54 protein-coding genes and 3 tRNA genes (2 of these 57 cut by a window edge) are annotated in these 57,671 nt (G+C 42.1%); 32 read left to right on the top strand and 25 right to left on the bottom strand.

The genetic code is table 11. The features are described from left to right. Together ttrA and trhO are read left to right on the top strand one after the other, a co-directional pair. Positions 1-139 carry the 3' end of a tetrathionate reductase subunit TtrA gene (gene ttrA / locus PR799_RS02890; protein WP_272521207.1) on the top strand. Its footprint begins 2,951 nt before the window's first position, so the window shows 139 of its 3,090 coding nt (coding positions 2,952-3,090); its start codon lies beyond the left edge, outside the window; it ends in the stop codon at positions 137-139. 760 nt (positions 140-899) lie between these two features. Then, on the top strand, positions 900-1,946 hold the full coding sequence (gene trhO, locus PR799_RS02885) for an oxygen-dependent tRNA uridine(34) hydroxylase TrhO (protein WP_154628425.1): 1,047 nt from the start codon (positions 900-902) through the stop codon (positions 1,944-1,946). Positions 1,947-1,992: 46 nt separating this feature from the next. On the opposite strand, the gene PR799_RS02880 is transcribed toward trhO, so the two are convergent. The 7 genes from PR799_RS02880 to PR799_RS02850 form a co-directional block, all read right to left on the bottom strand. Continuing rightward, positions 1,993-2,586 (bottom strand): LuxR C-terminal-related transcriptional regulator, encoded by a 594-nt coding sequence (locus tag PR799_RS02880; RefSeq protein WP_272521206.1) that lies wholly within the window; start codon positions 2,584-2,586, stop codon positions 1,993-1,995. Positions 2,587-2,826: 240 nt separating this feature from the next. Continuing rightward, positions 2,827-3,081, bottom strand: a complete 255-nt coding sequence (gene bssS / locus PR799_RS02875; RefSeq protein WP_154628429.1) for a biofilm formation regulator BssS — start codon at positions 3,079-3,081, stop codon at positions 2,827-2,829. 218 nt (positions 3,082-3,299) lie between these two features. Next, positions 3,300-4,349, bottom strand: coding sequence for a dihydroorotase (gene pyrC / locus PR799_RS02870; protein WP_154628432.1), 1,050 nt, complete (start codon positions 4,347-4,349; stop codon positions 3,300-3,302). A 190-nt stretch (positions 4,350-4,539) separates the two neighbouring features. Next, positions 4,540-4,615: transfer RNA gene (locus PR799_RS02865), tRNA-Asn, on the bottom strand. Between the two features lie 307 nt (positions 4,616-4,922). Next, positions 4,923-4,998 (bottom strand) — tRNA-Asn (locus PR799_RS02860). Positions 4,999-5,324: 326 nt separating this feature from the next. Then, a tRNA-Asn gene (locus PR799_RS02855) sits at positions 5,325-5,400 on the bottom strand. A gap of 136 nt (positions 5,401-5,536) precedes the next feature. Next, entirely contained in the window at positions 5,537-6,040 is a 504-nt protein-coding gene (locus PR799_RS02850; RefSeq protein WP_154628434.1) for a YlaC family protein, read from the bottom strand. Between the two features lie 480 nt (positions 6,041-6,520). Here PR799_RS02850 and cspE point away from each other — a divergent pair, with 480 nt between their 5' ends. The 3 genes from cspE to mgtA all read left to right on the top strand — a co-directional run bounded on the left by cspE (position 6,521) and on the right by mgtA (position 10,763). Further along, entirely contained in the window at positions 6,521-6,733 is a 213-nt protein-coding gene (cspE, locus tag PR799_RS02845) for a transcription antiterminator/RNA stability regulator CspE (RefSeq protein WP_004909801.1), read from the top strand. A 482-nt stretch (positions 6,734-7,215) separates the two neighbouring features. Continuing rightward, positions 7,216-7,914 (top strand): MgtC family protein, encoded by a 699-nt coding sequence (locus tag PR799_RS02840; protein ID WP_036951537.1) that lies wholly within the window; start codon positions 7,216-7,218, stop codon positions 7,912-7,914. 146 nt (positions 7,915-8,060) lie between these two features. After that, a complete protein-coding gene (mgtA, locus tag PR799_RS02835; protein WP_272521205.1) occupies positions 8,061-10,763 on the top strand; it encodes a magnesium-translocating P-type ATPase in 2,703 nt (900 codons plus the stop codon). A 92-nt stretch (positions 10,764-10,855) separates the two neighbouring features. On the opposite strand, the gene PR799_RS02830 is transcribed toward mgtA, so the two are convergent. Then, complete coding sequence (locus tag PR799_RS02830; RefSeq protein WP_006657479.1) at positions 10,856-11,167, bottom strand: DUF5339 domain-containing protein; 312 nt, start codon at positions 11,165-11,167, stop codon at positions 10,856-10,858. Positions 11,168-12,191: 1,024 nt separating this feature from the next. Between PR799_RS02830 and fliZ the strand changes: the two genes are divergently transcribed. Continuing rightward, complete coding sequence (fliZ, locus tag PR799_RS02825; RefSeq protein ID WP_132494631.1) at positions 12,192-12,704, top strand: flagella biosynthesis regulatory protein FliZ; 513 nt, start codon at positions 12,192-12,194, stop codon at positions 12,702-12,704. 380 nt (positions 12,705-13,084) lie between these two features. On the opposite strand, the gene putA is transcribed toward fliZ, so the two are convergent. Further along, a complete protein-coding gene (putA, locus tag PR799_RS02820) occupies positions 13,085-17,083 on the bottom strand; it encodes a trifunctional transcriptional regulator/proline dehydrogenase/L-glutamate gamma-semialdehyde dehydrogenase (RefSeq protein ID WP_154628439.1) in 3,999 nt (1,332 codons plus the stop codon). 493 nt (positions 17,084-17,576) lie between these two features. Here putA and putP point away from each other — a divergent pair, with 493 nt between their 5' ends. Continuing rightward, positions 17,577-19,061, top strand: coding sequence for a sodium/proline symporter PutP (gene putP, locus PR799_RS02815; RefSeq protein WP_154628440.1), 1,485 nt, complete (start codon positions 17,577-17,579; stop codon positions 19,059-19,061). 109 nt (positions 19,062-19,170) lie between these two features. Here the strand turns inward: putP and cycA are convergent, their stop codons facing one another. Both cycA and PR799_RS02805 read right to left on the bottom strand, forming a co-directional pair. Beyond that, positions 19,171-20,571, bottom strand: coding sequence for a D-serine/D-alanine/glycine transporter (gene cycA / locus PR799_RS02810; protein ID WP_272521204.1), 1,401 nt, complete (start codon positions 20,569-20,571; stop codon positions 19,171-19,173). Positions 20,572-20,923: 352 nt separating this feature from the next. Then, positions 20,924-21,355 carry a hypothetical protein gene (locus PR799_RS02805; protein ID WP_154628442.1) on the bottom strand — a complete coding sequence of 144 codons (432 nt, stop codon included), beginning with the start codon at positions 21,353-21,355 and terminating at the stop codon, positions 20,924-20,926. A gap of 1,629 nt (positions 21,356-22,984) precedes the next feature. On the opposite strand from PR799_RS02805, the gene flhD reads away from it, so the two are divergent. From flhD to PR799_RS02745, 12 genes are all read left to right on the top strand, one after another. Then, a complete protein-coding gene (gene flhD / locus PR799_RS02800; RefSeq protein WP_036951507.1) occupies positions 22,985-23,335 on the top strand; it encodes a flagellar transcriptional regulator FlhD in 351 nt (116 codons plus the stop codon). Continuing rightward, entirely contained in the window at positions 23,332-23,922 is a 591-nt protein-coding gene (flhC, locus tag PR799_RS02795; RefSeq protein ID WP_154604184.1) for a flagellar transcriptional regulator FlhC, read from the top strand. Before flhD ends, flhC begins: the two co-directional genes overlap by 4 nt. Positions 23,923-24,018: 96 nt before the next feature. Further along, the gene (gene motA / locus PR799_RS02790; RefSeq protein WP_272521203.1) at positions 24,019-24,906 is read left to right on the top strand and encodes a flagellar motor stator protein MotA; all 888 of its coding nucleotides are present in this window, start codon (positions 24,019-24,021) and stop codon (positions 24,904-24,906) included. Positions 24,907-24,912: 6 nt separating this feature from the next. Beyond that, the gene (motB, locus tag PR799_RS02785; protein WP_154628444.1) at positions 24,913-25,848 is read left to right on the top strand and encodes a flagellar motor protein MotB; all 936 of its coding nucleotides are present in this window, start codon (positions 24,913-24,915) and stop codon (positions 25,846-25,848) included. Positions 25,849-25,940: 92 nt separating this feature from the next. Beyond that, the gene (gene cheA, locus PR799_RS02780) at positions 25,941-28,145 is read left to right on the top strand and encodes a chemotaxis protein CheA (protein WP_272521202.1); all 2,205 of its coding nucleotides are present in this window, start codon (positions 25,941-25,943) and stop codon (positions 28,143-28,145) included. A gap of 16 nt (positions 28,146-28,161) precedes the next feature. Continuing rightward, positions 28,162-28,659: a chemotaxis protein CheW gene (cheW, locus tag PR799_RS02775; protein WP_006662059.1), complete on the top strand. Its 498-nt coding sequence runs from the start codon at positions 28,162-28,164 to the stop codon at positions 28,657-28,659. A gap of 120 nt (positions 28,660-28,779) precedes the next feature. Next, positions 28,780-30,465 (top strand): methyl-accepting chemotaxis protein, encoded by a 1,686-nt coding sequence (locus PR799_RS02770; RefSeq protein ID WP_272521201.1) that lies wholly within the window; start codon positions 28,780-28,782, stop codon positions 30,463-30,465. Between the two features lie 112 nt (positions 30,466-30,577). After that, positions 30,578-32,143: a methyl-accepting chemotaxis protein gene (locus PR799_RS02765; protein WP_272521200.1), complete on the top strand. Its 1,566-nt coding sequence runs from the start codon at positions 30,578-30,580 to the stop codon at positions 32,141-32,143. Positions 32,144-32,301: 158 nt separating this feature from the next. Then, positions 32,302-33,141 carry a CheR family methyltransferase gene (locus PR799_RS02760; RefSeq protein WP_154604179.1) on the top strand — a complete coding sequence of 280 codons (840 nt, stop codon included), beginning with the start codon at positions 32,302-32,304 and terminating at the stop codon, positions 33,139-33,141. After that, entirely contained in the window at positions 33,138-34,205 is a 1,068-nt protein-coding gene (locus PR799_RS02755) for a protein-glutamate methylesterase/protein-glutamine glutaminase (protein WP_154628449.1), read from the top strand. Before PR799_RS02760 ends, PR799_RS02755 begins: the two co-directional genes overlap by 4 nt. A gap of 42 nt (positions 34,206-34,247) precedes the next feature. Beyond that, positions 34,248-34,640, top strand: coding sequence for a chemotaxis response regulator CheY (gene cheY, locus PR799_RS02750; protein WP_036951481.1), 393 nt, complete (start codon positions 34,248-34,250; stop codon positions 34,638-34,640). 24 nt (positions 34,641-34,664) lie between these two features. Beyond that, positions 34,665-35,309, top strand: coding sequence for a protein phosphatase CheZ (locus PR799_RS02745; protein ID WP_272521199.1), 645 nt, complete (start codon positions 34,665-34,667; stop codon positions 35,307-35,309). A gap of 117 nt (positions 35,310-35,426) precedes the next feature. On the opposite strand, the gene PR799_RS02740 is transcribed toward PR799_RS02745, so the two are convergent. Together PR799_RS02740 and yajD are read right to left on the bottom strand one after the other, a co-directional pair. Further along, complete coding sequence (locus PR799_RS02740; protein ID WP_272521198.1) at positions 35,427-35,849, bottom strand: CcdB family protein; 423 nt, start codon at positions 35,847-35,849, stop codon at positions 35,427-35,429. 32 nt (positions 35,850-35,881) lie between these two features. Further along, positions 35,882-36,229: an HNH nuclease YajD gene (gene yajD / locus PR799_RS02735; RefSeq protein WP_154604173.1), complete on the bottom strand. Its 348-nt coding sequence runs from the start codon at positions 36,227-36,229 to the stop codon at positions 35,882-35,884. A gap of 284 nt (positions 36,230-36,513) precedes the next feature. Here yajD and flhB point away from each other — a divergent pair, with 284 nt between their 5' ends. Continuing rightward, positions 36,514-37,665 (top strand): flagellar biosynthesis protein FlhB, encoded by a 1,152-nt coding sequence (flhB, locus tag PR799_RS02730; protein WP_181478385.1) that lies wholly within the window; start codon positions 36,514-36,516, stop codon positions 37,663-37,665. Then, positions 37,658-39,754, top strand: a complete 2,097-nt coding sequence (gene flhA / locus PR799_RS02725) for a flagellar biosynthesis protein FlhA (RefSeq protein WP_154628452.1) — start codon at positions 37,658-37,660, stop codon at positions 39,752-39,754. The genes flhB and flhA overlap by 8 nt, the downstream gene beginning before the upstream one ends. 470 nt (positions 39,755-40,224) lie before the next feature. Here flhA and PR799_RS02720 read toward each other — a convergent pair whose 3' ends face one another. The 3 genes from PR799_RS02720 to flgA form a co-directional block, all read right to left on the bottom strand. Next, positions 40,225-40,665 carry a flagella synthesis protein FlgN gene (locus tag PR799_RS02720; RefSeq protein ID WP_154628453.1) on the bottom strand — a complete coding sequence of 147 codons (441 nt, stop codon included), beginning with the start codon at positions 40,663-40,665 and terminating at the stop codon, positions 40,225-40,227. 11 nt (positions 40,666-40,676) lie between these two features. Next, positions 40,677-40,979 (bottom strand): flagellar biosynthesis anti-sigma factor FlgM, encoded by a 303-nt coding sequence (gene flgM / locus PR799_RS02715; RefSeq protein ID WP_272521197.1) that lies wholly within the window; start codon positions 40,977-40,979, stop codon positions 40,677-40,679. Between the two features lie 246 nt (positions 40,980-41,225). Beyond that, entirely contained in the window at positions 41,226-41,897 is a 672-nt protein-coding gene (gene flgA / locus PR799_RS02710; protein ID WP_154628455.1) for a flagellar basal body P-ring formation chaperone FlgA, read from the bottom strand. Positions 41,898-42,137: 240 nt separating this feature from the next. Here flgA and flgB point away from each other — a divergent pair, with 240 nt between their 5' ends. The 11 genes from flgB to flgL all read left to right on the top strand — a co-directional run bounded on the left by flgB (position 42,138) and on the right by flgL (position 52,481). Beyond that, positions 42,138-42,551: a flagellar basal body rod protein FlgB gene (flgB, locus tag PR799_RS02705; RefSeq protein WP_006657508.1), complete on the top strand. Its 414-nt coding sequence runs from the start codon at positions 42,138-42,140 to the stop codon at positions 42,549-42,551. 5 nt (positions 42,552-42,556) lie between these two features. After that, positions 42,557-42,961, top strand: a complete 405-nt coding sequence (gene flgC, locus PR799_RS02700) for a flagellar basal body rod protein FlgC (RefSeq protein ID WP_036951457.1) — start codon at positions 42,557-42,559, stop codon at positions 42,959-42,961. Positions 42,962-42,973: 12 nt separating this feature from the next. After that, a complete protein-coding gene (locus PR799_RS02695; RefSeq protein ID WP_272521196.1) occupies positions 42,974-43,840 on the top strand; it encodes a flagellar hook assembly protein FlgD in 867 nt (288 codons plus the stop codon). A 45-nt stretch (positions 43,841-43,885) separates the two neighbouring features. Further along, positions 43,886-45,154 (top strand): flagellar hook protein FlgE, encoded by a 1,269-nt coding sequence (gene flgE / locus PR799_RS02690; RefSeq protein ID WP_036951452.1) that lies wholly within the window; start codon positions 43,886-43,888, stop codon positions 45,152-45,154. Between the two features lie 15 nt (positions 45,155-45,169). After that, the gene (locus PR799_RS02685) at positions 45,170-45,925 is read left to right on the top strand and encodes a flagellar basal body rod protein FlgF (protein ID WP_154604164.1); all 756 of its coding nucleotides are present in this window, start codon (positions 45,170-45,172) and stop codon (positions 45,923-45,925) included. A 47-nt stretch (positions 45,926-45,972) separates the two neighbouring features. Further along, positions 45,973-46,755, top strand: a complete 783-nt coding sequence (flgG, locus tag PR799_RS02680; protein ID WP_006657513.1) for a flagellar basal-body rod protein FlgG — start codon at positions 45,973-45,975, stop codon at positions 46,753-46,755. A gap of 80 nt (positions 46,756-46,835) precedes the next feature. Next, on the top strand, positions 46,836-47,570 hold the full coding sequence (locus PR799_RS02675; RefSeq protein WP_154628524.1) for a flagellar basal body L-ring protein FlgH: 735 nt from the start codon (positions 46,836-46,838) through the stop codon (positions 47,568-47,570). A 35-nt stretch (positions 47,571-47,605) separates the two neighbouring features. Continuing rightward, positions 47,606-48,721 carry a flagellar basal body P-ring protein FlgI gene (locus PR799_RS02670; RefSeq protein ID WP_272521195.1) on the top strand — a complete coding sequence of 372 codons (1,116 nt, stop codon included), beginning with the start codon at positions 47,606-47,608 and terminating at the stop codon, positions 48,719-48,721. After that, a complete protein-coding gene (gene flgJ, locus PR799_RS02665) occupies positions 48,721-49,701 on the top strand; it encodes a flagellar assembly peptidoglycan hydrolase FlgJ (protein WP_272521194.1) in 981 nt (326 codons plus the stop codon). Before PR799_RS02670 ends, flgJ begins: the two co-directional genes overlap by 1 nt. A gap of 139 nt (positions 49,702-49,840) precedes the next feature. After that, entirely contained in the window at positions 49,841-51,481 is a 1,641-nt protein-coding gene (gene flgK, locus PR799_RS02660) for a flagellar hook-associated protein FlgK (protein WP_272521193.1), read from the top strand. Between the two features lie 64 nt (positions 51,482-51,545). Then, entirely contained in the window at positions 51,546-52,481 is a 936-nt protein-coding gene (gene flgL, locus PR799_RS02655) for a flagellar hook-associated protein FlgL (RefSeq protein WP_272521192.1), read from the top strand. Here flgL and PR799_RS02650 read toward each other — a convergent pair. The 9 genes from PR799_RS02650 to PR799_RS02610 all read right to left on the bottom strand — a co-directional run. Then, positions 52,478-52,600 carry a hypothetical protein gene (locus tag PR799_RS02650; protein ID WP_272521191.1) on the bottom strand — a complete coding sequence of 41 codons (123 nt, stop codon included), beginning with the start codon at positions 52,598-52,600 and terminating at the stop codon, positions 52,478-52,480. The two genes, flgL and PR799_RS02650, sit on opposite strands and share 4 nt — an antisense overlap. 259 nt (positions 52,601-52,859) lie before the next feature. Beyond that, positions 52,860-53,639 carry a flagellar biosynthetic protein FliR gene (gene fliR, locus PR799_RS02645; RefSeq protein WP_272521190.1) on the bottom strand — a complete coding sequence of 260 codons (780 nt, stop codon included), beginning with the start codon at positions 53,637-53,639 and terminating at the stop codon, positions 52,860-52,862. Positions 53,640-53,641: 2 nt separating this feature from the next. Then, positions 53,642-53,911, bottom strand: coding sequence for a flagellar biosynthesis protein FliQ (gene fliQ / locus PR799_RS02640; protein ID WP_006657520.1), 270 nt, complete (start codon positions 53,909-53,911; stop codon positions 53,642-53,644). A gap of 8 nt (positions 53,912-53,919) precedes the next feature. After that, entirely contained in the window at positions 53,920-54,663 is a 744-nt protein-coding gene (fliP, locus tag PR799_RS02635; RefSeq protein ID WP_154628466.1) for a flagellar type III secretion system pore protein FliP, read from the bottom strand. A 12-nt stretch (positions 54,664-54,675) separates the two neighbouring features. Then, positions 54,676-55,173, bottom strand: a complete 498-nt coding sequence (gene fliO, locus PR799_RS02630) for a flagellar biosynthetic protein FliO (protein ID WP_272521189.1) — start codon at positions 55,171-55,173, stop codon at positions 54,676-54,678. 2 nt (positions 55,174-55,175) lie between these two features. Further along, positions 55,176-55,592, bottom strand: a complete 417-nt coding sequence (gene fliN / locus PR799_RS02625; protein WP_036951399.1) for a flagellar motor switch protein FliN — start codon at positions 55,590-55,592, stop codon at positions 55,176-55,178. Further along, positions 55,585-56,592, bottom strand: a complete 1,008-nt coding sequence (gene fliM, locus PR799_RS02620; protein ID WP_154628468.1) for a flagellar motor switch protein FliM — start codon at positions 56,590-56,592, stop codon at positions 55,585-55,587. Before fliM ends, fliN begins: the two co-directional genes overlap by 8 nt. Positions 56,593-56,597: 5 nt before the next feature. Then, positions 56,598-57,083 carry a flagellar basal body-associated protein FliL gene (gene fliL, locus PR799_RS02615; protein ID WP_036951392.1) on the bottom strand — a complete coding sequence of 162 codons (486 nt, stop codon included), beginning with the start codon at positions 57,081-57,083 and terminating at the stop codon, positions 56,598-56,600. A 162-nt stretch (positions 57,084-57,245) separates the two neighbouring features. Beyond that, positions 57,246-57,671: the 3' end of a flagellar hook-length control protein FliK gene (locus PR799_RS02610; RefSeq protein ID WP_272521188.1), read on the bottom strand. Its footprint extends 1,020 nt past the window's final position; 426 of the gene's 1,446 nt are visible here — the last part of the coding sequence; the start codon falls outside the window, past its right edge; its stop codon occupies positions 57,246-57,248.

Raw genomic sequence — 57,671 nt, 5'->3', positions numbered from 1 at the left:
GGCAAATGGTTCAGGTATTAACTTGAATGATTTAGGGTTTGCGGACCCGACGCGTGAGGTCGCCAATACTTGGCTTGATTGGGTATCTGGTGCTTCCGTGAGACAAGGTTTGCCTGCTCGTATCGAGTTAATTGGTTAAGACAGAAGTCCATCCAGTAGGTTGTAAGTTAGTAAAGTGTAAGTAGTAAAGTGTAGTTAGTAATATAAGCAGTAAAGAGGTTTCTGACCTACTCCGTTCTGCATAGCGGAGTAGGGAAGCGCCTCTAAAAGCAGTTGACATTGCGCTCTACGATGCAGTTTACCCATCGTAACTTCGGCAAATGCCAGGGAGGGGGAGCCCTCCCTTTTTTCTTTTCTATTTAATACAGATAGCTAATACAAGTATTGTTATAAAAACAGTTTATAAAAATATTGCGCTATTTTTCTTAAGTGGATATTTCTTCCTGCGAGCCATTAGCCATTCAAACAATAAAACCGTTGTATTACTAATAATTTGTAGGGTTGCCTGCATTAATGTCATGGGTTCCATCCATAAAAAAGGCGGGGTCAATCCCACCTAGTTAAAAGTTTATTAGCTTAAAAGCTATCAAACTCGTCATATTTTGTTCTCATATAGAACCTCTTTCAAGTGGGGGATTTTTATTCAGAGGAAAATTAGCGCAATGGTATTTTTCTGTCAAAGGGCAAAGGGCAAAGGAATTTATCAGACTAACTTTTTTAATTTAGTGATTTTTTCTTTAACATTATCATTAAGAGTTTGTGATAAGTGTAATATCCACTAAAAAGAAATGGTTTTTTATTAACATAATAAAAGGGATAATAACCCACAATTAACGAGCAATTCTTTGCTGGTGATTTAAATTTTTTATATCAAAGCATTACATAGGAAAGCGAACACCATGCCAGTGTTACACAACCAAATTTCGAATAAAATCCTTAAAGAACGTATGTTGGCTGAAACTGAGCCGCGTACCACAATCTCTTTTTATAAATACTTCAATATTCAAGACCCTGTTGCATTTCGTAATGAGTGGTACCAACAATTCAAAGCGTTGAGTGTATTTGGTCGTGTGTATATTGCTAAAGAAGGGATCAACGCACAAATTAGCGTACCTGCCTCTAATGTAGATGCGTTGCGTGAACTTATCTACGCAACAGACCCTGCCTTAAATGATCTGCGTTTGAACATTGCTATTGATGATGATGGCAAGTCCTTCTGGGTACTACGTATGAAAGTACGTGACCGTGTTGTTGCCGATGGTATTGATGACGAAACCTTTAATCCTGCCAATACCGGACAGTATCTGAAAGCAGATCAAGTCAATGCGATGATCGATGACCCAAATACTATTTTTGTCGATATGCGCAACCATTATGAATATGAAGTCGGTCACTTTGATAATGCGATTGAGGTGCCATCAGACACCTTTAGAGACCAACTGCCAATGGCGGTTGAAATGCTGCAAGACCAGAAAGATAAAAATGTGGTGATGTATTGCACGGGCGGTATCCGCTGTGAAAAAGCGAGCGCCTACATGCTACATAACGGTTTCCAAAATGTTTATCATGTGGAAGGCGGGATCATTGAATATGCGCGTAAAGCAAAAGAACAAGGCTTGCCACTGCGTTTCAAAGGTAAAAACTTTGTGTTCGATAACCGTATGGGTGAGCGTATTACGGATGACACCTTAGCGCATTGCCATCAATGTGGGGAAGTCTGTGACACTCACACTAACTGTAAAAATGACGGTTGCCATTTACTGTTTATTCAATGCCCAAGCTGCGCTGAAAAATATGAAGGCTGCTGCAGTCATGCGTGTACTGAAGAGATGAAGTTGCCTGAAGAAGAGCAGCGTATTCGCCGCGCTGGTCGTGAAGTGAGTAATAAAATATTTAATAAATCTCGTCATCGTTTAGCGGACGGACTGTTAAATAGCGAAAAGTAGAATTATTTTAAAACGAAGAAAGCCCTTTTTAAAAGGGCTTTATCTTTTAATAAAGATACTTAAAAACATTATAAATAAAAAATAATTCAATTCTGTTTTTAACAAAGACTTTTGATGTAATATGCCTTTTTTGTGAATAAACGGTACTATTACTTATGCCTAATTTTCTAGAGATAATATGATTAGGAGTTTCATTCATCCAATTATTAATTATATTTTGCTCTTTCATCGTAAAAATGGATGAGTCATTATTATTAGCAAGCTTTGTTATTTGTTCTATTTGATCTGAATCAGTAATAACTTTGTCCAATATTTGAGTCATGATGTTTTTTGACATAATGAAAAAATTATCTTTTAGTAGTAAAGGCTTGTCTGTTAATGGGTATGCAGCATTGATGTAGATATAGAATCGAATGCTACTGGTTCTGTTTAGTAATGTTTTCAGGGTTGGGCAGTAACTCGAGTAATGACAATAGTATGTCAAATTAACTAGAACAATGCTGGGTGAATATTTGTTTATATATTTAATACCTTCATTAATGCACCCTGTGCTAATGAATTTTAATTTTCTATTAGAAGATAAATATTCAGTAATACCAAGGCGGGTATAATAACACTCATCAATAACTAATATTCTCATAGGGAACATCCTTGTCCGGAAAGAGTATTACAATAAATTGGAATTGATATTGAAGTCAATAAAGTAATAATAAAAATAATAAATTATCGCTTGTATTTGCAATTAAGTCATAACTTATAGTTTTTATTTTATCTTTAATAATAAACAGCAAAGAATCATTTATTAATGATATAAATTAGAGCAATGAAATGATAAGGAATGGATATTTGTTATGAGACAAATATCCATTCTGTTTACCTGCTAATGAGTTTTGAAATCAGATTCAAGATATTCGCCAGACTCAATCTTATCAATTCCAGCCTGAAGAATATTAATCAGCTGTTTGGCTACATCTGTTGTCAGCCACATGGTTTTATCAATTATTGCGCTATCCAGGCTATTGTTCTGTTCAGGGAGGTAATGTAAACGTAGCATCATCGCATCGTAGGCATCGACAGTACTGATATCCCAGCCAACAACAGGGTGAGTTTGGATTACATCGTTTTTTCTATTCATTTAGACCTCCTAATCAAACATCGTGATAAATAGTAAATATCTATTACTGACTAAGAGCAGGTGACTCAGAACGAGCTATATCTAGTATAAGAAGATTTTTTTAATATGGTAGTAGTAAAACTATTTTTTCTGTGAATTTTGATGAAAATTGACAAAATAGTTGGTGATTCTTTAAAAAAGAAGATGTGAAAAGGATAAAACCTTTCCACATCATAATGTTATTGGCCTACTTTGATAGTCCAACCGCAATCTTCACCCGCTAAGAATGGGATCAATTTATCTGTCCCACAGGCAATAGATTCACAGGTCATATTCTCAGATTTTGTCAGTGTAATGTGGCCTTCATTGACGGGTAATTCGTAAAATTTAGGTCCATTTAGTGAACAAAATGCTTCGAAATGCGCTAAAGCGCCTAATTCTTCGAATACAGTCGCATAGGCAGCTAGTGCGGTTGGTGCGTTAAATACGCCTGCACAGCCACAGGATGTCTCTTTACGGGATTGAACATGCGGTGCAGTATCGGTGCCTAAGAAGAAGCGATCACAGCCAGAAGCGACAGCTGCACGTAATGCTTCTTGATGAACATTACGTTTTAAAATAGGCAGGCAATATAGATGCGGTCGTACACCACCAACTAACATATGGTTGCGGTTAAACATCAAATGCTGTGGTGTTAAGGTCGCAGCTGTAAATTCGTTAGCCTCTAACACATATTGTGCGGCTTCTTTGGTTGTGATGTGTTCGAAAACCACTTTTAACTGAGGGAATTGAGCTCGTAATGGCAGCATGACTTGTTCGATAAACAGCGCTTCACGGTCGAAGATATCGATATGGCTGGCGGTCACTTCCCCATGAATGAGTAATGGCATTCCAGCTTGTTCCATGGCAGCAAGAACAGGGTAGATTTTTTTAATGTCAGACACGCCATGGCTAGAGTTTGTTGTGGCATTTGCGGGATACAATTTACAGGCCGTAAATACACCTTCATTGAAACCACGAATTAATTCATCAGCATCCGTTGTGTCAGTTAAATAGCAGGTCATTAGCGGTGTAAATTGGTGCCCAGCAGGTACCGCTTGTTTAATTCGTTCACGGTATGCTCTTGCGGCTTCTACCGTGGTAACTGGGGGTACAAGGTTAGGCATGACAATGGCACGACCAAAAAATTGGCTTGTGAACGGCACGACTGTATTTAACATTTCATTATCGCGAAAATGAACATGCCAATCATCAGGGCGGCGGATCGTTAGGGTAGTTACAGTTGTCATTAAACCGGCTCCAATAAGGGGGGAAGTGATGAGCAGATGCTCAAGCCGGGAAAGAATGATAAAACGAAAACGATTAAATAGCTATGATCAAGGACAATTAATATAGAAATTATTTTTCTGTGGTTTTTTTTAACATGTTGGAAAATAAAGGAATTGGAACAGAATAAAACACGGAAAGGAAAGATTAAGTTGGCTCCTCCAGCTGGACTCGAACCAGCGACATACGGATTAACAGTCCGCCGTTCTACCGACTGAACTATGGAGGAACTCCCTTAACACGCAGAGGATATTAGCGTTCTGAATCGCTAATGTCAAAGGGGAAAATGATAAAATAAGTTCGTTTGCCTGTTATCTGCGCGAATCGATAGAATTTTGATCTGACTGATAAGATGTAAAAGGAATAAAGCCAAAAATAGCTTAAAAAAGAGTCAGTTAAAAAATGTGATATAAGATTATAGCGCGATTGTTATGTGTAAAAATTATTTTTGATAAGGAATTAATAGGAAGGATAAAAATGGCTGGATTAGAAAGCAAGAAGCCCGCTAGGATTAACCTGAGCGGGCTTCTTAAATTTGGCTCCTCCAGCTGGACTTGAACCAGCGACATACGGATTAACAGTCCGCCGTTCTACCGACTGAACTATGGAGGAATTGGTTGTTCTTGAGAACGAGGCGCATATTACCCACCGCGTACTCAGTTGTAAAGCATAAAATTAAAAAAAATGTTCAATAGGTTGCTAAATAAACAAGTTGGTGATTATTTATGCCTTATCAATAGGGTTTCAGGGATTTACCCGTTGTTTTAAGCAGAGCGGCTAAAATGTGAATAACGAGCAAGCAATAGGGATTATTCTATTAATGAATAGGACAGGAATAAATAAAAGTGGCTGGGAATAGGGTGAGTGTGCATGAAATGGTTAAAGGGACTAGAAAGCAAAAAGCCCGCAAGAATTAATCTTAGCGGGCTTTTTAAATTTGGCTCCTCCAGCTGGACTTGAACCAGCGACATACGGATTAACAGTCCGCCGTTCTACCGACTGAACTATGGAGGAATTGGGTTGTTCCTGAGAACGAGGCGAATATTAACGATATCACCTCGGCCTGTCAACGATAAAAATAGAAAATAAATCTAATTGCTCACTCACTAATCATTACGAATAAAAACTACGCTATATTATTGATAATGTTTTAATTTTGAGCAGCTAAAGTAACTTGTGTTGGCAACGAAACCTCTGGGTAAGCAATATGGTAAATATCGTAAAAGGAAATATTTCCCTTTAATGCTAATAAACGAGAAATTTCTTGCTTGATAGCTGAGCTGACTTCTTGAGATTCAAGAACTTTATTTAAAGCATCTTCAGATACGACTTCAGTGACAAACCATTCGCCGTTATAGCAAACGCGCAAATCAAGCACGCCAATGTCTTCAAAATGGTAAACAGGCTTAATGTCAAACAACAGAACGCTAGCAAGTATAATGAATAAGAGGGTTATACCGAGCGTCCAATAAGGGCCAAAGTAGGGTGCGTACCATAAGATCACGGCAAGCGGTAAATAAGCTGCAATCATGCCAATACATAAATAAGGATGATTGGCGAGAAATTGGCTATTAAAGTAAGGTTTGCCATCACGTTGCTCACGCTGATTAATGGCATCTAAATCATCTATAAGTATTTGTTTGATAATATCCATGGTAAGTGACTCTCTGTCAGATATCTATACTAGGAGGGTATCACGGAGGGAATGAATTGTTATATATCAGTTAAAAAAAATATTTAACTGGATTGTCATCATCTGGGATTAATCCTGTCGACTTTTGAGGCTTGGAGAGGGTTTTATTTAAAAAAAATCTTTAAAATATCAATAAAATGCAGTTTATTTGTTAACATAATCCCGCCTAAAAGTGACGAAATCGAAAAAACATCAATATTTTCGGGATTGAATGTATAAAATAGTTGCTATTATCTCAAAGTCATGAGTTAATGTGCATCGGCCTGTTTAGCAGTCCTATTTGATGTATGATTACTGAGTTAGTGTGTTCTAAAGAAAAAAGTTATCACAGATAGCCTTTTACCGTGACGCTTCATCTTGGTGTTTCCCTGATTAAATAGCTGACTCTGGCCCATATATGCCAAAAGGCAAGTTTTTTTGATGTTATATAGGAAAAGTCAAATGTCCGACAAAATGAAAGGTCAAGTTAAGTGGTTCAACGAGTCTAAAGGCTTCGGTTTCATCACTCCAGCTGATGGTAGCAAAGACGTTTTCGTCCACTTCTCTGCCATTCAGGGCAATGGTTTCAAAACTCTGGCAGAAGGCCAGCAAGTTGAATTCACCATTGAAAACGGTGCAAAAGGCCCAGCAGCTGCTAACGTAACTGCTATCTAAGCTAATTGCTTAACTGATTTTCTAAAGCCCGTCCTTTTTAAGGACGGGCTTTTTCGTTTCTGAAAACTAAAAAATATAGTGTAAAAATAATTAACATTTAAATCTTTACTTAATAATTAGCCGCATCTATACTCAGCTCACATTAACCTATTGGAGATAAATTACTTGGACAGTCAGAGTTGTAATAAAAACTTAATTTAATTGGCAAGTAATTAATAATCTCTTCTATTAACTGCTTGCCACTACGGCGGGCGGTGTCTGATGTTTCCATCAATCATACTCCCTGATTTATATAAGAAATTTTCATTTTTTTAATGAATTAATCACTGTTGCAGTGAGTGTGTATCATGCAAGTTTATATTTATTCTCTATTCCCTCCGGGCAATAGCCATTAATTACTGAATATTTATTTATTCAGCAATTTGGCATGGGCTTTTATTCTGCTCATTAATTGTTATCCATTATTTGATGGAGGGATCATTATGTTTTTCACACCAGATATATTAAATCTTTTATCTGCAATGTGCCTTGGTGCATTAATTGGCGCAGAGCGCCAATGGCGTCAAAGAATGGCTGGATTGCGTACGAATGCATTGGTTGCGACGGGCGCTGCCGTATTTATTTTGAGTTCAGTGACGACTTCACCAGATAGCCCTGGCCGAATTGCTGCACAAATTGTGTCAGGGATTGGCTTCCTAGGTGCTGGAGTGATCATGCGTGAAGGCATGAATATTCGAGGGCTGAATACAGCTGCAACACTATGGTGTTCAGCCGGGATTGGTGTGTTATGCGGGTTAGGACAATACTCACTGGCTACAATAGCTACCTTATTGATTTTATGTGCAAACATTCTACTGCGAGAAGCTGCAGCAAAAATTAATCGCCAGCCGCAACAGCAGGCATTAGATGTTGAGCAGCGTTATAAAATACGGGTGATGTGTCACCAAGGTGATGAAATCCTTGTTAGAACGTTGATTTTACAAGCCATTAATGGGCTGCATATTCGCTTACAGTCATTGAGTAGCGCAGATACATTGAAACCAGAACAGCTGGAGGTGTGTGCAGAGTTTCTTGCCACTCCAGTAGAGCAAAAAGAGATAGAAGCATTGGTTTGCCGGATTAGTCTTGAGCAAAGTGTCAGTGCTATCAATTGGAAAGTGGCATCTGAGCTACCCGCTTGATTGCTAAAAATTAACTGATTAAAGGAGCTTAAATGGACGAGCACCCCCCGTCTTGGAGATATAAACAGGAGCTATCTGGCTAAAATACAATATTTTCAGTCAGATAGCGTTTAAAAAGTACAACTGTACTCTATAGAGATAACGTTATGACTGAAATAAGGCATCAGCGCAAAGGCGCAAAAGCCCCTGCACGCCAAAAATTCATTGTTGGCGAACAAGCGAGCAAAAACATTGAGCAGGTTCTCAATGAATATCAAACTAACCTTTTGGGCTTATCTGAAAATGAAGCTCTCGACCGCTTAGTGGTAGAAGGTGAAAATGAAGTTGCTCATGAAAAAGCGCCTCCTGCTTGGAAGCAATTACTCACTTCTTTTAAAAACCCATTTATTTTTGTTTTGATGATCCTCGCGATTGTGAGTTTCTTTACTGACTACGTGATCCCTGAACGTCAGGGTGAAGAGACTGATTTAACAGGTGTTATCATCATTGTCACAATGGTTGTATTAAGCGGATTGCTACGTTTTTGGCAAGAATATCGAACCAATAAAGCGGCAGAAGCCTTGAAATCCTTGGTTAGAACCACGGCTACTGTATTCCGCCGCGATGATAGAACCGGACGTTCTATTCGTAAGGAAGTACCTATCAAATGCTTAGTACCAGGGGATATCGTTTTATTATCGGCAGGGGATATGGTTCCCGCGGATTTAAAACTAGTGGAATCTCGAGATCTATTTATCAGCCAAGCCATTTTAACGGGGGAATCTATCCCTGTTGAAAAATATGACACTCTCGCAAATGTGTCCGCAAAAAGCTTGGAGCCCGCATCACCGACAGAAAATGAATTACTTGAAATTTCAAATATCTGTTTGATGGGCACCAATGTGACAAGTGGGACAGCGAGAGGTATTGTGGTTGCAACGGGGAGTAAAACGTACCTAGGTTCGCTGGCCAAATCGATTGTTGGAACTCGAGCTCAAACTGCTTTTGATCGCGGTGTGAATAGTGTGAGTTGGTTGCTGATCCGCTTTATGCTGGTAATGGTACCGATTGTCTTATTAATCAATGGATTCACTAAAGGCGATTGGTTTGAGGCAACACTATTTTCATTGGCAGTTGCAGTAGGGTTAACCCCAGAAATGTTACCGATGATTGTGAGCTCGAACCTTGCAAAAGGGGCGATAGCCATGTCTAAGCATAAGGTTATCGTTAAACGGCTCAATGCGATTCAGAACTTTGGTGCGATGGATGTACTCTGTACGGATAAAACAGGCACGCTAACGCAAGATCGCATTATTTTAGAGCATTATCTCGACAGCAATGGGCAAAAAGATAGTCGAATTTTGCAATTGGCGTGGTTGAATAGTTTCCATCAAAGCGGTGCCAAAAACATGATGGATCAGGCAATTATTCGACGTGGCCGTGGTAATGATAAGGTCGAGCAGTTGAAGGCTTATCAAAAAATTGATGAACTACCGTTTGATTTTATTCGCCGAAAATTATCGGTCACAGTAAAAACCCCTGAAGGTGATGCTTTATTGATCTGTAAAGGGGCTGCGGAAGAGATGTTGGCTGTTTGTCATAGTTATCAGCATGATGGACATACCACCTTATTAGATGCTCAAGCTAAAGCTAGGATTGCAGAGTTAGTCAGTGACTATAATAAACAGGGTTTCCGGGTATTACTGCTGGCAACGCGTTCATTAAATGATGCAGAAGCTTTGTTACCGTTATCAGCTCAAGCAGAGCAACAGCTTGAGTTACAAGGTATTCTTACATTTTTAGACCCTGCAAAAGAGAGTGCAATTTCGGCTATTGCTGCACTAAGAGAAAATGGTGTGATGGTCAAAGTGCTTACTGGCGATAATGCCGTGATCACTGAAAAAATTTGCCATGATGTAGGTTTGAATATTGATGAGATTATGACGGGTCTTGAAGTCGAGGCGATGAATGATGAGGAGCTGAAAACAAAAGTTGAACAAGTTTCCGTTTTCTGCAAATTAACCCCACTGCAAAAATCTCGGATCCTAAAATTACTACAAGCAAATGGACATACGGTTGGTTTTCTGGGGGATGGGATCAATGATGCGCCGGCTTTACGGGATGCGGATGTCGGTATATCCGTGGATACAGGCACCGATATTGCGAAAGAATCTGCGGATATTATTCTGCTAGAAAAAGATTTAATGGTATTAGAACAAGGCGTTATCAAAGGAAGAGAAACGTTTGGGAATATTATTAAGTATTTAAATATGACCGCAAGCTCTAACTTTGGAAATGTGTTTTCCGTTCTGATTGCGAGTGCATTTATTCCGTTCTTACCGATGCTAGCTATTCATTTACTCGTTCAAAACCTGCTGTACGATATGTCCCAACTCGCATTACCGTGGGACAAAATGGACAAAGAGTTTTTAAAACGTCCACGTAAATGGGATGCGAAAAATATTGGGCGCTTTATGATTTGGATTGGTCCAACATCGTCCATTTTTGACATCACGACATTCGCCTTAATGTGGTATGTGTTCCAAGCCAATAGTATCGCCCATGAAGCGCTATTCCAATCCGGTTGGTTTGTTGAGGGATTACTGTCGCAAACCTTGGTTGTTCATATGTTACGGACACAAAAAATCCCATTCATTCAAAGTACGGCTGCGTTACCCGTGTTACTGACAACAGGAATCATTATGGCTCTTGGGCTTTATATTCCGTTCTCATCATTTGGTTCGATGATTGGCTTGCAGCCTTTGCCAATGGAATATTTCCCGTGGTTAGTACTGACATTAGTGAGTTATTGCTTTGTCGCGCAAGGTATGAAGCACATCTATATTAAACGCTTTGGAACGTGGTTATAACCTGATTGGGTTACGTGACTTGAGCGGAATCTATCGCTTGAAGTTAAATAAAAAAGAGCCATATAGGCTCTTTTTTTACAGAATAGGAAGGCTTATTGCAGACCTAAAGCTGTTTTCATTTGTTTCATCGCATCAATGCCTTGCTGGCAAGCTTGATCTTGTTGGTCTTTAGGTAAAGCAGCAACTTGCTTTTTACCTTCTTCTAACTGACCTTTCATCGCATCTAATTGAGCTTTGGCTTGTGGGTTCTCAGAAGCTTTAGCAATTAAGCTATCAACTTCAGCGAAGTAAGCGTTACAAGTTTCAGTTGCACCAGCAACTTGACCTTTTTTCTCTTCTTCTGAGCACGCAGTAATTGTTAATGCCAATAAACCCAGTCCACAAGCTAAAATCATCTTTTTCATAATCAACCTTATTAAAATTATTTATATATAAAGCAAATTAAGTATATAAGAGGATCTTCTTTTATCAATGTAACAAATCCTAAAAAGGAAATTGATAATCAATTCAAATAATTAATCTCTATTATGAAAATTTATGCTTTATAAATGACTTTTGTAGTGATAATTATCTATCATATTTTTTGTTAGCCTATTATGACGAATAAAAAATAAAGATGGATTATTATTAATTAGTATAAATACGTAATTGACACTGAGTTCACATATTTATGAAATAAGAATAACAGCATGAAATACCAAGTGAGTAGCAAACCACTTTGTAAAAAATACGTTAAGTAAAAGTAACTAAAGATTGTCTATAATAAGAGAAAATTAAACTCCTTATAACTTTTCTAATGATGTTAATAACTTTTTTTCATATGCAGTAAAAATAATTAAAATTGAGAATCAATGTAAAAAATAATTTACACTATACGTATAAAACTGGATTATCGAATATTTATAGAATTAATGGCTGTACATTTAAAATGCGATTATAGAAGTGAAAGGTGAGCTGTATCACAAATTTATTAATAAAATGCTTTTCACTATATAATATTGATTTTTAAATTAAATTTCCTTTGAATCGTTAGGGGGTTATCAGGTAAAGTCTCTGCCTCCAAGGGTGTCCCTCTTTCGAATCTTGGTTTTTTAAGTGATAAAACTTTGCTATTTAGGTTAACAACGATTAGGTTCGTTAGGTTGACGCTAGGTCAAATTTACGTGCAAAATTACTCTCATAAGAAATTCGCCAAAGTGTTTTAGACAGGTTAGAATGCTTCGGACAAAGGGAAATAAATTTTCTTACATTACATTCCCAGAAGGATCCACCTTACAAAGGGAAAGTAAGAAAATGAGATAAGGTAATTACACTTATCTCGATATGCAACATAGCAGACAATCATTAATGCTATGGGCATGGTATGTATGTAACCGGATTTATCTTGTTACTTTTTATTTTTATAATTACACACAGGGCTTTACCATTATGTCTGCTTCTATTGTAAAGAAACGGCCGTTGAGTCGTTATATTAAAGATTTTAAACACAGCCAAACTCATTGTGCACACTGTAATAAAACTCTTGATCGTATCTCCCTCGTTTTCAACGATGGTATCTTGAATAAAGAAGCTATCGCTGACATGACCGATTTGGTTGATGAAGCGGCTTGGGGCGAACTTCAAGGGCAATTTACAGCACTTTGTCGTTTTTGTAGTGAAATTTTCTGTAATAGCAATACAGACTATTTCGATATTATGTCTTTTAAACAGTATTTGTTCTTACAGACAGAAATGAGTCATAGCACCGTCCGCGAGTACGTTGTTCGTCTGCGCCGCTTAGATGAACTGCTGTCATCCTCTAACTTTTCAATGAAAGACTTTACCGCAAGTAAAGTTCAAGAACAGTTGAGTGATAAAATGACTGATTCAGCATTTAGCAACTACAATATTGCACTACGTAAATATGAGCAGTATTTAAGCTGGCAGTCAGAAAAAAACTAATAATATTTTAAGTTAATAAAAATAATTAGTTATACGATTATTTTTAATACTAAAATAGGCAAATAGGTGTCCAATAGGGCACCTTTTTTTATTTTTGAATAATAGTCAGTATAAATGATATAAATTGAACAGATTTAGAATTAAATTTCATCAGCTGTTATAGCTAATGCTTAATATATAATAATAAAAATTAATGGGAACTATTTAATTAAATTTATAGATAAATAAGGATGACAAAAAACAAAAAAGGCAGTGAATATTTGGATTTAATGAAAAAGGAATAGAATATTATGAATGTAGTTCAAGAGTTTATAGTGAGGGGAGAGCCTGAGTTAATCAACCTATATTATACTGGGCTGAAAAACTCAGGCTTTTGCCTATTATCCGATAGTCATTAAGCTTGCATTACCACCTGCTGCGGCAGTATTCACACTTAAAGAACGTTCATGCACTAAGCGTTCAATGAGCAAGTTAGTTTCACCACGCTCAAAGCCTTGGACTGAAATAATCGGCCCTTTGCGTTTGGCAATCGCTTCACAAACGTGTTTCAGTTGATCGCAATCTCCGTGATAAATCACACCTTCAATTGGCTCCACTGTGTTTTGCCAATCTTTGGTGAATGATATAGTTTTGCGGACTTTTTCTGGCAGTGATTTAAATAGCTTCTGATGCAGTTCGCTATTTTCCCACAGTGTTTGACAACCACTTGCGAGCACGGCAGATAACTGAGTCAAACAATCACGTTCATTATCGCTAAGGCATAAAATAGTGCCGCGTGGACGCAAGGTGTAGGTGTTCTTTTCACCCGTTGGCCCTGGTAATAAACGTGTTGTACCGGCTTGCGTTAAACGAGCAAATTGTTCAACCGTAGATTGTTCAATTACAGACTGTTCAACATCCGTTTTCTGTTTTTGTACCCATGCAGAAAAAGCTTCAAATGGTGCGAGTAACTCTGCGCGAGCACTTGCGTCCATTGGTAAGTGGCTGTCTTGCTGCTCCAATGTTTGGCAAACTGCATTCTCAGGACGCTCGCTTAATAAACGGTAGAGATAAAGCGGCCCACCGGCTTTAGGTCCTGTACCTGAAAGTCCTTCACCACCAAATGGTTGTACACCGACAACAGCACCGACCATATTGCGGTTAACATATAAGTTGCCCACTTTCGCTTTAGCAACCACTTGATTGATGGTTTCATCAATGCGGGTGTGAACACCTAATGTTAATCCGTAACCCGCCGCATTAATTTGGTCAACTAATTGTTCTAATTCATCACGTTTGAAGCGAACAACATGCAGAACAGGCCCGAAAATTTCTTTTTTCAACTCACCAATATTATCTAACTCAATCAGAGTTGGCTTAACGTAGGTTCCTTCGGCTTGTTCTTGCTGATCTTGGCTGTCTGCAAAGACAGCTTGGAAAACGTTTTTACCTTTACTGCGCATTTGTTGAATATGTTGGTCAATATTCTCTTTGGCTTCACTATCAATGACAGGACCAATATCGGTGGAGATGTGTTCAGGATTTCCCATCCGGCACTCTTCCATTGCACCTTTCAACATGCGAATTGTTCGGTCAGCGACATCTTCTTGAACACAAAGAATACGCAATGCGGAGCAGCGTTGACCCGCACTGTCGAATGCAGAAGCGACGACATCGGTGACAACTTGCTCAGTGAGTGCTGAAGAATCAACAATCATCGCATTCAATCCGCCAGTTTCTGCAATCAGAGGCGTTGGGCGACCCTGAGTATCTAAGCGACCCGCAATATTACGCTGCAATAAGCCCGCGACTTCGGTTGAACCAGTGAACATCACGCCACGAACGCGCTGATCGCCGACTAATTTTGCTCCGATAGTTTCACCTTTACCCGGTAAAAATTGCAGAACATCACGAGGTATGCCCGCTTGGTGCATAATGGATACCGCAATAGCACCAATTAATGGTGTTTGTTCCGCAGGTTTAGCCAGCACAGTGTTACCTGCGGCTAATGCCGCTGCGATTTGTCCAGAGAAAATGGCTAATGGGAAGTTCCATGGGCTGATACAAACAACAGGGCCAAGAGGGCGGTGAGTGTTATTATCAAAATCTTCACGGACTTGAGTAGCGTAATAGTTTAAGAAATCAACCGCTTCACGCACTTCAGCAATCGCATTGGCGTAAGTTTTCCCAGCTTCACGCACTAGCACATCCAATAATGGCTGCAACTGTTGCTCCATAATATCGGCAGCACGTAACAGGATAGCTGCACGTTCAGATGGTGGTGTTGCAAACCAAATCGCACCTGCATCAGTGGCGATATTCAGCGCATGTTCAGCTTCTTGTTCGCTGGCTTCACGTACTTTACCCACGATATCGCGATGGCAGGCTGGGTTGATAATTGCGACGGCTTCAGGTAGCGCTTGTTGTGCCACAAATTCGCCACCCAATAGTGGTTCTGCGATTTTTTCTTGCGCCGCGGCATTGAGTAATGCGCTCGAGAGTGATGCTAAGCGGTGTTCGTTAGATAAATCTAAGCCCATTGAGTTAACACGGCGAGTTCCATACAGGTCACGCGGTAATGGAATTTTAGGGTGTGGTAAGCCAATTTGCCCTTCAGTTTTAGATAGCTCACGAACGTCTTTAACCGGATCAGCAACCAATTCATCTAATGGGATCGTGGCATCCGCAATTCGGTTAACAAACGAAGTGTTTGCCCCGTTCTCTAAGAGGCGGCGAACTAAGTAAGCTAATAATGTTTCGTGGGTACCGACTGGGGCATAAATGCGACATGGTCGGTTGAGTTTACCGTCTGCCACTTTACCAACGACTTGTTCATATAATGGTTCACCCATGCCATGTAGGCATTGGAATTCATATTGACCAGGGTAGTAGTTTTTACCTGCAATTTGGTAGATAGCTGATAGTGTGTGCGCGTTATGCGTCGCAAATTGTGGGTAAATTAAGTTAGGTACAGACAGTAATTTACGTGCGCAAGCGATATAAGAAACGTCGGTATACACTTTGCGGGTATAAACTGGATAACCTTCTAGGCCGTCAATTTGTGCACGTTTAATTTCGCTATCCCAATAAGCCCCTTTTACAAGACGGATCATCAGGCGGCGTTGGCTGCGTTCGGCTAAATTGATAATTGAGTCGATAACAAATGGGCAGCGTTTTTGGTAAGCCTGAATGACAAAACCAATACCGTTCCAGCCAGCCAATTTCGGTTCAAAACACAATTTTTCGAGTAAATCTAACGAAATTTCTAAGCGGTCAGCTTCTTCAGCATCAATGTTGATACCAACATCGTATTGGTGAGCTTGCAAGACTAAAGAGAGTAAGCGCGGATACAGTTCTTCCATCACGCGCTCGTATTGCGCGCGGCTATAACGTGGATGCAGAGCGGATAATTTGATGGAAATACCCGGCCCTTCATAGATCCCGCGTCCATTCGAGGCTTTACCAATTGCGTGGATCGCTTGTTGGTAAGAGACCATATAATCTTGGGCATCTTTTTCGGTTAATGCAGCTTCACCTAGCATATCGTAGGAGTAGCGGAAACCTTTGTCTTCTAATTTACGGGCGTTGGCAAGGGCTTGGGCGATGGTTTCGCCGGTGACAAATTGTTCACCCATCAAGCGCATTGCCATATCCACGCCTTTTCGTACCAGCGGCTCACCACTTTTGCTGATAATGCGATTTAGCGAGGAGGATAGTTTTGCTTCGTTGTGGGTAGAGACTAATTTACCCGTAAATAAAAGCCCCCATGTTGCTGCGTTCACAAACATTGAGCTGCTTTGACCAACATGGGATTGCCAGTTACCTGTACTGATTTTATCTCGGATCAGTGCATCGCGAGTGGCTTTATCGGGGATACGTAATAGAGCTTCGGCAAGGCACATTAATGCCACGCCTTCTTGAGAAGACAGGGAAAATTCTTGTAATAACCCTTGGACTAAACCTGAACGACCCACTCCATTTTTTTGATTACGCAGTTTTTCTGCGATGGAGTAAGCCAGTTTATGAGCCGCATCAGCTTGTTCAGGAGGCAGTTCAGCTTGTTGTAAAAGCATTGGAACAGCTTGAGTTTCAGGAATGCGGTACGCCGATGTAATTGCAGAGCGTTTCACCGATTGGGGCAAAATATGTTCAGCGAACTCAAGGAATGGCTGATAAAGGGTTTCTGGAGACGAAATTTCGTCTCCAGAATGCTGATCTTTTGTATCCAAAACCGTTGATAATTCAGGTATAATTTGATTGTTATCGAGTTGCTCTAAATAATTATATATAGCTTGTTTAATAAGCCAATGGGATGTGCGATCAAGACGTTGAGCGGCGGCTTTAATGCGGTCACGAGTTTCTTCATCAAGTCTCACACCCATAGTTGTTGTGCTACTCATCTTAATTCCTTCCTTTTCACAGGTGTTAAATACCAAAAGTTACACACCATTATGATGATGTTGCAACTTTGTGCAACATTGTTAATGTGCTATGTGAAGGAAATGTGAAACAACTCTTATTTTTATGAGTAATTTATGAGACTCATTGATTGGGTTTTTATGATTCACTTGTAAATCAATGTGTTGGGTTTTCTTTGGGGATGATGGCAAGTTAAACGCTTAATTAAGAATTTGACTTAAAAGTTTAACATTTGTGATGTGTCTTTTATTTATTGAACAAAAAATAGTTAATTTCTTGTTAAAAGCATCTGAGTCTGTCTAGCATGATGTGGCAAAGTTATTGAGTTATTGCAACACAAACAATCACAACATAGATAAGGTGTGCATCAAAAAATGCAAAATTGTGCAATTAAGTGCAACACCTTGAGATTAAAAGTTATCAAAGAAAATTATAAAGATAACGACAAAATAGACGCACTATGGAGACGACAGGATGACTGTAAGCACTCCGATGATCATTATGTTCATCGTATATATCACGGGTATGTTATTGATCGGCTATTTAGCCTATCGCTCAACGAAAAACTTTGATGATTACATTTTAGGGGGACGAAGTTTAGGTAGTGTGGTAACCGCATTATCTGCAGGGGCTTCAGATATGAGTGGCTGGTTATTGATGGGGTTACCAGGCGCTATTTTCCTCGCTGGTATTTCTGAAAGCTGGATTGCAATTGGTTTATGTTTAGGGGCTTATTTAAACTGGCTGTTTGTTGCAGGGCGTTTACGTGTACAAACTGAAAAAAATAATAATGCCTTAACGCTGCCAGACTATTTCACAAGTCGTTTTGAAGATAATAGTAAGATTTTACGTATTATTTCTGCGGTTGTTATTTTAGTTTTCTTTACTATCTATTGTGCATCTGGGGTTGTAGCAGGGGGCTTGCTGTTTGAAAGCACCTTTAATATAAGTTACGACAAAGCTCTGTGGTTAGGAGCACTGGCGACCATTGCTTATACTTTCTTAGGTGGTTTCTTAGCGGTAAGTTGGACGGATACTGTTCAAGCATCATTGATGATTTTTGCCCTGATCTTAACGCCAATTGTCGTGATTTTATCCCTTGGCGGGTTAGATACTTCAATAGAAGTGATTAAAGCGAAAAACCCTGAATACCTTGATATGTTTAAGGGCATGAACTTTGTTGCCATCTTATCATTGCTGGGTTGGGGACTGGGTTACTTTGGTCAGCCTCACATTTTGGCGCGTTTTATGGCGGCAGATTCACATCGTACTATTCGTTCAGCACGTCGTATCAGTATGACATGGATGGCATTATGCTTAGGTGGAACGATTGCTGTTGGCTTTTTTGGTATCGCTTATTTTGAAAATAATCCTGCATTAGCAGGTTCTGTGATGAAAAATAACGAACGTATTTTCATGGAATTAGCCGGATTACTGTTTAACCCATGGGTTGCGGGTATCTTATTATCTGCGATTTTGGCGGCGGTAATGAGTACATTAAGTTGCCAATTATTAGTGTGTGCCAGCGCATTAACCGAAGACTTATATAAGCCATTCTTCCGCAAATCAGCTAGCCAGAAAGAGCTTGTGTGGGTAGGGCGCGGAATGGTGCTGTTAGTGGCAGCGATCGCAATCTATATTGCCCAAGACCCAAATAACAAAGTCTTAGGATTGGTGAGTAACGCGTGGGCAGGTTTTGGTGCCGCGTTTGGTCCAGTCGTTTTACTCTCTGTTATGTGGAAACGTATGACACGTACTGGGGCCTTAGCAGGGATGATTGTCGGTGCGGTAACGGTATTAGTTTGGATGAAATTCAAATGGTTAGGTTTATATGAAATCATTCCAGGCTTTATTTTTGCGACCATCGCTATCATAGTTATCAGCTTAATAACTAAGGCGCCAAGTGCAGCAGCACAAGCCCGCTTTGATGAAGCAGAAGCTGAATATAATACAAAATAATTGATAGATTTAGATTTTATAGATAGGTCTAGTTATAGATAGTAAAAAGGCTGAAAGGGAAACCTTCCAGCCTTTTGTTTTGTTTGTTAATTGCATATCCGTCAAATAATTAACGTGGTTTACGGCGTTTGACGACTTGGTAGCCAATAAACAGAATAACAAACCACAGTGGCGTCGCAATTAAAGCTTGTCGGGTGTCATGTTGGAATGCGAGTAATACAACCATAAAAGCAAAGAAAGCGAGACTGACCCATGACATAAAAATACCCCAAGGCATCTTATAGCGAGATGCGGCATGTTTTTCTGGGCGATTCTTACGGAAATTCAGGTAGCTTAATAAAATCATACTCCAGATAAACATGAACAGAATCGCAGACACGGTTGTGACTAAGGTGAATGCATGCATGATATCGGGAATAAAGTAGATCAAAACAATACCGAAACTTAGGCAGATACAGGTGAAAATTAAGCCTGTTGCAGGTACCGCTTTTTTTGATAACTGACTAAATTGTTTCGGCGCATCTCCCTCTTTAGATAACCCAAACAGCATACGGCTGGTGGAGAAAACACCACTGTTTGCTGATGAAGCCGCAGAGGTAAGTACCACAAAGTTCACGATACTGGCAGCAGCTGGCAGGCTGATTAGCACGAACATTTCTACAAAAGGACTTTTGTCCGCCAAAATGGTGCGCCAGGGAGTAACGGCCATAATCACAATCAGGGATAATACATAGAAAGCAATGATCCTGATCGGGATAGCATTAATGGCTTTTGGTAGGGATTTTTCAGGATCACGGGTTTCTGCTGCTGCGGTACCCACTAATTCAATTCCCACAAAGGCGAAAATCGCAATTTGGAATCCAGCAAAGAACCCACTGAGCCCCATTGGGAACATACCACCATCGTTCCAAATATTACTTAAAGATGCTGTGTGTCCGGTCGGTGATTGGAAATTCATCGCAATCAACGTACCGCCGACGGCAATTAGCGTGACAATAGCGACAATTTTGATCATCGCGAACCAGAACTCCAGTTCACCAAACAGTCGAACAGAAACTAAGTTAAGTGTCAGTAGCGTGGCAACACAGATAAATGAAGTCACCCATTCCGGGAAATTAGGTACCCAGAAACTGACATACGAGGTGATCGCGATAATATCGGCTATTCCCGTGATCACCCAGCAGAACCAGTAAGTCCATCCCACAAAGAACCCTGCCCATGGACCGATTAAATCCGCAGAAAAATCACTGAAAGATTTATAGTCTAGGTTGGAAAGCAGCAATTCCCCCATGGCTCGCATGACAAAAAACAGCACAAAGCCGATGATCATGTAGACAAAGATAATAGAGGGACCTGCGAGGGAGATAGTCTTTCCTGACCCCATAAATAGCCCTGTACCAATGGCGCCTCCAATGGCAATTAACTGAATATGACGGTTACTGAGGCTACGTTTTAGTTGATTTCGGTCAGAAGATGGCCGAAGGGTGGTTGTCGTTGCATTTTCTTCCATATTGTTATTTATCCGATAGTCATTGTGATATTAGCCCACACTATTTTTTTAAGTTTGAGGCTGTGTTTGCTCGAAATATTGTGACATAAATCTCAATTAGAGTAAGAGAAAATTTACAAATGGCTGAGAGACCGCTGGTTTAACCAACGGATCTATCTAGGTCATTAACATTATTAACGAAAAATTAACCTAAAATTAAAAATAGCAGAATAAGTTGAAATGCACCAAATGCTTCATTCTAAATGATGACAGTTGTGGTGTGGGAAATATATAAAGGTGATGTAGCTCATTTTTTAACTGAAAATATCACGATTTTTCTTATTTTTAACAGTTATCTTTATATTGGCTATTTCTAAATGATAGGGCTAACTGTCACTTTCACATCATATCCCACGACAAATAAGGCTTGTTCTAGCGCTTCAATTTTTGATGCATATTGTAGGTCAAGTAACCGCTCTATTTGTTGAGCGCTGATATTGAGTGTTCTAGCAAGTTTGCTGCGCGGGGTTTGAGTTTCAAGAATGGCATTGTGTAGCGCGATTTTTAAGCAGCTCAATATAGGTAAATGAATAACAAACGCATCAGAGACTGAATTTTGGGGAAGAGGAATAGGATTTCTTGATGTGATCAGCTCAGAAAGCGTGGCTAGCAATGTTTCTTGAGCTTCTAATTCGACATCTTCTGCGCAATAAGTCACACCTTGAATATCGGGGAAGTCACAAAAATTAATTTCGTATACACCTTCATCTTCGATAAATTCAACCGTTGCTAAATAATTAAACATAGTAAACCTCAAAAATTAGTTTCTTCATAAGATAAATAGTACAAAACATCACAGAATAGACAATGAGTAGAATGTTAATAAAATGAAAAACGGATAGTGATAGTTTGTAGATTGAACATTTTTTACCACCTACAAGTCTGATTGGTTAAAGAATAGATGCGTTTCATAATGAAACTGTCATGTAAACCCATTACCTCTTTGTGAGCCAAGTCCCAGTTTTAACAATATTTAATTCACCTCTTGTCCCAGTATCAATATGCCAATTTTACCCTTTTAGTCATCATATAATTTTTTAAATAAAACATATGAGAACGCATATGCATCCTAATTCGAATAAGCAGTTATACGTAATTTTGTCGTTGTGGTTAAGTAATTTGTTAAAATAAAAGTATATAGTAACATTGCGGTATCATCATTTTAGGTTACTAACTAGTAAATAAACAGCGATATGTACGCGGGGGTAATAAGTTAAATTACTTATTTACATAAGTCATATTTTCGAAGCAGGGTAGTCTTATTTACACATAAATGTAGTGAACTTGGATGACCATCTTATTGTTTATAAATTCGCTAGCAGAATGGTGCTTAGTTTTTTTATTTTTTCCTTTTATCAATAACTCAGTGCGCTAACTAATGCTGTGGCTTGAATTTTTTATGCAAAAAACAATAGCGAAATAGGTTAATCAAATGTTTGAAAAGTTAATTTAATTAAAATGAGTTTGTCATACAAAAATAACAATCTTGCTTATTAATATGGCAATACTCGATGAGAATTCATGACAATTTTATCTGAAATCTTTAATGGTATTGCCTGTATATAAAATGGGCTTAATTAGAATTTTTAATGTTATTGCCATTGGTTAATAATAAGACAGTTAAATTTAATTAATATAAAGTTGCTGTGGAATAATAATATGTATGACAAATTTAACTTTAATTTAGGCGAGAAAAAATTGAATTAATTTGATTAAGATTTGTGGTTTTGATTAAACGCATTGAAAAATAATGTTTAATTTTTCTTCCTAAGATACCGATATTACTAAGCCTGTAAACAAATTACATTTTTACGGGCGTAATAAAGATTGATTTAGATCAATATGTAGGTTCTTTCGTTATGCTTAGTGTTTATCGCTTATAAATTCCCTCATATGGGTGAGTTTTTTACTTAAAATACTAGTATTTGACTTATGAAAAATCTAAATGTTGTGAATATTTGAGATAAGTAGGATTAAGATATAGTTGTAATAAAGAATTGCTAATATATAGATGGATAATTATCCCGATAGACCAAAAAGAAACATAAGTGTCTTGAATAGTTAATTTAGTGGTGCATAATAATTAACGGCTAATAATGAAATCGGTATATTCTGAGATTTACAAGAAATGCTAACTTTTTAGCCACTCGTTATTGTTGTAGGTAATCAGGAAATATATTTAATTTAAGTTTGAACCTGTGTGTTTATATACTCCAAACTGGGTATTTTAATGGACCTCATGGGATAGTAATGGACTACACTATCCAGCTTTAATTATTTTCATATTTAAAACTTTGGTTAACACATTCGGCTCAAATTGATATTTGTTCTTTCTGCATGCAGATGTTAATAATTATTCGAAAGGTATAAAAAAATGAGCTCTACCACTGATTTTCTGAAGCATATATACGATATTAATCTTTCATATTTGCTTTTAGCTCAAAAGCTTATCGCCCAGGAAAAAGCCACTGCCATGTTCCGTCTCGGAATTTCCGATTCGATGGCGAACACTTTAGCAGAACTTTCTTTACCTCAATTGGTTAAATTAGCGGAAACAAATCAGCTAATCTGTCAATTTAGATTTGAAAACAGCGACACGATTGAGAAGCTTACCCGAGATTCACGAGTTGATGAATTGCAGCAAATTCATACGGGTATCCTCCTTTCTACCCGACTATTGCAAACGCATAATGAGTCCGATTCAGATATAGCGAGAAAAAGATGAGTAGCGTAGCTGAGAAAAGTATCGTCAAGGAAGCTAATGATATTCGTTTGGCAATGGAATTGATTTCTCTTGGGGCTCGCCTGCAGATGTTGGAAAGCGAAACTCAAATTAGTCGTGGACGCTTGGTGCGTTTATACAAAGAACTCAGAGGTTGCCCTCCACCAAAAGGGATGCTCCCTTTTTCAACCGATTGGTTTATGACATGGGAACAAAATATTCACTCATCCATGTTCTATAACGCCTATCAATTTTTACTGCAAACCGGTCAATGCGAAGGGGTTGATGCTATTCTCAAAGCCTATCGACTCTACCTAGAGCAGTGTTCACCTAATGCAGGAGATGAGCCAATTTTGGCATTAACCCGAGCGTGGACATTAGTTCGTTTTGTGGAAAGTGGTATGTTGCAAAGCTCCGATTGCAATTGCTGTAGTGGTTCATTTATCACCTATGCCCACATTCCTGAAAATAGCTTTACGTGCAGCTTGTGCCAGCCTCCATCACGAGCAATAAAAAAACGTAAACTTTCCGAGCATCTCGCCGATATTACGGAATATCGACAAGATGGCATTACCAAAGCGGTAATGTAATTGGATTAATTTGGTTTACAGGCAATTTCATTGCCTGTCCTTCCTCATATTCCCTTTGACTGCCATCTGTTAACCAACGGAGTGAAAGGGAATACTGTGTTAATACTCATCGGATATATCATTGTTACAGCTGCCGTTATCGGTGGCTATGTCATGGTCGGTGGTCATCTTGGCGCGCTGTACCAACCAGCTGAGTTTGTCATTATTTTGGGGGCTGGTTTAGGCGCATTTGTTGTGGGTAACAGTGGTAAAGCCATCGTTGCATTATGCAAAGTATTACCAAGACTCTTCCGTCGCTCTTCTTACAACAAAGCCATGTCAATGGACTTAATGGCTTTGTTATTTCAGCTTTTGAATAAATCTCGCCAACAAGGCCTACTTGCACTCGAAAAAGATATTGAAAATCCGCAAGAGAGTGAGATTTTCTCTCAGTATCCTCGCATTATCAAAGATCAAACTGCCATGATGTTTATCGTGGATTATTTACGTTTAATGGTGACGAGTAACCTGCAAGCGCATGAAATCGAAGCATTAATGGATGAAGAGCTAGAAACATTCCGTCAAGAAAACGAAGTACCAGCATCCGGTTTGAACATGGTGGGCGAATCCATGCCTGCGTTTGGGATCGTGGCGGCCGTTCTAGGGGTGGTAAATGCGCTAGCAGCTGCAGACCGACCTGCGGGTGAATTGGGCGCCTTGATTGCACATGCAATGGTAGGAACTTTCCTCGGTATTTTAGTGGCTTATGGTTTTGTTTTACCACTGGCTAGTTTGATTCGTCAGCGCAGTAGCGAACAATTAAAAATGATGGAGTGCATTAAAGTTACTTTCCTCTCTTCGTTGCAAGGGTATGCGCCTCAAATTGCGGTTGAGTTTGGTCGTAAAGTCTTATTTAGCGTTGACAGACCATCATTCCTTGAGCTGGAAGATAAAGTCCGCGAAGTCAAAGTCGGTAATCGCGCAACAGAAACCACTGAGGAGTAATCGCTAATGGCAGCCAATGGCCCTCAAATTATTCGTGTTAAGAAAAAAGGCGGTCATCAGCAGCACGCCCATGGCGGTGCATGGAAAATTGCATACGCTGATTTTATGACTGCGATGATGGCATTCTTTCTGGTTATGTGGCTGATCTCCATCTCCAGTCCTCAAGAATTAACCAAGATAGCGGAGTATTTTCGTACTCCGCTCAGTACTGCCATCAATCCAGGAACGAAAAGCGGAGATGCCACTAACCCCATTCCCGGCGGTGGAAAAGATCCGATTTTTCGTGATGGTGATGTAATGCCAGAGCCAAATAACATCATTTCCGGTGATGCAAATTATCGCTTTGAAAAATTAAAAGAAAATCTAGAGCAAGCGATTTTACAAGACCCGCGTTTGAATGAATTAAAACCCCATTTGTTGATTGACATGATCAACGATGGTTTACGAATTCAAATCGTAGATAGCGCCAATCGCCCTATGTTTAAAGTAGGCTCTGCCATCGTTGAACCTTACATGCGCGATATTCTGCGCGCGATTGCACCACTACTCAATGATGTTCCGAATCGCATTAGTATTTCTGGACATACGGATGACTTGCCGTATGCCAGCGAAGCCTATTACAGCAACTGGGAACTCTCATCCGATAGAGCCAACGCTTCTCGCCGTGAGCTGATCATGGGGGGAATGGATGAGCGCAAAGTTTTACGCGTAGTAGGAATGGCCTCGTCCATCCATTTAGACAAAGAAAACGGCTTAGCACCCGTCAACCGGCGGATCAGCATCATCGTATTGAATGAAGATGAAACAAATCAAATTTTACATGAATACGATGGCGCAACACCGATTAACGATGTGCTGAAAAAAGGCCCACAAGATGTGCCAATACCGGCAAACAGTGATGTCGTGACTGTGAAGGTGACAAAGTCACCCGATAAACAGTGATGATAAAAACCATAATCACCCGAATCTCACTACTGCCGGATTTATCCGGCAGTCAGTGTTAAGTGAAACTTAAGCGAAATTGGATAAAAAGCATGGATATTACCGAGTTTTATCAAACATTTTTCGATGAAGCCGATGAGTTGCTTAGGGATATGGAACAGCATTTGCTTGAGCTTGATCCTATTGACCCAGATAGCGAGCAGCTCAATGCCATATTCCGCAGTGCCCACTCAATTAAAGGTGGGGCGGCAACCTTTGGTTTCACTCATCTGCAAAATACCACACATACCTTAGAAAACTTGCTCGATAAGGCACGTCACGATGAGCTGACATTAACGCCAGATATTATTGACGTTTTCTTAGATGCAAAAGATGTGATGGTGTCCCAATTGGATGCCTATAAAAATGACTCATTACCGGATGATGAGACATTCAAACGCATTTGTGATGTGCTCAAAAGCATTGAACATGATGTCAGCGAGATCGGCTCGGAAGAGGTTGCCGCGATTGTTAACGCGAGTACCAAAGAGACTGACGATGTTGTGGATGACAGTGTTGTAGATGACGATGCTGCGACGGATGAGTCTTCCTCAGAAACCGCGATGCAAACTCATGCCGCATTGACAAATAACGAATTCTCTCACTATTTCATCATTACGTTGAACGGTCTGAAATCAACGGAAGTGGATGTATTAGCAGATGAATTAGGCTTATTCGGTAGCTTGTTTGGCTCTGAAAAAAGTGATTCTAGCTTAAAAGCGTGGCTAGGAACCAATACGGATATCGACGATATCTGTGGCGTGCTGTGTTTCGTCGTGGATGAGTCTCAAATCCAGCATAGCGAAATCAGTTTTGAAGAGTGCCTGCGTGCAACACAAGGTAGCAACCAGAAAAGTAAAGTTGCTGCAACTCTCGAAGAACTGGAAGCAACGGTGGAAGAGTTGGCGGCAATGGTTGAAACACCAACCGAGCCAGTTGAATCGCCTAAAGTGGCGGTTGCGGCACCGGCACTTGTTACAGCGCCAGCACCATCATCTGTACCATCATCCGCTGCCGCTAAAAAAGCAGTTGCAGCGAAGCCCAAAGGGGATTCAAGCAGCATCCGTGTTGCCGTTGAAAAAGTTGACCAACTGATCAACTTAGTGGGCGAACTGGTGATCATCCAGTCAATGCTAACTCAGCATAGCCAACAAGTTGACCAAAACGAATATGCAGATTTACTCAGTTCTATCGTTCAATTAGAGCGTAACTCACGGGCTTTACAAGAGTCAGTCATGTCTATTCGTATGATGCCGATGGATTATGTCTTCAGTCGCTTCCCACGTATGGTGCGCGATATTGCCTCTAAACTGGGTAAGAAAATCGAATTGAAAGTGGAAGGTAGCTCAACTGAATTAGACAAGAGCCTTATCGAACGCATCGTCGATCCACTCAATCACCTTGTCCGTAACAGTCTCGATCATGGTATTGAAAAACCAGAAGTTCGTTTGGCAAATGGTAAGCCTGAAGCGGGAACATTGACGCTGTCTGCGGCGCATCAAAGCGGCAATATTTGCATCGAAGTACGCGATGATGGAGCCGGGCTAAACCGCGAACGAATTCTGGCTAAAGCTCGCTCTCAAGGCATGAATGTTCATGATGGCATGACCAATGACGAAGTTGCGATGTTGATCATGGCGCCAGGCTTCTCAACCGCCGAAGTTGTGACTGATGTATCGGGCCGTGGTGTCGGAATGGACGTGGTTAAACGAAACATTCAAGACATGGGTGGGCGCATTCAAATCGGTTTCACGGAAGGTAAAGGCACCATCATTCGTATTTTACTGCCATTAACCTTAGCCATTCTTGATGGTATGTCAGTCAAAGTCTCTGACGATGTGTTTATCGTGCCACTTAGCGCGATTATTAGCACATTACAGCCACGTCCAGAGGATATCTATCGCCTCGCAGGTGAAGAAAAAATGCTGCTCGTTCGCGGTGAATATTTACCACTGATCGAATTGCATCACGTCTTTTCTATCGAAAACGCCGAACCAAATCTCGCCAATAGTATTGCGCTGATCATCCAAAATGCGGGGCATCGCTTTGCTTTATTGGTTGACAAGCTGGTAGGGCAGCAGCAGGTCGTGGTGAAAAACATCGAAAGTAATTATCGCAAAATTCCGGGAATTTCGGCTGCCACCATCATGGGTGATGGTTCTGTTTCGCTGATTTTAGACGTCGCAGAATTGCAGAGAATGAACAACAACATTTTGATTAATAAGAAACAGCCTGTTTCTCAACCAGTAATGCACTAAATAGAGGTTATATACCATGTCTATGTTAGATGACGATTTAAACAAGCTTGAAGAAGAAAAGAATGGCGAAGGCTACCTCATTTTTACGCTTGGTGAAGAAGAGTACGGAATCGAAATTTTAAAAGTGCAGGAAATTCGTGGTTATGAGCAAGTGACTCGTATCGCGAATACCCCTGACTTTATTAAAGGCGTCACCAACTTGCGTGGCGTCATTATTCCGATCATCGATCTGCGCATTAAGTTTTCCCATGAAAATGTGGTTTACAACGACAACACCGTTGTCATCGTTGTGAACTTAAAAGACCGTGTCGTGGGAATTGTGGTTGATGGTGTTTCTGATGTGCTGGTGCTGCATGAAGAACAAATCGCACCGCCGCCAGATTTCGCGGTGACATTATCCACTCAGTATCTGACCGGGTTAGGAACGGTAGGCGAACGTATGTTGATTCTGGTTGATATTGAAAAATTATTGACCAGTGAAGAGATGGCGTTAATCGACAATATCGCGGAATAACGTGTCATTAGATGCGTTAAATACGCTGATAATTTGCTCAAAAATGGTAAGTGATTAACTAAAGTTTTTGAGCAACTGTCCGATATCCAAACTACAACAACACTATGTTAGTAAAACACCATGTACAGTCGAATTAAAATCGTATCAGGACTTTTGTCCGTTATTTTTGTATTTATTTTATTGCAGCTGGTATCGAGTGGTTTGATGTTTACCAAACTCGGCGATAACAGCGACAGTATTAATTATTTGAATTCTCTCCAACGCCAAAGACTCGTTCTGACTCAAAGCTGGGTCAACTTATTGCAAGCTCGTTCTGATTTAAACCGCTCCATTAACGCGTATTTATTAGAAGAGTTAAGCATTAAAGATGATGCTTCTGCTGCGGATCTTATTGCTTCAGCGAAAGGTAAATTTAAAGCCGCCGATGAAGCGTATGACAGCTACAGAAAGTTGATGGCAAACGCAGATGTGGATAAGGGGTTATTTGATAACTTACTGAAATCCTACGAGGATTACCGTGTTGCATTAACCAAATTGGCGGAATATGCAGAGAAGGGGGACTTAAACGGCTTCTATGCGCATAGAACCTCAGGGCTACAAGCCAAATTTGAAGAGCAGTTTGGTCTCTATTTTGGTGAAATTTCTTCAGATTTTGAAAATGAAGTGGTGAATGCAGAATCCAATTACCGTCAATCTCTATATTTACTGGTTATTTTATCGGTACTGTTAGCGGTGATCAGCGTGATTAGCTATCGCTATGTACGTAAAGGGATCACTGAGCCATTAAATACACTGATCGAGCGCATTAAAGTGTTCGCTTCAGGGGATTTAACGCCAAAAATTGATACCTCAGCGAACAATGAAATTGGTGAGTTAGCGCGTGGTGCCCAACACATGCAACAAGAGCTGATCAACACGGTTCGTGGTGTACTGGATGGCAGTGAAACTATCTATCAGGGTACCACTGAAATCGCAGCGGGTAACAATGACTTATCTTCGCGTACCGAGCAGCAAGTGGCTTGCTTAGAAGAAACGTCAGCAAGTATGAGTGAACTGACGGCGACGGTTAAACAAAACACTGAGTACGCGCATCAAGCCAGTGAGTTCGCTAGCCAAGCCTCTGTTATTGCAAAAGAAGGCGGCAAAGTGGTGTCTAACGTGGTTCATACCATGCGCAACATCGCAGATAGCTCGCAAAAAATCTCTGATATTACCGCGGTTATCGACAGCATTGCTTTCCAAACCAATATTCTTGCACTGAACGCTGCCGTTGAAGCCGCGCGTGCTGGTGAACATGGTCGTGGATTTGCGGTGGTTGCCGATGAAGTTCGTAGCCTTGCTCAACGCAGTGCAGATGCAGCAAAAGAGATCAAAGGCTTGATTGAAGACTCTGTTTCTAGAACAGACGTCGGGGCTCGCCAAGCAGAAGATGCTGGTGAAACAATGACAAAAATTGTCGACTCAGTCACACGTGTTACTGACATCATGACGCATATCGCAACCGCGTCTGATGAGCAGAGCAAAGGTATTGCTCAAGTGAGTATTGCCGTGGAAGAGATGGACAAAGTGACTCAGCAAAACGCCTCACTCGTTGAGCAATCCGCTGTTGCTGCAAATGTACTGGAAGAGCAAGTCGCTAAGCTTTCTCAGTTGATCTCCATTTTCCGTTTACCTGCAATGGATCAAGCAAAAGTACGCAACGCACAACCTGCACCAAGAACAGTATCTAATATTGTTAAAACACCAGATTTATCCAAAATCGCATCGAAAAATCATAAAGATGACGATAACTGGGAAACCTTTTAAGGGTAAATCTGTTCGAGCGCTGTGAGAGTTTCTCTCGCAGCGCTTTTATATGTTTAAGCTCGATAATTAAAAAAGGGCCAAACTTTTGGCTGGCATAAGTAGGGGATTAAATATGTTAGGAAAGAATATCCGAATTTCAGTGAGCTTATACTTACTCCTGATTTTATTTTGTGGCATGCAGTTAACCTCAAGCGGCGTCTCTGTCGGTATCGTTAACAGCGAATTAAAAGCGCTAGAAAGAATCGATATGGGTTCTAAAAAACGCGCATTACTGGAAGAGACCAGTAAAAACTTAATGCAGGCGCGTAATAGCCTGACCCAAATTGCCTTACTGATGAAAGTCGGAGACCACGTTCCATTAATCGAAGAAACCCGTGTTGTTTTCGATAACTACTTAGTTTCAGCTAACAAATCGTATAACGAATTCAAAACTCAGCCAGTGCTAAGCGAAAAAGAAAACTTAGCGGCATTGGAAGAAAAATTTAATGCTTTTGTCGTCACCTTAAACGCATTGAAAGGTAATCTTGATAACAACGATGTTGCGGCCTATATCAATTTGCCTGCACAACAAAACCAAGATGAATTAATCAGTGTTATTAATAACTACCTCTCTGTTTTAAACGACGAAAGTAATGCTTCTATTGCGGATGCAAGATTTTATAACCAATTTGCATGGGTCTCATTCTTCACCGTTATTGTCATTATTTTCGGTGTGATTGCCGTTGTACACCTATGGTTAAAACGTAAAGTCATTTCACCATTAAACAGCATGAGTGAACACTTTATGCACGTTGCGGAAGGGAAACTAAATCAGAATATTGAAATTAATTTCCGTGATGAAATCGGTGATGTATTCGAAAAATTAAAAGTCATGCAGCAGTCACTGGCAAAAACCGTCACCTCTATTCGTTCTAATACAGACCAAATGTATACGGGTATTCGTGAGATTGCTTTAGGGAATAATAATTTATCATCAAGAACAGAACAGCAGGCTGCCTCGTTAGAAGAGACGGCGGCGAGCATGGAAGAATTAACGGCGACGGTGAAACAAAACGCGGATAACGCCCGTCAAGCTAGTGAACTTGCAGTAAGTGCATCGCGTACGGCGACCAAAGGCGGTGAAATCACGGAAGGTGTGATTGACACCATGACTGCAATTTCGAACAGCTCTCAGAAAATTAGCGCCATTATCAGTGTTATTGATGGCATCGCTTTCCAGACCAATATTCTTGCATTGAATGCAGCAGTAGAAGCGGCGCGTGCGGGTGAGCAAGGTCGTGGATTCTCGGTAGTTGCAGGTGAAGTTCGCGCATTAGCACAGCGAAGCGCTGAAGCGGCGAAAGAGATTAAAGGCTTGATTGACGAATCGGTTGGACGCGTGAACCAAGGTTCTCAGTTGGTGAATGAAGCAGGTCAAACTATGAATGAATTGGTTGCCGCCGTTAATCAGGTGACCGAATTGATGGGCAACATTGCGTCTGCATCGAATGAACAGAGCCGAGGTATTGAGCAAGTCGCGATTGCGGTAACCCAAATGGATTCTGTTACACAACAAAACGCCGCATTAGTAGAGCAATCAACGAGTGCAACAGCGGCACTTGAAGACCAAGCCAATAATCTGGTCGAGACAGTGGAGTTTTTCGAATTACCAGAACAATCCACCCGAGTTAGACGGTAATGGGTATCCACGCAATAGCGTGAATAATGAAGTCTCAATCTAGATAACGTGAGTTGGGGTGAGACGGTTAACTAGACAATTCACAAGTTAGACGATGATAGTTAGGCAGCCACTTTCGGCTGCCTCGCCGGTTTTTATTGAATAGGACGACAAGTACGATGCTATTAGTACCACAGATAGAACCTTTGACTGATGACGAGTTTGGTCGGGTTTGTCGATTTATTCATAAAAAGTCTGGAATAGTCCTTACGATGAATAAGAAAAATATGGTCTATAACCGCTTATTAAAGCGTTTACGTGACTGTAATATCGACAATTTTTCTGACTACTTACGAATGTTAGAACGTGAACCGTTGAATGCGGAATGGCAAGCATTCATCAATGCACTGACCACAAACTTAACGGCATTCTTTCGAGAGCCTCACCACTTTGCGACATTGACGGATTTTTTAAAAAGCCGCCGAAATAGCAATATCAATATTTGGTGTTCGGCCTCTTCGACAGGGGAAGAACCTTATTCTATCGCCATGACAGTGAGTGATGTTCTGGGGGCAAACGCCATCAATGCCAAGGTCGTTGCCAGCGATATTGACACGGAAGTATTAGAGAAAGCGAAGCAAGGGATCTATCGAATCGAAGAGCTCAAAACCCTGACAGCACTCCAACGGCAGCGCTACTTCATGAAAGGGGTGGGTGAATACGAAGGGTTTGCTCGCGTAAAGCCCGCTCTTAGCAACATGATTGAGTTTCGTTACTTAAACCTGACTGAAGGCGATTGGCAATTACAACATCGCTTCGATGCGATTTTTTGTCGTAACGTCATGATTTATTTTGACAAGGAAATGCAGATAAAACTGCTAGAGCGCTTTGCGCCACTGCTCAAGCCGGATGGCTTATTGTTTATTGGTCACTCTGAAAATATTTCGCAATTGACAAAACAGTTCGTGATCAATGGGCAGACCGTCTACAGCTTAGCGTCGGCGAGGAGAGGACAATGAAAAAAATAAAAGTATTGTGCGTCGATGACTCTGCACTAATGCGCCAATTGATGCGTGAAATTATCAACAGTCACTCTGATATGGAAGTGGTCGACACGGCGCCAGATCCGTATGTTGCTCGGGATTTGATTAAGCAACTGGAGCCAGATGTTATTACCCTCGATGTTGAAATGCCGAGAATGGATGGGATTGATTTCTTAGAAAAATTGATGCGGCTACATCCAATTCCGGTCGTCATGGTATCCACATTAACCTCTAAAGGTTCTGAAGTGACATTAAAGGCTTTAGAGCTGGGCGCTGTGGATTTTGTGACAAAGCCACAGATTGGTATTCGCGAAACCATGATGAGTTATCGCGATATGATCGGTGAAAAAATTCGCGCAGCGGCGATGTCTAAAATGTCGCAGCGTAACCGTTTTGCTCGAACAGAGAAAAAAGTCGCAGAGCCGACGACTCTAGCTAAACCTCTGACGCCATACGTGTGCAACAACCGCGTGATAGCAGTGGGCGCATCAACCGGTGGAACAGAAGCAATCCGTCAATTTTTAGAGATGCTGCCTAGAGAGTGCCCTCCTGTGGTGATCACTCAGCATATGCCTGCAGGCTTCACCCGCTCTTTTGCTGAACGTTTAAATAAACTGTGTGCACTCACGGTTAAAGAGGCAGAGCACAACGAAGTTTTACAAAAAGGCTGTGCGTATATCGCGCCGGGTGATTCACATATGCTGATTGCCGATAAAGGCAAAGGCTACCAAGTGGTGTTGGAGCAGAGCGATCCGGTTAACCGCCATCGTCCTTCCGTTGATGTGCTATTTGACTCAGTCGCTAAGCATGTCGGACGTAAATGTATTGGTATTTTGTTGACGGGGATGGGAATGGATGGTGCCAAAGGCCTACTCAACCTGCGTCAACAAGGGGCTTTCACTTACGCTCAAAATGAAAGTAGCTGTGTAGTATTTGGTATGCCACGTGCCGCAATCGAAATGAATGCGGCAGATGAAGTGCTGGATCTACTGAAAATTGCCCCTAGCGTATTAACAAAACTTTCTACTGTCACCGTTTAGTGGTGGCAGTTTATTTATCATTGTATTTTTGAAGGAGTGGTTATGGCCGCTAAAGATCTGAGTTTTCTGGTTGTCGATGACTTTTCTACTATGCGTCGCATCGTCCGTAACTTATTAAAAGAACTTGGTTTTAACAAAATTGAAGAAGCGGAAGATGGCGTTGATGCCCTCGAAAAAATCCGTGCTGGGAATATTGATTTTGTGGTTGCAGACTGGAATATGCCAAACATGGATGGTTTAGAGTTACTTAAAACCATTCGTGGTGATGATGCACTAAAACATATCCCTGTCTTAATGGTGACCGCAGAAGCGAAAAAAGAAAACATCATTGCGGCAGCACAAGCTGGTGCAAGCGGCTATGTTGTGAAACCGTTTACCGCCGCTATCCTCGAAGAAAAATTAAATAAAGTATTTGAAAAAATGGGGCTGCAATAATCGCGGGCGGTAAAGGAGACAGTGATGATTGAACAAGTAACAATGAATGGCAGCCGTAATGGGACTGGCAACGAAGATCTAAAACACGTCATTACACGCATTGGAACTCTGATGAGAACCTTACGTGAAAGTATGCGTGAGTTGGGTCTTGAGAAAAGTGTTCAGCAGGCAGTAGCAAGTATTCCAGACGGTAAAGATCGCCTGCGTTATATTGCCCAAATGACAGCCCAAGCGGCAGAAAAAACACTCAACGGCATTGATGTTATCAAACCGCTGCAAGTGGAAATGAACAAAAATGCGATTGCGTTGCAGCAACAGTGGGAAGAAGTGGCATCCGGTGAAGTCTCCGAAGCGTTACGCGGCTCCACTCAAGCATTTTTGGGACAAGTTATCCAAGATAGCGAAGTGACTAAAGCTGAATTACTAGAAATCATGATGGCGCAAGACTTCCAAGACTTAACGGGTCAAGTCGTCAAAAAAATGATGGAAGTGGTTGAAGAAGCAGAGAAACAGCTATTAGCGTTGCTGATGGAAAATACACCACCAGAAATGCGAGTGAAAACTCAAAGTGAAAGCCTGCTCAATGGTCCTCAGATTAATAAAGAAGGTGTGAATGTGATGGCATCACAGTCGCAGGTGGATGATCTGTTAGATGAATTAGGTTTCTAATTCGTTCGCTTCTTCGTGATATTTTGAGCTATAGCGTTATTGGCTGAGTTTGCCTTCTTGCTATGGCTCAAATTATTTAGGGTAGTTGTGCATCATTATTTTATTCGCGATTTTTAATCAAAACCCATCGGCCAGTAGGTCTATCGCACTTTTGATTTTATCTCTTTGGTACTCAATGCAAATAATCTCTTTTCCTAGCATGGATTTAGAGATGGCTGACATCAAATGAGTCATCAGTACAAAGGGTTGCCCTTCAATATCAATAATTGGGTTAAGTCGAATCGGCAGGGCAGCTTGCAGATGACGTGTATCAAATAATGGAATGATAAGGCGTGTTGTTAGGTCATCAATAATGTCACTTTGTACATCCAAAAGATAAGGATAGTTGGTTAGCTCTTCGTAGAGGGTGTGCAATAAGATGCAATTTCTGATAAATGGCTGGATAGCGCGCCGAAAAATGAAACTATAATGCTGGAATAGAGAGACGAAGGCTGGAAATGCAAGGCTAACAGTCGGAAGAAACGCAGGCTTGAATAGCATTTCAAACCTGCGAGAACAAAATGCGGATGCGATTATTTCTTTTTATCTAGCATCGCTTTTAAATCGGCAAATGGGTTATAAGTGGCTTCACCCACATCTTTTTGTGCATCTTCACCCGCAACCACATTCGTTCCATACTGGTCGGCTTCTGTATACTTAGAATGTTCATGATCGTGACAGAAGAGACACAATAACTCCCAATTACTCCCATCTTCAGGGTTATTGGTATGGTCATGATCGATATGATGAACGGTTAATTCTCTCAGATTCGAATAAACGAATTCCCGCGTGCAGCGCCCGCATATCCATGGATAAATTTTAAGTGCTTTTTCACGGTACCCACTTTCTAAGCGAGCATAGTTTTTAGGGATCAGAGCCATAACGAATATCACCTGCTATAAATAGAGTATTTTACATTGATGTTATCAATATACCCCATTTTACGGAGTGGGTATTATAGGACGTGATTTTTTAGGTCATCTTTTTTGACTTTCTTTCTTTTTACCTTTCATTTACCTCTTTGCGAAGCGCTTCGCAAAGTTGTTGTCATATTGCTCAATAGCCAAAAAACCCCTGCGAAGTACGTCTATTTTCCACCATTGATTTTTTTACACTCTGTCATGCTATAGCGACTATGCGTATAGCCTAATTTTTTGGAAGTCACGTGTCCGACGAAAGTGATGTAGAAAAAACAGAAGAACCCACGCCCCATAAAAAGCAGAAAGCGAAAGATGACGGGCAAATTGTTCGCTCCAAAGAATTAAGCTCCCTCATGATGATGTTGGCTGGAGTCAGTTTGCTGTGGCTAAGTGGCGGGCATTTGGCAAACCAGCTACGACAAATCATGCGCCAAGGATTTATCTTTGACGGTCATTATCTGCAAAACACCGGGTTGATGCTCAGTTATTTGGGGAGGGTAGTTAGTGAGGCGTTATTTGCGCTATTTCCAATCATTGGGGGGTTAGCGCTGGTGGGGATCTCTGCATCGTCATTGGTGGGTGGATTGTTATTTAATAGCAAATTGATTAAGTTTGATTTGAAAAAATTAAATCCAATCAAGGGATTAAAGCGAATTTTCTCCATGAATGCCTTATCTGAATTGTTTAAGGCAATATTAAAATCACTGTTTGTGGGGTTAGGCGCGTCCATATTTCTCTGGCAAAGTTGGCCATCGTTACTCCATTTGGTGATGGAACCACCGACAACGGCGTTGGCAAACGCACTCGAGAAGGTGATTTTTGCGGGTTATTTAATTGTTTTTCTATTAATCCCGATGGTGGCATTTGATGTGTTTTATCAATTTCGCTCTCACTTGAAAAAGTTACGGATGAGCCGCCAAGAAATTAAAGACGAATTTAAGCAACAAGAGGGCGATCCTCACATTAAAGCCAAAATTCGTCAGCAACAACGAGCGATTGCGCGTAACCGAATGATGGCAGATGTACCCAGTGCGGATGTGATTGTCACCAACCCGACTCACTACGCTGTCGCCCTAAAATATGACGATAAAAAAATGGGGGCGCCGAAAGTCTTGGCAAAAGGCGCGGGGGTTATTGCCCAACGTATTAAAGAAATTGGTGCAGAGCACCGTATTTTACAGCTTGAAGCTCCACCGCTCGCGCGTGCGTTATATCGCCATGCGGAGATTGGACAAAGTATCCCTGTTGCGCTGTATGCAGCGGTAGCAGAAGTTTTAGCATGGGTTTACCAATTACGCCGCTGGCGTCGTGAAGGTGGCCTGAAACCAAAGAAACCGAAAAATTTACCAGTGCCACCGACGCTGGATTTTGCTGGAGATAACAATCGCGATGGCTAATTTGGCTACACTTTTAAAATTGCCGAAAAATTTACAAGGAACTCAGTGGCAAATCCTCGCTGGACCCGTGCTGATATTACTGATTCTGTCGATGATGGTTCTGCCATTACCGGCATTCCTGCTGGATTTACTATTCACCTTTAACATCGCGCTGTCCATTATGGTGCTGTTAGTGGCGATGTTCACCAAACGGACATTGGATTTTGCCGCATTCCCCACCATTTTGCTGTTCGCAACCTTATTGCGCCTATCTTTGAATATCGCTTCAACGCGTATCATTCTGCTAGATGGTCATACTGGACCGGATGCCGCAGGGCGCGTTGTCGAAGCCTTTGGTCACTTCTTGGTTGGCGGTAACTTTGCCATTGGTATTGTCGTTTTCATTATCTTGGTTCTGATTAACTTTATGGTTATCACCAAGGGTGCGGGGCGTATCGCCGAAGTAGGCGCTCGCTTTGTGCTTGATGGAATGCCGGGTAAGCAAATGGCCATCGATGCCGATTTAAACGCCGGTATTATCAATGATGATGAAGCGAAAAAACGCCGAGCAGAAGTGACCCAAGAAGCCGATTTTTACGGTTCAATGGACGGTGCGAGTAAATTCGTCCGTGGTGATGCCGTCGCCGGAATTATGATCATGGTGATAAATGTCATCGGTGGTTTGATTATCGGTGTAGGCCAGCACCATATGACCCTCGGTGATGCAACGAGCGCTTATACCTTATTAACCATCGGTGATGGTCTAGTCGCTCAAATTCCAGCATTGATTATCTCGACAGCAGCGGGGGTTATCGTCACTCGCGTTGCAACTGATGAAGATGTTGGTGAGCAGATGGTCACTCAACTGTTTAATAACCCGCGCGTGATGTGGCTCAGTGCTGGGGTATTAGGGTTGATTGGACTTATTCCGGGGATGCCTAACTTTGTTTTCCTACTGTTCACCGCGGCATTGGCTGCATTAGGGTGGTATCTGGTAAAACGTGCTCGCAATCCAGAAAAAACGATGGATGATAGTCAAGCGCAACATTTCCAAGAGGCCAATAAAGTGGTCGAAGCCACATGGGATGATGTGCAGTTAGAAGATTTACTGGCAATGGAAGTCGGTTATCGCCTAATTCCGCTGGTTGATAACGATCAGCAAGGGGAGCTATTGGGTCGACTTCGTGGGCTACGTAAAAAATTTGCTCAGGAAGTTGGATACTTACCTCCAGTAGTGCATATTTGCGACAATCTAGAATTATCCCCATGTGAATATCGCATTCTTATCAAAGGGGCTGAGGTGGGGCGCGGAGAAGCTCAACCAGGACGCAACTTAGCGATTGACCCAGGCAATGCGGCGGGAACCTTACAAGGGGATATGACTAAAGAGCCTGCATTTGGTCTACCTGCAGTATGGATTGACGATGACTTGCGCGAACAAGCTCAAATTCAAGGTTATACCGTTGTTTCCGCAAGTACCGCGGTAGCAACGCACTTCAATCAAATCTTACTGCAATACTCGAGCACGCTTTTTGGTCGTCAAGAAGCCCAAATGTTGTATGACCGCGTGAAAAAAGAGATGCCAAAACTGGCGGATGACCTGATCCCAGACACCATTTCTCTGACCATCTTGCACCGCGTCTTACAAAACCTACTCATGGAAGATGTGGTCATCCGCGACATGCGTACCATTATTGAGACGCTGGCTGAAATGGCGGGTGAAAATGGTGAACAAAAAGATACCGATTACCTCACTTCTCAGGTGCGTATTGCTCTAGGACGTGCTATTACCCAGCAATGGTTTGGTAGCGCTGAAGAGATTCAAGTGATTGGGTTGGATGCGAAGTTGGAGCAAATCCTGCTACAAGCTGCGAAGAATGGTGGTGGTTTAGAGCCAAATTTAGCCCAGTTTATTCAAACTCAAGCTGAAGAGGCGGTGGGGCATCAAGAAGCCATGGGCGCACCAACGGTGCTGTTAGTGAATCATGCACTGAGACTGATTTTATCCCGCTTCCTGCGTCGTAGCTTGCCGCAGTTAGTGGTGATGTCCAATTTAGAAATGTCAGATCACCGTAAGATTAGAATGACATCAATGATCAGCGGGTCATAAACAGTCGATTGATTTCAAGTTAACGAAACACAAATAAATATCACAATAGGCAGTGTAGTGAGATGAGCGCATAACTCCTCACTCACTGCCTATTTTCTTGCGCGTCAGTTTTATACAAAAGCACCGTTAAGGTCTTTGCGGACTTTAAACCGAATGGTGCGAACGGCATCAAGTCTTACGAATATGAGCCAAAAAATGCTAGATATTAATCATTAAAGTGCATCGATATCTATACATAATCATAGTGTAAATAACATAACAGACACATTGAAGGAATTATTGGAATTTGTTAAAGGGCTAGAAAAAATCGGGGTTACAGATGGAGAGGTTGTGAAATGTATTGAGGTGAGAATAAAAGCAAGAAAAGCGAAATTTAATCGGCCAAAAGGCTGAGTTTAATAAACCAAAAAGACTCTGATCATTTAACCAGATAAAAATAGGGGGTGAGGAAAATAGGTTTAGCCAGAAATCTAAATTGAAATTTTCTTTCCTAACGCAGGGCGTTTAGATTCTAAGCCGTCAGCACCGTAAGTTGACTGATTATTATGCTTTTTCACAAAATTTAGACGTTGTGCATTCAGCTCAATATGCAGTTGAAGCATTTGGTGATTACGATAATTTAAATCTTTTAGCTGAGCCGTCAGGTCTTTAATTGTATTCCAAGTGTGGCTAAGCGCTGGGTTACCTTCATACGGCGCAACGATTTTTGCTTGCTCTTCCAGTCGTAAACGGTGGTTCTCGCCATGACTGATAGCGGCAACTAAAAAACGCTTTTGCTCCGTTGTTTCCTGAAATGGAGAAGGTGGCACACGATGGTAACCCAGTAATAGCTCTTCATTTTTCATCACAATTTCCAGTGACTGCAAATGACCAAGCTGCTGTTCTAATAGGAGTAATAATTCGTCGTTCATAGTCGTTCAGTTTATTTCATAGAAAGCATGCATTCATGAGCGTCACGTAAAATGCCATCAGCGATTTTACCTGCATCCATAGTTAACGTGCCGTCTTTAATGGCTTGTTTGATTTTTTCAACTTTAGTCACATCAATATCAGAAGCTTGAGGCTGAAGTAATTTCTTTTGTAACTCACTCGGTGCAAAAGTGCTTTCTTTAACGGCTTCATTTGCGGAGACTTTTTTCTCACGAACCAGCGCTGCGGTTTCTTGTGGATCGCGAGTGGTGACCTGAGTCAAGGCAGAGATTGCAGATGTTTGCTCAATAGCCATAGTATTTTTCCTGTTCCCGATATTTTTGATATAGAAGGTTATCGGCAGATATTAGTGAACCTTTAATATTCGGTTAGTTTTCAAATTACCAGCGAGATAAGTAATTTTACTTAAATCGCGATGTAAATCCTGATAATTAACTGCATATTTAACTACTTCAGACGAATTGCAAAAATTATACCTGTAATTCGCTTCAAAAACAGAAAATTATCACGCTATAACTTGATGATTTAATTTTAAATTAAGCTAGTTAAGCGCCACTTGAACACTGCCATTTTCTTGAGCTTCACCATTGACCACTTGCCCATTGATGAGTCGAACCCGAATATTCTCACCCATCGCAGCATTATTAATGGCTCGGCCTTCATACTTAACGGAAAAGTTATTGCCAGTAGCAAATACATACACGGTTTGACCCGCTTTAATAGCCCAAGGGCGCCTAACCATTGAGCGAGTAAACGTCTGCCCAGCAGTAATATTGCGAAGGGCTAACGTACCACGCAGTGCCATTTTGTCGGTAGATGCCCCAGATGGCAATTGATGAATAAGCCCTTTTTTGGTGCCAATATCCACAAATTCAATGGTTTCTCCCCGCTGAATATTGCGGGTAGCAACATAATATTGCCCGGTGACATTCACCGTCAGCTGTAAATACTGTTTTTTCTTATCGCACTGCACTGGCAATGAGATATTCCCCATATTACGACCCCCACTGGGTAAGCCAATTTGCGGCTTATCACAATTTGGCCATTTATCAATTGGGGTTTTTATTTCAATTGAAACGCTATTTTGTTTTCCATGAATTTTACGGAAATACTGGTCAATATCTTGTGGAAGAGATGCTTGCACAGAAAAAGAAAATAGGTTTAATATACTGATAATTAAAATATATTTAATTGAAAAAATAGTTTTTATCATCCCATTTCCTTTTTCATCCAATACCTTTTCACCCTTGAAGTTTACCTACATCGTCAATAATGAATGAGGCAAATAGGTCAATTATTTTGCCTTTATCTCGCCATTAGATTTTTTATCTGCCAGCTAATATGAGCATCGAATTTCTATATTCAAACTTTGCGTTTATAAAAACTGCAATTAAAAGATTCTTAATTTTCGTCTAAATCGATTAGGAATTAACTGAAATCCATTGAGGAAACCATGATTGATAAATTAGATGCCACCTTTGCTTTTCAGCAACGGGCTTTGTCCATAAGAGAAGCAAGACAGACTGTTTTGGCTTCTAACATCGCCAATGCGGATACCCCCGGTTATCAAGCGCGTGATATTGATTTTAATCGTCAATTACAACAAGCGATGGATAAAGGCGTGGTGAAAGGAAAGGGTATTTCACTGGCAGTGACAGCCAAAGGACATATTGAAGGCCATGATATGAAGCCTGCTGCACTGGATCTGAAATATCGCGTGCCTTATCAAACTTCAATGGATGGAAATACGGTTGATATGGATGTTGAACGCAGCCAATTTGCTGATAACACATTGAAATATCAAGCCGATCTTACATTCATCAATAGCCAAGTCAAAAGTATGTTGGCCGTTCTACAACAAGGGTAAGGGTTATGGGTTTACTCAGTATTTTTGATATCTCCTCTTCTGCATTAACCGCGCAATCTCAGCGTTTAAACGTTAGTGCGAGTAACATGGCGAACGCAGAAAGTGTGGTGGGTCCTGATGGTGAACCATACCGCGCGAAGCAAGTGGTTTTTCAAATGGCACCACAAGGTCGTAACCAAGTCGGTGGCGTTCGTGTGAGTGAATTAATCGAAGATCCCGCTCCCCCGCGTATGGAATACAAGCCCGGTCATCCTCTTGCAGATGAAAAGGGCTATGTGAAGATGCCTAACGTCGATACCGTGGGTGAAATGATCAACACCATCTCCGCATCGCGTAGCTATCAAGCCAACTTAGAAGTCATGAATACCGCTAAAACATTGCTACAGAAAACCTTAACGCTAGGTCAGTAACGGAGACGCGCAATGGGAATTTCTGCCTCAATGAATGATTCTTTGGATAACACAGTTGCTGGACCTGCAGCTGCAGCGAGTAACATTCCAAAGAAAAGTCAAAGTGATGATATGCGTGACACATTTTTAACCATGATTGTCACGCAAATGCAGAACCAAGATCCGACCAAACCAATGGATAACGCGGATTTAACGGGGCAATTGGCGCAGATAGCCACGCTTGAGAGTATGAATAAACTCAGCGATAGCGTTACCGGAATTTCGCAACAAATTGGGTCTGGACAGTCATTACAGGCGACGCAACTAGTGGGCAAAGGGGTGCTTATCCCGCGCAATGAAATTGTGCTTGCGCCACTGAAAAAAGAGAGCAACGGCGAAAATAGCAATGTGGCTAAGCCGGCTAACCCGTTACCTGATGATGTGATTAGCGCGAATAGCCCATCTAATTTTGGGCTCAGTAATTTTGGTGCAACAGAAGGTAATGAAGGCGGGGACGGTACTGAAGAGCCGCAAACCGATTACATTTCATCGCCATTTGGTTTCTTCCTACCGAAGATGGCCGATAGCGTTGAAATTACCATTCGAGACAAAAACCGCACCGTCGTCCGTACCATCACCTATGACTCAGAAGTGAAACCCGATATTTACGATATGGCATGGGATGGTCGCGATAACAACGGCAATGTGGTTGCCGATCCGAAAGGTAAATATTTCTTTGATGTGAAAGCCGTCAGGATGGGGTCTGAAATTGAGGTCACCAAACTCGGTTATACCCGAGTCAATGGTGTCACACCTGGCTCAGATGCACCATTACTGGATGTTGGAATAGGGCAAAGCGTGCCACTAAGCAGCATCTTTAAAGTGTATCCCGCATCTTAATTTTATTCCCCAAACTTTTATTCCCCAAATATTCATGGAGAAAATATGTCTTTTTCACAAGCAGTCAGTGGCTTAAATGCAGCATCAGCGGGGCTAGACTCGATTGGTAACAACATTGCCAACTCCGCAACTAACGGTTTTAAAGGGGCGACAACCTCGTTTGCTGATATGTTTGCCGGCTCCGGTGTTGGGCTAGGTGTTAACGTTGCAGCCGTCACTCAAAACTTCAAAGATGGTCCAATTACCCGTACTGATAGAGCAACCGACGTTGCGATTTCCGGTAACGGTTTTTTCCGTGTTCAAGACCAAAACGGTGATGTTTATTACAGCCGTGACGGTCAATTCCTGCGTGATAAAAGCGGTAACTTAGTCAACAACCAAGGCATGGTAGTGACTGGATATCCGGCAAGCGTGGATGAGAAAGGCAATATCACAGTACAAAGTGGTGGTGTTCCGGCTGGCATGAATATCCCAACGGATATGATGGATGCGAAGCAATCTGATTTAGCTAAGTTAACGATTAACTTGAACTCAGAAGATAAAGTTAAAGATAAGCCTTTTGATCCAAACAAGCCTGATGATATCGCGACATATAACTTCAGCACTACCATGACAGCTTATGACAGCCAAGGTAACACCCATGAAATTTCTGTTTATTTTGTGAAGGATGCAGATAACAAATGGAGTGCATACGCTAAAGATTCTAGTGAAACTAAAGCTGAAAAACTGGGGGAGCTAGAATTTGACGGTAACGGTAAGCTAATGACTGAAAAAGTTGTCAAAGGCCCAAACCCTGGTGACCCAGATACTACGGTTCAATTACCAACAACGTTTGCTTTCCCATTCAAAGGCTTAAATGGTGCGAATGATGGTACTCTACAAGTTGATTTGGGCAAAACCCGTCAACAAAAAGTGAGCGAATCTTCAGTCAGTGCTATTGATGTTAACGGCTACCCTGCGGGTGAATACACCACCTTCAAAATCGAAGATAACGGTCTGATTGTTGCTAACTACTCCAACCAACAAAAACGCGTTGTGGGTCAAATTGCGTTATCCGCATTTGCTAACCCGAATGGTTTAGTTTCCCAAGGTGGTAACGTCTGGGCTGCATCAAATGCTTCTGGTAACCCAATGGATGGCGTTCCGGGTGTAGGTCAATTCGGTAAATTAACCAGTGGTGCGCTGGAATCGTCCAACGTGGATATGAGCCAAGAACTGATCAGCATGATTGTGATGCAGCGTAACTATCAGTCCAACGCCCAAACCATTAAGACCCAAGACCAGATGTTACAAACACTGGTTAACTTACGTTAATCCTAGAGGCTGGCGATGGATCATGTCATTTATACCGCAATGGGCGGGGCGCGTCATGCGCTTGAAAACCAAAGTATTGTGTCGAATAACATTGCGAACGTTTCAACGGCGGGTTTTAAAGCTCAGCTGTCAGCGATGCGTGCAGTGCCTATTCATGGTGATACCGAGCAGACGCGTACGTTAGTTGTCGCATCAACACCCGGTGCGGATATGAGCCAAGGTCAACTGAACTATACCGGTAGACCGATGGATGTTGCGTTGAATGATAAACACTTTTTGGCAGTCGCTTTAGGCGATGGCACTGAAGCGTATACCCGCAACGGTAACATTCAAATTTCGCCAGACGGTGAATTGATGATTGGTGAGCGCGTGTTACAAGGTGATGGCGGTGCTATTAACGTGCCACCGAATGCGGAATTAACTATCGGTAACGATGGCACCATTACCGCGTTGCTGGCAACCGATCCACCAACCATGTTGGGACAGATTGGCCGCCTCAAAGTGGTTGAAGCGCAGCCGCAAGACTTAGTCCGTGGTGAAGATGGATTATTCCATTTATCCCCTCAGGCGCAAGCAGCGAATGGAGAGGGATTACCGATGAGCGAGCGTGCTGTCGTGACTTCTGGGGTGATTGAGGGCAGTAACGTCAATGCCGCTGAAGCCATGGTCTCCATGATTGCCAATGCTCGCCATTTTGAAATGCAAATGAAAGTGATCCACAGCGCAGACGAAAATGCGCAGCGTGCCAATCAACTACTTACGATCAGCTAATCACTAACAGCTAGCCGCTGGACGGCAATTGTTAGTAAGGAATGACTATGATCCGCTCTTTATGGATTGCAAAAACAGGGCTTGATGCTCAACAAACAAACCTAGACGTAATTTCCAACAACTTGGCAAACGTCAGCACCAACGGTTTTAAACGCCAACGTGCGGTATTTGAAGATTTACTGTACCAAAACATCCGTCAACCGGGTGCGATGAGTTCAGAACAAACCTCATTACCATCAGGTTTACAAATGGGTACCGGTGCGCGCCCAGTGGCGACAGTACGTATTCATAGCCAAGGTAACTTGAACAAAACCGGCACGACCACGGATATCGCCATTAAAGGTCAAGGTTTTTTACACGTTCAGATGCCTGATGGTACCGATGCTTACACCCGTGATGGTGCGCTTCAGCGTAACCAAGATGGCCAGTTAGTGACATCGAGTGGCTATCAAGTGGTTCCGGCGATCATGATCCCTGAAAACGCCAACAGCTTGAGTATTGCCCGCGATGGTACGGTTTCAGTCACCGTGTATGGAGACAACCAACCACAGCAAATCGGTCAAATCACGTTAACCACTTTTATTAACGATGCTGGCTTAGAAAGCATGGGTGAAAACCTGTACATGGAAACCGCAAGTTCAGGTGCACCGAATGAGAGTGCTCCGGGCACCAACGGCGCGGGCTTGCTGTATCAAGGCATGTTAGAAACCTCAAACGTTAACGTTGCAGAAGAGTTGGTGAACATGATCCAAACTCAACGTGCATACGAAATTAACAGCAAAGCAGTTTCTGCATCAGACCAAATGCTGCAACGTCTGACACAGCTGTAAGTAAGGATGGCAGTTCATGAATAACATCGTGAACTGCCTTTCGTGATGACAAAGGTATCCAGTAGCAAAAGAGTCGCATGATGATTGAAAACGGTATTGTTCCTAAGCGGAGAAAAACAGTGTTACAGACCACAAAATCCGTCTGTTTGGTTGCGGCAGTGGCGGTCACATTAAATGGCTGTGCACATATTAAGCCACGCCCGCTGGTGGACACACAAACCAGTGCAGTACCGACTGCACCCACAGCACCCGCTCCTAACGGTGCTATTTTTCAGAGTGCTCAACCTGCTTACTACGGCTACCAGCCGCTATTTGAAGACAGAAGGCCTCGTAATGTTGGCGATATCTTAACGATCAACTTACAAGAAAACGTGAGTGCGAGTAAAAACTCGTCTGCAAATGCAAACCGTAGCGGAAAAACCGGATTCTTGGCAGCGATTCTGCCTGGGTTTATGCAAGGTTGGTTAGGCGGTAGCAACACAGAAATTGATGTGAAAGGAAACAGCGACTTTAACGGCAAAGGTGGCGCAAATGCCAATAATACCTTTAAAGGCACAATTACCGTGACCGTTGACCAGTTATTAGCAAATGGCAATTTACATGTCGTGGGTGAAAAACGCATTGCGATTAATCAGGGAACGGAATCTATTCGTTTCTCCGGCGTGGTAAACCCGCGCACGATTGGCGCAGATAACAATGTAAGTTCCACGCAAGTGGCTGATGCTCGGATTGAATACGTTGGTGATGGCTATATCAACGAGTCCCAAACAATGGGGTGGCTACAGCGCTTTTTCTTAAATGTATCCCCTTACTAAGTGAATATCCGTCAGCTAATAGCCGAGAAAAATCAATGAAAAACAAATTATTCGTTCTCATTTCATTTGTTTGCCTTTTCGGGAGCCTATTTGTTGCTCCTGCCTACAGCGAACGAATTAAAGATCTCACCACGGTGCAAGGGGTGAGAGATAACCCATTAATTGGTTATGGTTTAGTGGTCGGATTGGATGGAACGGGTGACCAAACCATGCAAACGCCATTTACCACTCAAAGCTTAAATAACATGCTGTCCCAAATGGGCATTACCGTTCCAGCGGGAACCAACATGCAGTTGAAAAACGTTGCAGCAGTTATGGTCACGGCAAAGATGCCGCCATTTGGTCGCTCTGGTCAATCGGTGGATGTGGTTGTCTCCTCGATGGGTAACGCAAAAAGCTTACGTGGTGGTACCTTGCTGATGACACCATTAAAAGGGGTTGATGGGCAAATTTACGCGATGGCGCAAGGTAATGTTTTAGTTGGCGGAGCAGGGGCTAGCGCGGGTGGAAGCAGTGTAAAAGTCAACCAGCTTAATGGTGGGCGTATTACTGATGGTGCAACGATTGAACGTGAACTTGCCAGTAGCTTTGGTCAAAGTGGTGCTATCAACCTGCAACTTAACGAAGACAGTTTCGCATTAGCGCAAGACATTTCAGATGCGATTAACCGTCTGGGAGGAGTGGGTTCTGCTCGAGCATTAGATTCGCGAACTGTTCAATTACTCGTTCCTGCAAATAACACGGACCAAGTCCGCTTTTTATCGCGAGTTCAAGAGCTGAACGTACGTACGCCGATGGCAGAAGCCAAAGTTATTCTGAATTCACGCACTGGCTCTGTGGTGATTAACCGCAGTGTGACGTTGGATAGTTGTGCGGTCGCGCATGGCAGCTTAGCTGTGACAGTTGACCGTCAAACCCAAGTTAACCAACCCAATACGCCATTTGCTGGCGGACAAACGGTGGTCACTCGTAACACCAATATTGGCGTGAAAGAGCAAGGTGGGGCGCTGCAAAAAGTGAATGCAAGCGTTCAACTTAACCAAGTTATCCAGGCGCTCAATACCTTAGGGGCAACGCCAACAGATTTAATGTCTATCTTGCAAGCGATGGAAAGTGCGGGCTGCCTACGTGCGAAACTGGAGATCATCTAATGAGCGATATGCAGTTATTACAAGGGGCTGCGTATGATGTCCAGTCGTTAACCAGTTTAAAAGGCGAGTTAAACAAATCGCCGGAACAAGGGCTGCGTCAAGTGACGCAGCAACTGGAAGCAACATTCGTGGAAATGATGCTCAAAAGCATGCGTTCTGCATTACCGCAGGATGGCATGTTCTCCAGCGACCAAACGCGCATGATGACCAGTATGTATGACCAACAAATTGCTCAAGACCTTGCCCAAAAAGGGCTTGGTTTTGGGGAAATGATGTATCAGCAACTGACCCGTGACCAATCACCAAGCTCACCCTCACAAGGCGCTTTTATGCCACTCAATGAGCAGGATCTGCAATCGTTGCCACCGTTCGCGTTAGAGCAAATGGTACGACGATTCGCCCCTGCTATGGGGGATGCACTGGCATCACCTTTCAAGCAAATCAAATCCTTATCACTCAATAGCAGCAATTTTATCAATCAATTGATTGAGCCTGCTAAAAATGCCAGTGAAAAAAGTGGTATTTCCCATTTCTTAATTCTGGCGCAAGCGGCGTTAGAAAGTGGTTGGGGAAAACGAGAAATTCTGACTGCGGAAGGTAAAACCAGCCATAACTTATTTGGTATTAAAGCGGGTAAAAATTGGCAAGGACCGGTCACGAATATTATGACCACGGAAGTGATCAACGGCAAAACCATCAAAATGCGCGATGATTTCCGGGTGTATGGCTCCTATGAAGAGGCGATTTCCGACTATATTAGCCTGTTAACGGAAAATCCTCGCTATAAAGATGTTAAACACGCCGCAACCCCAGAAATTGCAGCACGTCGCCTCCATAAAGCAGGGTATGCGACCGACCCTGGATATTCAGACAAATTGATCACGTTAATTAACCAGATTCGTGGTTCGGGCAGTGTGGCGAATACCTCGGCGTCACGGGCGATTCAAGCTTATAACATCGACTTAAACGATATCTTTTAAAGCATCTTAATAAATCAAAGTTTGCGCTAAACATTTGCGCCAATTTTCCGATAAATAAATAAGTGAAAAATTTTGAGTGGCTAGCGCTGAGATTGAGTCAGCCAATCAAAGCGCTCAGTCCCAAGAATAGGAAAAGCTTATGCTGAACAATGTAATGAATAATGCGCTCAGTGGTGTGAACGCTGCGCAAGGCGGGTTAAGTGTTATTTCTAACAACTTAGCGAACGCTGGCGTAGGTTACTATCACCGCCAAAGTGCTGTTTTCGGGGAGAATCCCGGTACGATGACACCTAATGGTTATTTTGGTAACGGCACCTATTTCAGCCATGTTCGCCGTGAGTTTGATGAATTTGTTAATGCGCAATACAGCCAATCCCGCGCACGTAGCGGTGATTTCGAAGCGTATGTGAAAAACTGCAACAAAGTGGATGACCTACTGACAAACAATGTCGAAGACTTGTCTGGTAGCATCGGTAGCTTTTTTACAGCGCTGGATACAGCTAGCAGTGACGCGAGCGACAAAACGCTGCTTGACGTTTTCTTAGGGCAATCCAACGCGCTAGTTTCTCAATTCAAAGAAGCAGATAAACAACTGCAAGAGATGGAACGTGATATTAACCGCCAAATTGAAAATAAGGTGAAAGATATCAACATCTACGCAGAAAAAATTGCGGGATTAAACCAACAAATTGCACGTGTGCGCTCCGTCAGTGGCTCAGAGCCTAACGATCTGCTGGATGTCCGTGACCGCTTAGTGAATGAAGTTAACTCGTTGATTGGCGTTAAAGTTATCGAACAAAATGGCAACTATAACGTGACCTTTGCCAACGGGCTACCGCTGGTTACTGGCGAAAAAGCTAACCGTTTAGAAGCAGTGCCATCCTCAAAAGATGACAGCCGTTTTAGCATTGGTTTTGTGGGGGCAAATGACCAAGTTCGTGAAATCCCTGACGAAGCATTCAAAGGCGGTGAATTGAGCGGTATTTTACGTTCACGCCAAGAAGTGCTCGACCCTGCTTATCAAAAAATCAATAAATTAGCGTTAGTTTTCGCGACTAAATTTAATGAAATTCATCAAAAAGGTTTTGATTCTAATGGCGAAACTGGCAAAGACTTTTTCGCGATTGGTAAAGGCTCTGTGGTCAGCAACACCTTCAATACCGGTAAAACTGACTTTGATTTGAGTTACAGCGATGTTTCTCAAGTGACGGGCAAAAACTATGAAATGCGTTTTGATGGTGGCAAATGGAATGTAACCCGTTTACCGGATGGCGTTGACGTTAAAGTTGATACTAGCACTCCAGGTTCACTGAAATTTGAAGGTATTGAACTCAAAATCACGACCAATTCTCCTGCACAAGGAGACACTTTCGTCGTTAAACCGATGAATGGAGTGGTTAACGGGATGTCAACGCTGGTAACCGAGTCTTCGCAGTTTGCAAAAGCAGGCAGTAAAGATGGTGGCCCGGGTGACAACGAAAATATTAAAGAGTTAGTTAAGCTGCAAGACCAAAAATTGATTGATGGTGGCTCGACGTTCTCTGATTTCTACGCAACATTAGTCAATGATGTGGGAAGTCGTACTAAGCAAGCGCAAATTGATTCTGAAACCCAGAACAAAATGACCGAAAGTTTCTATCGCCAAGAGCAAGAAATTTCGGGGGTTAACATGAATGAAGAGAGCATTCAGATGCAAAAAATCCAGCAATTCTTTAACGCCAATGCTCAGGTATTAAAGACGGTTGATGATTTATTTAATGCATTAATGCGTGCGTTCTAATTGATGGCGTTTTGAGTGATCAAAAACACTGGGTTTTAATCAGAATTTAATAAGGATTTAAGCGATGCGTTTAAGTACGAATATGATTTTCCACCAACGCTTACAGGACATGAATGGCGCTCAATCTCGTTGGATGGAGGCGGGTAGTCAATTAGCTTCAGGGCAGCGTGTAAACAAGCCTTCAGATGACCCGCAGGCATCATCTCAAGCGGTGCGTATTAACCAGTCTGAAAACCGCAACCAACAATATGTGGCCAGCCGCGGTTTTGCGAAAACTGGTATGACGTTGCAAATGAGCATCCTGACGCAAATGACGGATGTCACGACGCAAATCGATACCACCATCATTCAAGCTTCTAACCAAGGCGCTTTAAGTGATAAAGACCGCAATTCACTAGCTGAGCAACTGACTGGCCTGAAAGAGCAATTAGTTGCGCTGGGCAATACCACCGACGGTAATGGTCGCTATATTTTTGCGGGCTTTAAATCTGATAAGCCACCATTTGAAATTGATGCGGATGGTGAAGTGCTGTACCACGGTGGCGATAAGCCAATCACTCAGAATGTCGCGAGTGAGCGTGAAATGACTACCTATTTCACGGGCGCACAAGTGTTTGAAACCGATGGTACGGGTATGGTCAATGTATTTAAAGCATTGAACGAAGGCATCAAAGCGCTGGGCATTCCACAAGAAAATGCACCGCAAGCGGATTTAGACAGAGCGCAAGCGGGTATGGACGCGGCTAACCGTGGCATTAAAGCGGCATTGGATCAAATCTCCAATATCGAAGCGAAACAAGGTTTACAGCTGCAAGAGATTGATAAACTTGATTTCTTAGCGGATACCCGTTCTATCCAGAATGCGGCGCGTAAAAGTGAGTTGTTAGAGACGAACTGGACAGCGACCACAACGGATTATTATAAAGAGAAGGCGATGTTCCAAGCTTCTCAAGATATTTTTAAAGATCTGAACAGCATGTCATTATTTGGCGGCCGTTAATTGATTTTTACCGCACCCTGTAGCAGTGGCATGTGTATCGGGTGCGGGTTTTCTTCCCAGTATTTTTTATACCTCTTTTCAGTTTTTCCTTCTGATTTTTCTTGCACGATTTTTTTCATTCCAATCCGCATTTTCGTTTTTCTCTTTTAAGGTCACTGGGTTTAACTTTTTAATAAATTAATAAACAATAGATTAATAGAGTAGATGGTTTGGCCATTATTCATCGTAATACTTGAGGGACAGAACAAAACTTATGCAGAGTTGTATGGTGAATGAACAAAAGATCCAGAATATCGCAGTACTTATGAAATAAATATCTCAGTACTTATGAAATAGAAGAACGAAGTAATATGTCGTTTGAGATGGTTAGATCAAACCTCAAACCCACAAATTAAACATTAACGACAGCTGCTCAAACGCTTGATGGATCAGGCGTTCTGTATAGCGTGGAAGAATAGAAATAATCAGCCCCAACATGCTGATACCGATAGTTAATGTGAGAGGGAAGCCCACCACAAACACAGATAATTGCGGCGTCATTCGGTTTAGAATACCAAGGGACAAGTTGAGAATTAAAAACAGCGTAATAAACGGCAGGGCAAGCATTAACCCATTGATAAAAATGGTATTAGCAAATTGTAAAAACACCCAAAAACCATCGCGGTGCAAGGGCGCGGTTTGAATAGGGATCAGCTCAAACGAGTTCGTCAGAATATAAATCAGCCACAAATGCCCATCGAACGACAAAAACAGCAGCAACGTGATTAAATTTAAAATTCGTCCGAGGATCGGCATATTAGGGCCGCCGGTCGGGTCAAAGAACGTTGCGAATGACAATCCCATCTGTAAACCAATCACTTCCCCTGCATGACGTACCGCGGCGAAAGCCATCTGCATGGTCAATCCCATGGCAGCACCAATCACAATTTGTTGAACACAGACCCATAATCCCATAGCTGAAAATAGAGGGATAGTTGCGAGAGGTAATTGTGGGGAAATGACTAAAACAGTGAAAAAGGCGAGGGCGATACGTACCTTACTGATAGCTTGTTTTTCATTAAAAAACGGGGCGGTGCCAAACAGAGCTAATAGGCGAACAAAAGGATAAAAACCTTGGCTTAACCATAGCGTGAGCGTTTCGCTGGTAATGGTTAACATGATCAGCCAATGATAAACGGTAAGTTACTAAATAACGTGCGGATATAGTCCGTAAGCAGGTTCAGCATCCATGGTCCTGCGATGATTAATACCGAAATCACCGATAAAATCTTAGGAATAAACGATAAGGTCATTTCGTTAACTTGGGTCGCTGCTTGCAGCAAGCTGATAATCAAACCCGCTGCCAGTGCGGCTAACAGCAAAGGCGCCGCCAGCATCAATGCGATTTTCATCGCTTCTGTTCCCATTGCCATTACAGATTCAGGTGTCATGTGTGCTCCTAATTAAAAAAGCTTTGGGAAAGGGAACCGAGTAGCAACTGCCAGCCATCGACTAACACAAATAGCATTAACTTAAATGGCAAGGAAACCGTCGCAGGTGGCACCATCATCATCCCCAGTGCCATCAATACGCTGGCAACCACTAAGTCGATAATCAAAAATGGAATAAAGATAGTAAAACCAATCTGGAACGCGGTTTTTAATTCACTGGTAATAAACGCCGGAATTAAAATACGCATCGGCACATCTTTGGCTTCTTGGATATCACCCACTTTGGCGATGCGGGCAAAGAGCGCTAAATCAGATTCACGGGTTTGTCCTAGCATAAAGGTACGCAGTGGCGCTGTGCCTTTTTCTAATGCAGTTTCTAGGCTAATTTTATCTTCGCTAAAAGGTTGATACGCCTCCCGATAAACTTGGTCGGCAACTGGGGACATCACAAAGAATGTTAAAAATAAAGCTAAGCCCAGTAACACTTGGTTTGGTGGCGCAGACGGCGTACCAAGGGCGTTACGGAGTAACCCTAATACGATGATAATACGGGTAAAACTGGTCATCATCAGCAACATTGCGGGGATAAAACCCAGCAAGGTTAAAAACAGCAAAGTTTGAACGGGTAACGACCAAGATTGACCACCATCGGCTAATGTATGGCTGATCACGGCAGGTAATGCCGCAGAGGCAGATTGTGGCAGAACAAGTAACAGAGCGCTGATAATGGCAGCAGATTTTAAAGGTGACATAGGCGCTTCCGGTTACTGTTTTTCAGGTGCCACAGCGTTAGCAGCATCCTGTTTTTTCTTGAAAATCGACTGAAACGTTAACGGTTCAGAGGCAAAGTTCACTACATCGTTTTCCAATGGTGCAGGGTACTGGTGCAGCAAATTCACGGATTGTGATGTGACGCCCAGCACTAAATATTCGTTATTCACTTCCACCACGACAACGCGCTCTTTGCCACCGAGAGTACAACGACCTTTCACATTAATCAGTTGCTGCTTAACAAGTGGGTTACGTCCAAACCCAAACGTTTTAAACAGCCACGCACCCAGCAAGATCAGTAAAATGATCCCACCAAGTGCACCTGAAATCTGCGCTAAGCTATCATTTTGGTTGATAGCTTGTGCGGAGTGACCTTCGCTGTTGACGGTGCTGGTCAAAAAAGGCTTTTGAGTGTGCGCCGAATCAATTTGTGAAGGTGGTGCCTGCAAGGACACCTCGGTTTGTAAAGGTACCGCTGTTTCGTCAGGCATTTCTAGCGGCTCAAGCGGCGCATACGTTCTGATGGCGTGATGATGTCAGTGATACGAATACCATAATTGTCAGACACCACGACCACTTCACCTTGAGCAATTAAATAACCGTTGATCAAAATATCCAGCGGTTCGCCTGCTAAACCATCTAAAGAAACCACCGAACCTTGAGACAGGCTCAGTAATTTTTTAATTGTCATTTTGGTGCGACCCAGTTCCACCGATAGGCGAACAGGAATATCCATGATCATATCGACATCAGATAACTGATTTAACGGGTTTTGTCCGTCGAAATTATCGAAATTTTGCATACCTGCGGAGGCGGATTCCGCTTGTTTTTGCTGTTCCAGCGCCTCAGCCCACAGATCCTCTTCATTGTGGTTGGTTGATGCATCAAGAGAATTCTTCGCCTCACTCATTGGTACTTTCCTCATCTAGAGTGTTTAAAACAGGATTAATCAAATGTTCCACACGCAGCGCATACTGGCCGTTTTGGGTACCGTATTGACTGGTTAATACGGGCACGCCATCAACATTGACGATAAGACGGTCAGGTTTCTCGATAGGGAGCACATCCCCTTTTTGCAATTGCAGTAAACGAGAAATACGCAGCGGGATCTCAACCAAATTGGCAATCAGTTCAAGTTCTGAACGTTTTACTTGCGTGACTAAATTGGTTACCCACGCTTCATTTTCTTGATGCCCTTGCTCCATTGGTGGGTTAATTAACCGCTCACGCAATGGCTCAATCATGGCAATAGGAATACAGATACTGAACTCACCGACGGTATTACCAATTTCCACTAAGAACGGGGTCGTAACCACGATATCGTTCGGGGAAGTGGTGATGTTGGTGAATTTAACTTGGATTTCAGAGCGCACATACTCGACTTCAACGTCCGCAATCGGCTTCCACGCATCACGGTAAGCGCCTAAAGCCAGCTTCAGCATACGGTTGATAATGCGTTGTTCTGTATTGGTAAACTCTTTACCTTCCGAACGAACAGGGAATCGACCATCTCCCCCAAACAGGTTATCCACGGCGATGTACACTAACGCAGGTTCGAAAGTGAACAGTGCGGTACCACGAAGCGGTGGCATGTGGATCAAGTTCAGGTTGGTTGGAACTGGCAAGTTACGCGCAAATTCATGATAAGGTTCGATTTTGATGGCGCCAACCGTAATATCCGGGCTGCGGCGCAACATGTTAAATAACCCCATACGGAACTGGCGGGCAAAACGCTCATTAATAATTTCCAAGGACTGCATACGTTCACGAAATACCCGACGTTGGGTATTCGGGTCATAAGGGCGAACATTGTCTTTGTCTTGGAGATCCGTTGATGGCTGGTTACTTGATGGCGCATCATCATTGAGTAGCGCATCAATTTCAGCCTGAGATAAAATATTATCGCTCATGGGTCTTACCGCAGAATAAAAGTAGTAAATAACACGTCTGAAATATCCTGATCAGTATCACCTGGGATCAGGGTAGGGGTAAGTGTCCCTTTAATATCTTTCATTAATTGCAACTTACCCTCGTTAGTACCCATATTTTTAGATTGCTGTTCTGACAGCAATAACAGTAGGCGGCTACGTACTTCTGGTAGGTATTCATGAAGTTGCTTACGCGACTTTTCATTCGCTAGACGTAAGGTGATGTGGATATAGAGCACGCGATCTGCCGCATTGTTTACCCCTGGTAGGTTAACGGTAAACGGTTCTAACTCCATAAAAATCGGTTGAGGCATATTTGGGCGTTTTTCTTCCCCATTTGCAGTCTCCTGCGCCTCTTGTTTTGTCGTCCACCAGCTGTAACCACCGAAACCTGCACCGGCTAAGGCAATGAGGGCAAACAGCAAAATTAACCCTTTGTTCGAACGTTTAGATTGATTGCGTGAAGACGACATGTTGCAAAATTCCTGTTGTAAATGCCAAACCCATACGGAGTTTTATACTTTATGATCTCTAGCATTATCCCTAGATTGGGAAGAGTTAAAGGAGTGAAAAACGAAACAAAAAGGCGGTAACTCGACGCTTTAGACTTGAAATTACCGCCATTAGATTATTTCTTAGGCAAAGGTGTTAATTCCGCCTTGATGTGTTGGCAATTTAACTCCACTCACGCTGGCATGAGATTCACTGATGCCCACCGCGCCCATTGATGAATGGGTTGGCTGAATTTGCCCATCATGTTGGCGAGATTGCTGATCAGCGTTTGATTGACCGCTAAAATTATCTTGCCCCACGGAGCCTTGAGCTAAATGAATACCACTTTCCTGCAATGCACTGCGCAGGACTGGCATCATGCTTTCCATCGCAGCACGAACATGGCTATGTGGAGAAACAAAGTGCATCACGGCTTGATTATCTTCGATACGCAAATGCACATTGAGGGAACCTAACTCTTCAGGATGTAAGCGAATTTGCGCTTGAGAAACCCCTTGGCGAGAGAAAAACAGCATTTGCTGGCTAAGTTGTTGCTGCCAAGCTTCAGT

It is taken from the genome of Providencia sp. PROV202 (genome assembly GCF_028479565.1).
GTDB classification, from domain to species: domain Bacteria; phylum Pseudomonadota; class Gammaproteobacteria; order Enterobacterales; family Enterobacteriaceae; genus Providencia; species Providencia zhijiangensis.
This window is presented reverse-complemented; position numbering and strand designations above follow the sequence as displayed.

Excerpts from the sequence above, each read along its gene's own strand:
- PR799_RS02650 (WP_272521191.1), bottom strand. The coding sequence starts at position 52,600 with ATGAAAAAAATCGTGCAAGAAAAATCAGAAGGAAAAACTGAAAAGAGG.
- cheY (WP_036951481.1), top strand. The coding sequence starts at position 34,248 with ATGGCCGCTAAAGATCTGAGTTTTCTGGTTGTCGATGACTTTTCTACT.
- PR799_RS02755 (WP_154628449.1), top strand. The coding sequence starts at position 33,138 with ATGAAAAAAATAAAAGTATTGTGCGTCGATGACTCTGCACTAATGCGC.
- fliM (WP_154628468.1), bottom strand. The coding sequence starts at position 56,592 with ATGAGCGATAATATTTTATCTCAGGCTGAAATTGATGCGCTACTCAAT.
- bssS (WP_154628429.1), bottom strand. The coding sequence starts at position 3,081 with ATGAATAGAAAAAACGATGTAATCCAAACTCACCCTGTTGTTGGCTGG.
- flhC (WP_154604184.1), top strand. The coding sequence starts at position 23,332 with ATGAGTAGCGTAGCTGAGAAAAGTATCGTCAAGGAAGCTAATGATATT.
- trhO (WP_154628425.1), top strand. The coding sequence starts at position 900 with ATGCCAGTGTTACACAACCAAATTTCGAATAAAATCCTTAAAGAACGT.
- flgL (WP_272521192.1), top strand. The coding sequence starts at position 51,546 with ATGCGTTTAAGTACGAATATGATTTTCCACCAACGCTTACAGGACATG.
- fliO (WP_272521189.1), bottom strand. The coding sequence starts at position 55,173 with ATGCCTGACGAAACAGCGGTACCTTTACAAACCGAGGTGTCCTTGCAG.
- PR799_RS02765 (WP_272521200.1), top strand. The coding sequence starts at position 30,578 with ATGTTAGGAAAGAATATCCGAATTTCAGTGAGCTTATACTTACTCCTG.
- PR799_RS02880 (WP_272521206.1), bottom strand. The coding sequence starts at position 2,586 with ATGAGAATATTAGTTATTGATGAGTGTTATTATACCCGCCTTGGTATT.
- flgK (WP_272521193.1), top strand. The coding sequence starts at position 49,841 with ATGCTGAACAATGTAATGAATAATGCGCTCAGTGGTGTGAACGCTGCG.
- flgB (WP_006657508.1), top strand. The coding sequence starts at position 42,138 with ATGATTGATAAATTAGATGCCACCTTTGCTTTTCAGCAACGGGCTTTG.
- flhD (WP_036951507.1), top strand. The coding sequence starts at position 22,985 with ATGAGCTCTACCACTGATTTTCTGAAGCATATATACGATATTAATCTT.
- fliQ (WP_006657520.1), bottom strand. The coding sequence starts at position 53,911 with ATGACACCTGAATCTGTAATGGCAATGGGAACAGAAGCGATGAAAATC.
- PR799_RS02830 (WP_006657479.1), bottom strand. The coding sequence starts at position 11,167 with ATGAAAAAGATGATTTTAGCTTGTGGACTGGGTTTATTGGCATTAACA.
- PR799_RS02850 (WP_154628434.1), bottom strand. The coding sequence starts at position 6,040 with ATGGATATTATCAAACAAATACTTATAGATGATTTAGATGCCATTAAT.
- motB (WP_154628444.1), top strand. The coding sequence starts at position 24,913 with ATGGCAGCCAATGGCCCTCAAATTATTCGTGTTAAGAAAAAAGGCGGT.
- cycA (WP_272521204.1), bottom strand. The coding sequence starts at position 20,571 with ATGGAAGAAAATGCAACGACAACCACCCTTCGGCCATCTTCTGACCGA.
- putP (WP_154628440.1), top strand. The coding sequence starts at position 17,577 with ATGACTGTAAGCACTCCGATGATCATTATGTTCATCGTATATATCACG.
- cheA (WP_272521202.1), top strand. The coding sequence starts at position 25,941 with ATGGATATTACCGAGTTTTATCAAACATTTTTCGATGAAGCCGATGAG.
- flhA (WP_154628452.1), top strand. The coding sequence starts at position 37,658 with ATGGCTAATTTGGCTACACTTTTAAAATTGCCGAAAAATTTACAAGGA.
- PR799_RS02675 (WP_154628524.1), top strand. The coding sequence starts at position 46,836 with ATGATTGAAAACGGTATTGTTCCTAAGCGGAGAAAAACAGTGTTACAG.
- PR799_RS02770 (WP_272521201.1), top strand. The coding sequence starts at position 28,780 with ATGTACAGTCGAATTAAAATCGTATCAGGACTTTTGTCCGTTATTTTT.
- fliP (WP_154628466.1), bottom strand. The coding sequence starts at position 54,663 with ATGTCACCTTTAAAATCTGCTGCCATTATCAGCGCTCTGTTACTTGTT.
- cspE (WP_004909801.1), top strand. The coding sequence starts at position 6,521 with ATGTCCGACAAAATGAAAGGTCAAGTTAAGTGGTTCAACGAGTCTAAA.
- PR799_RS02745 (WP_272521199.1), top strand. The coding sequence starts at position 34,665 with ATGATTGAACAAGTAACAATGAATGGCAGCCGTAATGGGACTGGCAAC.
- mgtA (WP_272521205.1), top strand. The coding sequence starts at position 8,061 with ATGACTGAAATAAGGCATCAGCGCAAAGGCGCAAAAGCCCCTGCACGC.
- yajD (WP_154604173.1), bottom strand. The coding sequence starts at position 36,229 with ATGGCTCTGATCCCTAAAAACTATGCTCGCTTAGAAAGTGGGTACCGT.
- fliZ (WP_132494631.1), top strand. The coding sequence starts at position 12,192 with ATGTCTGCTTCTATTGTAAAGAAACGGCCGTTGAGTCGTTATATTAAA.
- flgM (WP_272521197.1), bottom strand. The coding sequence starts at position 40,979 with ATGGCTATTGAGCAAACATCTGCAATCTCTGCCTTGACTCAGGTCACC.
- flgG (WP_006657513.1), top strand. The coding sequence starts at position 45,973 with ATGATCCGCTCTTTATGGATTGCAAAAACAGGGCTTGATGCTCAACAA.
- flgA (WP_154628455.1), bottom strand. The coding sequence starts at position 41,897 with ATGATAAAAACTATTTTTTCAATTAAATATATTTTAATTATCAGTATA.
- PR799_RS02685 (WP_154604164.1), top strand. The coding sequence starts at position 45,170 with ATGGATCATGTCATTTATACCGCAATGGGCGGGGCGCGTCATGCGCTT.
- PR799_RS02740 (WP_272521198.1), bottom strand. The coding sequence starts at position 35,849 with ATGCTATTCAAGCCTGCGTTTCTTCCGACTGTTAGCCTTGCATTTCCA.
- putA (WP_154628439.1), bottom strand. The coding sequence starts at position 17,083 with ATGAGTAGCACAACAACTATGGGTGTGAGACTTGATGAAGAAACTCGT.
- fliL (WP_036951392.1), bottom strand. The coding sequence starts at position 57,083 with ATGTCGTCTTCACGCAATCAATCTAAACGTTCGAACAAAGGGTTAATT.
- flgE (WP_036951452.1), top strand. The coding sequence starts at position 43,886 with ATGTCTTTTTCACAAGCAGTCAGTGGCTTAAATGCAGCATCAGCGGGG.
- PR799_RS02695 (WP_272521196.1), top strand. The coding sequence starts at position 42,974 with ATGGGAATTTCTGCCTCAATGAATGATTCTTTGGATAACACAGTTGCT.
- cheW (WP_006662059.1), top strand. The coding sequence starts at position 28,162 with ATGTCTATGTTAGATGACGATTTAAACAAGCTTGAAGAAGAAAAGAAT.
- PR799_RS02760 (WP_154604179.1), top strand. The coding sequence starts at position 32,302 with ATGCTATTAGTACCACAGATAGAACCTTTGACTGATGACGAGTTTGGT.
- PR799_RS02840 (WP_036951537.1), top strand. The coding sequence starts at position 7,216 with ATGTTTTTCACACCAGATATATTAAATCTTTTATCTGCAATGTGCCTT.
- PR799_RS02805 (WP_154628442.1), bottom strand. The coding sequence starts at position 21,355 with ATGTTTAATTATTTAGCAACGGTTGAATTTATCGAAGATGAAGGTGTA.
- flgJ (WP_272521194.1), top strand. The coding sequence starts at position 48,721 with ATGAGCGATATGCAGTTATTACAAGGGGCTGCGTATGATGTCCAGTCG.
- PR799_RS02720 (WP_154628453.1), bottom strand. The coding sequence starts at position 40,665 with ATGAACGACGAATTATTACTCCTATTAGAACAGCAGCTTGGTCATTTG.
- PR799_RS02670 (WP_272521195.1), top strand. The coding sequence starts at position 47,606 with ATGAAAAACAAATTATTCGTTCTCATTTCATTTGTTTGCCTTTTCGGG.
- pyrC (WP_154628432.1), bottom strand. The coding sequence starts at position 4,349 with ATGACAACTGTAACTACCCTAACGATCCGCCGCCCTGATGATTGGCAT.
- flgC (WP_036951457.1), top strand. The coding sequence starts at position 42,557 with ATGGGTTTACTCAGTATTTTTGATATCTCCTCTTCTGCATTAACCGCG.
- fliN (WP_036951399.1), bottom strand. The coding sequence starts at position 55,592 with ATGAGTGAGGCGAAGAATTCTCTTGATGCATCAACCAACCACAATGAA.
- fliR (WP_272521190.1), bottom strand. The coding sequence starts at position 53,639 with ATGTTAACCATTACCAGCGAAACGCTCACGCTATGGTTAAGCCAAGGT.